The 57671-nt window shown below is 35.6% G+C and carries 51 protein-coding genes and 1 pseudogene (2 of these 52 only partly in view); 34 read left to right on the top strand and 18 right to left on the bottom strand.

Features of this window, described 5'->3' with window-relative positions; all coding sequences use genetic code 11:
* The 3 genes from HCN53_RS08260 to HCN53_RS08250 form a co-directional block, all read left to right on the top strand.
* Positions 1–811 carry the final stretch of an outer membrane protein assembly factor gene (locus tag HCN53_RS08260; RefSeq protein WP_240919335.1) on the top strand. 1769 nt of this gene lie to the left of the window's left edge, so 811 of the gene's 2580 nt are visible here — the last part of the coding sequence; the start codon falls outside the window, past its left edge; it ends in the stop codon at positions 809–811.
* Positions 812–845: 34 nt separating this feature from the next.
* Entirely contained in the window at positions 846–1712 is an 867-nt protein-coding gene (locus tag HCN53_RS08255) for an OmpH family outer membrane protein (RefSeq protein ID WP_060523631.1), read from the top strand.
* 64 nt (positions 1713–1776) lie between these two features.
* The gene (locus HCN53_RS08250) at positions 1777–2286 is read left to right on the top strand and encodes an OmpH family outer membrane protein (RefSeq protein WP_042277147.1); all 510 of its coding nucleotides are present in this window, start codon (positions 1777–1779) and stop codon (positions 2284–2286) included.
* A 72-nt stretch (positions 2287–2358) separates the two neighbouring features.
* Here the strand turns inward: HCN53_RS08250 and HCN53_RS08245 are convergent, their stop codons facing one another.
* Genes HCN53_RS08245 through pheS form a run of 3 tightly spaced genes read right to left on the bottom strand, consistent with a single transcriptional unit; the run spans position 2359 to position 4174 of the window.
* Entirely contained in the window at positions 2359–2757 is a 399-nt protein-coding gene (locus tag HCN53_RS08245; protein WP_042277149.1) for a hypothetical protein, read from the bottom strand.
* The gene (locus HCN53_RS08240) at positions 2754–3155 is read right to left on the bottom strand and encodes a GTPase (RefSeq protein ID WP_167342662.1); all 402 of its coding nucleotides are present in this window, start codon (positions 3153–3155) and stop codon (positions 2754–2756) included. Before HCN53_RS08240 ends, HCN53_RS08245 begins: the two co-directional genes overlap by 4 nt.
* Positions 3155–4174: a phenylalanine--tRNA ligase subunit alpha gene (gene pheS, locus HCN53_RS08235; RefSeq protein WP_167342661.1), complete on the bottom strand. Its 1020-nt coding sequence runs from the start codon at positions 4172–4174 to the stop codon at positions 3155–3157. Before pheS ends, HCN53_RS08240 begins: the two co-directional genes overlap by 1 nt.
* A 212-nt stretch (positions 4175–4386) precedes the next feature.
* Here pheS and HCN53_RS08230 point away from each other — a divergent pair, with 212 nt between their 5' ends.
* The 7 genes from HCN53_RS08230 (at position 4387) to HCN53_RS08200 (ending at position 10934) form a co-directional block, all read left to right on the top strand.
* On the top strand, positions 4387–5352 hold the full coding sequence (locus HCN53_RS08230) for an SPOR domain-containing protein (protein WP_167342660.1): 966 nt from the start codon (positions 4387–4389) through the stop codon (positions 5350–5352).
* Positions 5353–5367: 15 nt separating this feature from the next.
* Positions 5368–5928 carry a GNAT family N-acetyltransferase gene (locus HCN53_RS08225; RefSeq protein WP_167342659.1) on the top strand — a complete coding sequence of 187 codons (561 nt, stop codon included), beginning with the start codon at positions 5368–5370 and terminating at the stop codon, positions 5926–5928.
* A 320-nt stretch (positions 5929–6248) separates the two neighbouring features.
* Entirely contained in the window at positions 6249–7706 is a 1458-nt protein-coding gene (locus HCN53_RS08220; protein WP_240919334.1) for a sensor histidine kinase, read from the top strand.
* 86 nt (positions 7707–7792) lie between these two features.
* Positions 7793–8203 (top strand): BrxA/BrxB family bacilliredoxin, encoded by a 411-nt coding sequence (locus HCN53_RS08215; RefSeq protein WP_042277158.1) that lies wholly within the window; start codon positions 7793–7795, stop codon positions 8201–8203.
* Positions 8204–8289: 86 nt separating this feature from the next.
* The gene (locus tag HCN53_RS08210; protein WP_167342658.1) at positions 8290–9033 is read left to right on the top strand and encodes a lysophospholipid acyltransferase family protein; all 744 of its coding nucleotides are present in this window, start codon (positions 8290–8292) and stop codon (positions 9031–9033) included.
* Positions 9034–9104: 71 nt separating this feature from the next.
* Positions 9105–10103: an acyl-ACP desaturase gene (locus HCN53_RS08205; protein ID WP_167342657.1), complete on the top strand. Its 999-nt coding sequence runs from the start codon at positions 9105–9107 to the stop codon at positions 10101–10103.
* 30 nt (positions 10104–10133) lie between these two features.
* Positions 10134–10934, top strand: coding sequence for a hypothetical protein (locus tag HCN53_RS08200; RefSeq protein WP_167342656.1), 801 nt, complete (start codon positions 10134–10136; stop codon positions 10932–10934).
* Positions 10935–10953: 19 nt separating this feature from the next.
* Here the strand turns inward: HCN53_RS08200 and HCN53_RS08195 are convergent, their stop codons facing one another.
* Together HCN53_RS08195 and HCN53_RS08190 are read right to left on the bottom strand one after the other, a co-directional pair.
* Positions 10954–11556, bottom strand: coding sequence for a DUF6705 family protein (locus tag HCN53_RS08195; RefSeq protein ID WP_167342655.1), 603 nt, complete (start codon positions 11554–11556; stop codon positions 10954–10956).
* A gap of 149 nt (positions 11557–11705) precedes the next feature.
* Positions 11706–12296, bottom strand: a complete 591-nt coding sequence (locus tag HCN53_RS08190) for a carboxymuconolactone decarboxylase family protein (protein WP_042277166.1) — start codon at positions 12294–12296, stop codon at positions 11706–11708.
* Between the two features lie 87 nt (positions 12297–12383).
* Here HCN53_RS08190 and recJ point away from each other — a divergent pair, with 87 nt between their 5' ends.
* Positions 12384–14084, top strand: a complete 1701-nt coding sequence (gene recJ, locus HCN53_RS08185; protein ID WP_167342654.1) for a single-stranded-DNA-specific exonuclease RecJ — start codon at positions 12384–12386, stop codon at positions 14082–14084.
* On the opposite strand, the gene HCN53_RS08180 is transcribed toward recJ, so the two are convergent.
* Positions 14081–14410 (bottom strand): hypothetical protein, encoded by a 330-nt coding sequence (locus tag HCN53_RS08180; protein ID WP_167342653.1) that lies wholly within the window; start codon positions 14408–14410, stop codon positions 14081–14083. The two genes, recJ and HCN53_RS08180, sit on opposite strands and share 4 nt — an antisense overlap.
* 85 nt (positions 14411–14495) lie before the next feature.
* Positions 14496–15266, bottom strand: a complete 771-nt coding sequence (locus HCN53_RS08175; protein ID WP_167342652.1) for a UDP-2,3-diacylglucosamine diphosphatase — start codon at positions 15264–15266, stop codon at positions 14496–14498.
* A gap of 43 nt (positions 15267–15309) precedes the next feature.
* On the opposite strand from HCN53_RS08175, the gene HCN53_RS08170 reads away from it, so the two are divergent.
* Positions 15310–15780, top strand: coding sequence for a CYTH domain-containing protein (locus tag HCN53_RS08170; protein WP_167342651.1), 471 nt, complete (start codon positions 15310–15312; stop codon positions 15778–15780).
* The gene (locus HCN53_RS08165; protein WP_167342650.1) at positions 15774–16271 is read left to right on the top strand and encodes a YciI family protein; all 498 of its coding nucleotides are present in this window, start codon (positions 15774–15776) and stop codon (positions 16269–16271) included. The genes HCN53_RS08170 and HCN53_RS08165 overlap by 7 nt, the downstream gene beginning before the upstream one ends.
* On the opposite strand, the gene pbpC is transcribed toward HCN53_RS08165, so the two are convergent.
* Genes pbpC through HCN53_RS08150 form a run of 3 tightly spaced genes read right to left on the bottom strand, consistent with a single transcriptional unit; the run spans position 16272 to position 21860 of the window.
* Positions 16272–18656 (bottom strand): penicillin-binding protein 1C, encoded by a 2385-nt coding sequence (gene pbpC / locus HCN53_RS08160; RefSeq protein ID WP_167342649.1) that lies wholly within the window; start codon positions 18654–18656, stop codon positions 16272–16274.
* A gap of 35 nt (positions 18657–18691) precedes the next feature.
* Entirely contained in the window at positions 18692–19471 is a 780-nt protein-coding gene (locus HCN53_RS08155) for an NAD(P)H-binding protein (RefSeq protein ID WP_167342648.1), read from the bottom strand.
* Complete coding sequence (locus HCN53_RS08150; RefSeq protein ID WP_167342647.1) at positions 19461–21860, bottom strand: M28 family peptidase; 2400 nt, start codon at positions 21858–21860, stop codon at positions 19461–19463. Before HCN53_RS08150 ends, HCN53_RS08155 begins: the two co-directional genes overlap by 11 nt.
* Before the next feature lie 181 nt (positions 21861–22041).
* Here HCN53_RS08150 and HCN53_RS08145 point away from each other — a divergent pair, with 181 nt between their 5' ends.
* Genes HCN53_RS08145 through HCN53_RS08135 form a run of 3 tightly spaced genes read left to right on the top strand, consistent with a single transcriptional unit; the run spans position 22042 to position 23731 of the window.
* Entirely contained in the window at positions 22042–22896 is an 855-nt protein-coding gene (locus HCN53_RS08145) for a flavin reductase family protein (protein ID WP_167343276.1), read from the top strand.
* A gap of 1 nt (position 22897) precedes the next feature.
* Positions 22898–23272, top strand: coding sequence for a DUF3127 domain-containing protein (locus HCN53_RS08140; protein ID WP_042277326.1), 375 nt, complete (start codon positions 22898–22900; stop codon positions 23270–23272).
* Complete coding sequence (locus HCN53_RS08135; RefSeq protein WP_167342646.1) at positions 23273–23731, top strand: GNAT family N-acetyltransferase; 459 nt, start codon at positions 23273–23275, stop codon at positions 23729–23731. It abuts the gene before it with no gap.
* An 86-nt stretch (positions 23732–23817) separates the two neighbouring features.
* Here HCN53_RS08135 and HCN53_RS08130 read toward each other — a convergent pair whose 3' ends face one another.
* A complete protein-coding gene (locus HCN53_RS08130) occupies positions 23818–24366 on the bottom strand; it encodes a hypothetical protein (protein WP_167342645.1) in 549 nt (182 codons plus the stop codon).
* A 23-nt stretch (positions 24367–24389) separates the two neighbouring features.
* Entirely contained in the window at positions 24390–24812 is a 423-nt protein-coding gene (locus HCN53_RS08125; protein WP_167342644.1) for a hypothetical protein, read from the bottom strand.
* 162 nt (positions 24813–24974) lie between these two features.
* Between HCN53_RS08125 and HCN53_RS08120 the strand changes: the two are divergent.
* From HCN53_RS08120 to aat, 3 genes and pseudogenes are all read left to right on the top strand, one after another.
* Positions 24975–25209 (top strand): annotated as a pseudogene (locus tag HCN53_RS08120) (DUF3127 domain-containing protein); the annotation flags it as partial.
* 62 nt (positions 25210–25271) lie between these two features.
* Complete coding sequence (locus HCN53_RS08115) at positions 25272–25886, top strand: MarC family protein (protein WP_042277184.1); 615 nt, start codon at positions 25272–25274, stop codon at positions 25884–25886.
* A 161-nt stretch (positions 25887–26047) separates the two neighbouring features.
* Entirely contained in the window at positions 26048–26698 is a 651-nt protein-coding gene (gene aat, locus HCN53_RS08110; protein WP_167342643.1) for a leucyl/phenylalanyl-tRNA--protein transferase, read from the top strand.
* Between the two features lie 27 nt (positions 26699–26725).
* On the opposite strand, the gene HCN53_RS08105 is transcribed toward aat, so the two are convergent.
* Genes HCN53_RS08105 through HCN53_RS08095 form a run of 3 tightly spaced genes read right to left on the bottom strand, consistent with a single transcriptional unit; the run spans position 26726 to position 28494 of the window.
* Entirely contained in the window at positions 26726–27385 is a 660-nt protein-coding gene (locus HCN53_RS08105) for a DUF2490 domain-containing protein (protein ID WP_105018002.1), read from the bottom strand.
* Positions 27366–27965: a hypothetical protein gene (locus HCN53_RS08100; RefSeq protein WP_167342642.1), complete on the bottom strand. Its 600-nt coding sequence runs from the start codon at positions 27963–27965 to the stop codon at positions 27366–27368. The genes HCN53_RS08105 and HCN53_RS08100 overlap by 20 nt, the downstream gene beginning before the upstream one ends.
* The gene (locus tag HCN53_RS08095) at positions 27931–28494 is read right to left on the bottom strand and encodes a DNA-3-methyladenine glycosylase I (protein ID WP_167342641.1); all 564 of its coding nucleotides are present in this window, start codon (positions 28492–28494) and stop codon (positions 27931–27933) included. Before HCN53_RS08095 ends, HCN53_RS08100 begins: the two co-directional genes overlap by 35 nt.
* Before the next feature lie 86 nt (positions 28495–28580).
* Between HCN53_RS08095 and hflX the strand changes: the two genes are divergently transcribed.
* The 3 genes from hflX (at position 28581) to HCN53_RS08080 (ending at position 36620) form a co-directional block, all read left to right on the top strand.
* On the top strand, positions 28581–29789 hold the full coding sequence (gene hflX / locus HCN53_RS08090; protein ID WP_167342640.1) for a GTPase HflX: 1209 nt from the start codon (positions 28581–28583) through the stop codon (positions 29787–29789).
* Between the two features lie 197 nt (positions 29790–29986).
* Positions 29987–31228 carry a M48 family metalloprotease gene (locus HCN53_RS08085; protein ID WP_167342639.1) on the top strand — a complete coding sequence of 414 codons (1242 nt, stop codon included), beginning with the start codon at positions 29987–29989 and terminating at the stop codon, positions 31226–31228.
* Positions 31215–36620: an AAA domain-containing protein gene (locus HCN53_RS08080; protein ID WP_240919333.1), complete on the top strand. Its 5406-nt coding sequence runs from the start codon at positions 31215–31217 to the stop codon at positions 36618–36620. Before HCN53_RS08085 ends, HCN53_RS08080 begins: the two co-directional genes overlap by 14 nt.
* Here the strand turns inward: HCN53_RS08080 and HCN53_RS08075 are convergent.
* Complete coding sequence (locus HCN53_RS08075) at positions 36617–37411, bottom strand: DUF2797 domain-containing protein (protein ID WP_167342638.1); 795 nt, start codon at positions 37409–37411, stop codon at positions 36617–36619. The genes HCN53_RS08080 and HCN53_RS08075 overlap by 4 nt on opposite strands.
* Before the next feature lie 64 nt (positions 37412–37475).
* Between HCN53_RS08075 and HCN53_RS08070 the strand changes: the two genes are divergently transcribed.
* The 3 genes from HCN53_RS08070 to HCN53_RS08060 all read left to right on the top strand — a co-directional run bounded on the left by HCN53_RS08070 (position 37476) and on the right by HCN53_RS08060 (position 41950).
* Positions 37476–38996 (top strand): GH3 auxin-responsive promoter family protein, encoded by a 1521-nt coding sequence (locus HCN53_RS08070; protein ID WP_042277195.1) that lies wholly within the window; start codon positions 37476–37478, stop codon positions 38994–38996.
* A gap of 68 nt (positions 38997–39064) precedes the next feature.
* Positions 39065–39985: a PfkB family carbohydrate kinase gene (locus HCN53_RS08065; protein WP_042277198.1), complete on the top strand. Its 921-nt coding sequence runs from the start codon at positions 39065–39067 to the stop codon at positions 39983–39985.
* Between the two features lie 66 nt (positions 39986–40051).
* Positions 40052–41950 (top strand): amidophosphoribosyltransferase, encoded by a 1899-nt coding sequence (locus tag HCN53_RS08060; RefSeq protein WP_167342637.1) that lies wholly within the window; start codon positions 40052–40054, stop codon positions 41948–41950.
* A 77-nt stretch (positions 41951–42027) separates the two neighbouring features.
* On the opposite strand, the gene HCN53_RS08055 is transcribed toward HCN53_RS08060, so the two are convergent.
* The gene (locus HCN53_RS08055; RefSeq protein WP_042277203.1) at positions 42028–42636 is read right to left on the bottom strand and encodes a superoxide dismutase; all 609 of its coding nucleotides are present in this window, start codon (positions 42634–42636) and stop codon (positions 42028–42030) included.
* 150 nt (positions 42637–42786) lie between these two features.
* Here HCN53_RS08055 and HCN53_RS08050 point away from each other — a divergent pair, with 150 nt between their 5' ends.
* From HCN53_RS08050 to HCN53_RS08040, 3 genes are all read left to right on the top strand, one after another.
* Positions 42787–45927, top strand: a complete 3141-nt coding sequence (locus tag HCN53_RS08050; protein ID WP_167342636.1) for a UvrD-helicase domain-containing protein — start codon at positions 42787–42789, stop codon at positions 45925–45927.
* Between the two features lie 33 nt (positions 45928–45960).
* The gene (gene kbl, locus HCN53_RS08045) at positions 45961–47154 is read left to right on the top strand and encodes a glycine C-acetyltransferase (RefSeq protein WP_042277207.1); all 1194 of its coding nucleotides are present in this window, start codon (positions 45961–45963) and stop codon (positions 47152–47154) included.
* 117 nt (positions 47155–47271) lie between these two features.
* Entirely contained in the window at positions 47272–48636 is a 1365-nt protein-coding gene (locus HCN53_RS08040) for an OmpA family protein (protein ID WP_060523670.1), read from the top strand.
* 150 nt (positions 48637–48786) lie between these two features.
* On the opposite strand, the gene HCN53_RS08035 is transcribed toward HCN53_RS08040, so the two are convergent.
* Positions 48787–49152, bottom strand: a complete 366-nt coding sequence (locus HCN53_RS08035; protein WP_042277213.1) for a translation initiation factor IF-2 — start codon at positions 49150–49152, stop codon at positions 48787–48789.
* A 189-nt stretch (positions 49153–49341) separates the two neighbouring features.
* On the opposite strand from HCN53_RS08035, the gene HCN53_RS08030 reads away from it, so the two are divergent.
* The 6 genes in view from HCN53_RS08030 to HCN53_RS08005 are tightly spaced (at most 27 nt apart) and all read left to right on the top strand, a layout consistent with a single transcriptional unit that may run on beyond the window.
* A complete protein-coding gene (locus HCN53_RS08030; RefSeq protein ID WP_105018012.1) occupies positions 49342–50679 on the top strand; it encodes a c-type cytochrome in 1338 nt (445 codons plus the stop codon).
* A 20-nt stretch (positions 50680–50699) separates the two neighbouring features.
* Complete coding sequence (locus HCN53_RS08025) at positions 50700–53771, top strand: TAT-variant-translocated molybdopterin oxidoreductase (RefSeq protein ID WP_167342635.1); 3072 nt, start codon at positions 50700–50702, stop codon at positions 53769–53771.
* 27 nt (positions 53772–53798) lie between these two features.
* Positions 53799–55235: an NrfD/PsrC family molybdoenzyme membrane anchor subunit gene (gene nrfD, locus HCN53_RS08020; protein WP_042279509.1), complete on the top strand. Its 1437-nt coding sequence runs from the start codon at positions 53799–53801 to the stop codon at positions 55233–55235.
* 5 nt (positions 55236–55240) lie between these two features.
* Positions 55241–55777, top strand: a complete 537-nt coding sequence (locus HCN53_RS08015; RefSeq protein ID WP_042279511.1) for a DUF3341 domain-containing protein — start codon at positions 55241–55243, stop codon at positions 55775–55777.
* Positions 55777–56475, top strand: coding sequence for a c-type cytochrome (locus HCN53_RS08010; protein WP_060523680.1), 699 nt, complete (start codon positions 55777–55779; stop codon positions 56473–56475). Before HCN53_RS08015 ends, HCN53_RS08010 begins: the two co-directional genes overlap by 1 nt.
* Positions 56476–56493: 18 nt before the next feature.
* On the top strand, positions 56494–57671 hold the 5' portion of the coding sequence (locus tag HCN53_RS08005) for a quinol:cytochrome C oxidoreductase (protein ID WP_105018014.1). The gene runs 184 nt beyond the window's last position; the window shows 1178 of its 1362 coding nt (coding positions 1–1178); it begins with the start codon at positions 56494–56496; its stop codon lies off the right edge, out of view.

Here is a 57671-nt window from a genome sequence, read left to right as displayed (position 1 = left end):
ATTCCAGCATTATAACTTGAAGAATTTCCAAAGTAATTTATTTAATTTCCCTAATGGTTTTTCTAACAACCTTTCCTATACAATTGGTTTAAGTCGTAACAATGTAGGTGTAAACCCTATTTATCCTACCTACGGAAGTTCATTTTCTATCACGGGTAAATTTACACTGCCTTATTCATTATGGAATGGTGTAGATTATGCTAATCTTGAAGATGATCCTAGATATCAGACAAATGGACAAGCCGATCTTAGAAAAATTGATCAAGAGCGATTTAAATTCCTAGAATACTATAAGGTTAAATTTAAGGGAACTTGGTATACTCAATTAGCCAAAAAACTGGTGCTTCAAACAAATACTGAATTTGGTTTCCTAGGAGCCTATAATCAGGATCGTGGATTGGTGCCATTTGAGAGATTCTTTGTCGGTGGTGATGGTTTAGGAGCCTTTTCTTTAGATGGTCGTGACATTATTAGAATGCGTGGTTATGATAACAGTTCCTTAACCACAAATTCAGATGGTGATACCGTTTACAATAAATACTCACTAGAATTGCGTTATCCAATTTCACTGGAGCAAGCTGCATCGATTTATGTCTTAACATTTGCTGAGGCTGCTGGATCATACAGTAGGTTCAATGATTACAATCCATTTGAAGTACAACGATCTGCTGGTGCAGGATTGCGTATATTTATGCCAGCCTTTGGTTTATTAGGAGTTGATTTTGGATATGGATTTGATAAAGTTCCTACACTTCCAAGCAATGAACCTAGTGGTTGGAACGTTCACTTTATAATTGGGCAACAATTCTAATTGTGGCACGGTTATTTCATAAAAGTAGAAGATCATGAAAATTAAGTTTTTAGTAGTCGTATTTGTTGGTTTAAGTTTCGCTTTCGCGAAAGCGCAAAGAGCAGGAGCTCGTGTTGCTTATGTGAATATGGAGTATATTCTAGAAAGCGTTCCAGAGTACCAAGAAGCCTCACGACAACTAGATACTAAAATGCAAAAATGGAAGCGAGAAATCGATGCCATGCAACGAGAGATCAATCAAATGAAAGAATCTCTTGAAAATGAAAAGGTCTTACTTACAAAAGAATTAATCGAGGAGAAGGAAGAAGATATTAGATTAAAAGAGCAAGATCTAGCAGACTATCAAAACAAGCGTTTTAATGCTGAAAATGGTGATTTCATTCTTCAAAAACAACAGTTGATTCAACCAGTTCAAGATCAAGTGTTCAATGAGGTACAGAAGATAGGTTTGTCCAAAAAGTATGATTATATAATTGATAGTTCAGACACACCTTTACTTTTTAGTGCAGAGCGTCACGACATAAGCGACCTAGTACTAAAAGCAATTGGTAGAACAGGTAAAAAGAAAGAGCGTGAAAAAAAGGCTAAGGAACTAGAAAAACGTAGAGAAGAGCCTTATTTAAATGTTCAAGAAGCCGAGGAAATTGAAGAGAGAGAAGAGGCTAAGGAAAAGCTAATAGAGCAGAAGGAAATGGAACGAGCTGAACGGTTAAGAGAAAGAGATTCTATTAAAGCTGCCAAAGCAGCTGCCTTTCAAAAACGTAGAGATTCCCTACTGGCATTACGTAAACAAAAACGTGACAGTGTTATGGCAGCGCGAGCAGCAGCACGAGAAAAACGTCAAGAAGAGCTTAGAAAAAAGAGAGAAGAAGCACAAAAGAAAAAGGAAGGCGGTGAGTAAGCAGCAACTTATTATATTTGCAGCCGCTTCAATAAAAATTCATCAATAAATTAAAGCAATAGAAATGAAACAATTGAAAACTATAATAGCCATTGCAGCTTTTATATTTAGTGTAGGTCTACAAGCGCAAGATAGTAGAGTGTGTCACGTAGCATCACAGGACATCGTAGAGTCTATGCCAGAAGCAAAACAGGCAGAAAAAACACTACGTAACCTAGAGAAAACTTATTTAGCACGTTTAGACGAGATGGATAAGGAGCTTAAAACAAAGTACCAAAATGCTCAGCAAGCTGCCCCTAGCCGCAGTAAAGAAGAAAATGAGCGTGTATTGCAAGAACTTGCAGAAGGTCAAAAGAAATTAGAGGAATATTATTCTCAGTCTCAACAAGCTATCGGTCAGAAGCGAGTTGATATCCTTAAGCCTTTACTTGAAAAAGTAAGAAATGCTATTCAAAAAGTAGCTAGAGAAAAGAATTTTCAGTACGTACTAGATTCAACTACAGGTACTGGTTTAATCCTAGCAGATGGTTATGACATCACTGCTGATGTTAAAAAGGAATTAGGAATACAATAGTATATCTAACGACATAAAAAAAGAGCCGCTTTTAATAGCGGCTCTTTTTTTATGTCTTTAATTCAAAGTATTCTAGTCTAATAAGATACCTTCTTGGTCCATTAGAGGAATATCTTTAAAATTAGATTCACTTATTGAATTAGGGTTTGCAATAAAAGTTTTGTCATATAAAGTGTCTCCTTTGAAATAACTAACAATGAATTCGTTTTCAAAAGGAAACACCTCTTCCATCATGAGCTCTATTTTCTCATAACTACGTGCTTTAATTACCTTAAATGCATGTCGCATTGTGCTGGTTTTACGTCCGTCTTTATGTTTTCCTCTGGTCATTATCATACAGGTCTCTAGAGGTTCTCTTGTATTATTGATAATGTAACTGTTCCAGTCATTGGATGAAAAATCATCGTTCCATTCTTTGACTATGGCAACATATACATCTTTAACCACTGGTATTATTATATCCTTTTTCATAATTCTATATTATGCTCTTTTAATCTTGATTCGATCAATGAAATGAGGTCTTTGGTCTCCTTGCATTCTGATAGTTCTAGACTAGATGCTAGTACCTCGATCTCTTGTCTTTGGTTTGTAGTTAATATTATTGGATAGCTGTATTTAGGTAGCCACTTGGATTTATAGTTTTTTTCAAACTCGTCCTTGTGCAAAAACTCAAAAGATAGATTTGAAAGTTTATCTACGCTTTCGCGAAAGCGTAACCATTCTTCTTTCTCTTTAAAAATACCATAGGTAAGATTACAAAGAGCACAATTATAGGTTTTGGGGCTCAATATCTTATGAGCACTATCCAAGACTGCGTTTATTGCGCCAGAATTTGCATTATACACAAATATGACGCGTGAAACTGACATTACAATGAATTACTAAATTGTTTTAAGAAACGTACATCATTTTCAAAAAACATGCGTATGTCACCTATTTGATACAACAACATCGCTATTCTCTCAATACCCATTCCAAAAGCAAAACCGCTGTATTCATTAGGGTCTATGCCGCAATTCTGTAGAACTGCTGGATCTACCATTCCACAGCCCATAATTTCCAACCATCCGGTACCTTTTGTTATTCTATAATCAGTTTCAGTTTCAAGACCCCAGTAAATATCAACTTCGGCACTAGGTTCTGTAAACGGGAAGTAAGATGGTCTTAAACGTATTTCTGATTTACCAAACATCTCTTTAGTGAAGTAAAGTAAGGTTTGTTTTAAGTCTGCAAAACTCACGTTTTTATCTATGTATAATCCTTCAACTTGATGAAAAATACAGTGAGCTCTTGCACTTATGGCCTCGTTTCTAAAAACTCTACCTGGTGAAATAGTACGTATAGGTGGTTGATTATTTTCCATATAACGCACTTGCACACTTGATGTATGTGTGCGCAGTAATACGTCGGGATCAGTTTGAATAAAAAAGGTGTCTTGCATGTCACGAGCTGGGTGATGTGCAGGAAGATTAAGGGCAGTAAAATTGTGCCAGTCATCTTCAATTTCTGGACCTTCGCTCACATTAAAACCTATTCTGGAGAATACATCAATAATTTGATTTTTCACCACATTTATTGGATGACGTGCTCCTACTGGGATAGGGTAACCGCTACGGGTAAGATCACCGTAAATTCCAGCTTCTTCTTGTTTATCTTCTAACGATGCTTTTAATTGAGCTACCTTATCAGTGGCTTTTTGTTTCAATTCATTAATGGCCTGACCAAAATCTTTTTTCTGATCATTAGGTACTTCTTTGAACTTTGTAAAAAGTTCTTTGAGAATTCCCTTACTACCTAAATACTCTATTCTAAAAGCTTCAATTGCTTCCTTGGATTGAGCTTCAAAATTTTGGACTTTATTAATGTGTTCTTTTACTTGATCAAGCATCCTTATTCAAATTGGGTTGCAAATTTACTTCTTTTTAATGAGCTGTTATAGTTCAGTATTACATTAAATGATTCAAAAAATGATTGAAATAAGTCAAATTTTTAAGTGGTATATTTCTAAAAATGAATGATTCACGAGATTTTGATGTCAATTCTTAATAACTAGTGTACAAAAGACCTTGATTCTTTAGGATTAAATTTTATGTTTGTATTATGCAATTAGTAGCTTACATATCTGATTTACTATATAGACATGATTGTGTAGTGGTGCCTGAATTTGGTGCTTTTTTAACTCGTCGAGTATCTGCACAATATTTTGAATCTAGCAACAGTTTTTATCCACCCAAAAAAGGGATTTCCTTCAATAGTCAAATCCTTCAAAATGATGGATTACTTATTAATTATGTTTCTAGCGTTGAGAAAGTTCCTTATGCTGATGCACAACAACTGGTTCGTAATGAGGTTAGAAGATTAGATTTAGAACTAGAAAATAGTAAATCGATAACGTTACCTAAGATTGGTAGAATAGCGCTTAATGAAGAAGGTGTTAAGGTATTTACACCGATGTATTTAGTGAATTACTTGCCAGAAGCATTTGGTCTATCATCACAAGAATTATATCAAGTAGATCGTGCTGTAATCGATCAAGAGAATGACAGTAAAGCTGTTGAAGTACCTGTTATCGCTATTAACGAGGTGAAAAAAGCTGAAGCTCAAAACGAAGGTTCTAATAATTCTCAATGGTGGAAATACGCCGCGGTAGGTGCTTTACTTCTAGGATTAAGTTATGTAGGTTACAATCAATATGAAGTAACTTCCATAAAAAATCAGGATTTAGTACAGCAAATGGCTGAACAAAAACTAGATAAACAAATTGAACAAGCTAGTTTCTTAATAACAGATCCCATTCCTCAAGTAGCAGTTAAAGTCGCACAACCTAAAAAGAATTACCATATTGTTGCTGGTGCATTTAGAGATCCTAAAAATGCTGATAAGCGAGTAGTTCAATTAAAAAATGCAGGTCACGACGCTAAAAGAATAGGAATAAATAAGTATGGACTGCACAATGTGGCATTTTCTAGTTTTCACGAGAAAAATGACGCCATTAATGAACTGTACCGTTTAAGAAAGCTAGGGTTTGATCAAGCATGGTTATTAACTGGTCAGTTAAATAACTAACAATTAAAGCTTACTATGAATTCCTATTTGCTTCACGGTGAACAAACTGATCGCCTGAGGTTACGCAAACTCGTTTATGAAGATTTTGATTCTTGGCTACCTCTTTTTGAGAAAGTTCGGGTAGCTCCTTATTTTGCAATGAGTGATGAATTAACTCCTTTTCAGCAATGTGAGAAATGGTTTGAAAAGTCGATGAGTCGTTACAAGGAAGAAAAAGGTGGCATGAATGTTCTTCTGGACAAAGAGTCTGGGAATTTTATAGGACAAGCAGGATTGCTTGTTCAGGAATTTGGAGGTAACACTCATCTAGAAATTGGGTATTCATTACTTCCTGATTATTGGGGCAAAGGATATGCTACTGAAATCGCTCGATTCTTAAAAAATGAGGCGTTTAGAGCAAAATGGGATCTAGATTTTGGAAACAGACTAATATCTGTAATTCATAACGATAATAAAAGTTCTATCAATGTTGCGTTGCGCAACGGTATGCAACCTGCAGAAATTTATCCTCAAAAAGGGCAAGAATCCTTCACTGTTTACGAGATTACTAGACAACGATATAGTAAACTTCCATAATTTTAATTCTTAGTTGTCTGTTTTATTTGCATTTAAGCTAATTTGTAAGACCTTTCACTCAAATTAATTTTTCATAAGAGCGACTTATACTAATTTGCTACCATGCGGTTTACTTATTTTATAATAGGAGTATTAGTCTTGCTGTTTATTTTCTTACTCTATTCATATAGGGTGCTCAAAAAAATAAAAACAGCTAGATATAAAGGAGTTATACTAGTTGACAAAAAGCCGCATTACAAGTGGATTCAACGTATTTTTATAGGAAAGACGATTTAAAATAATCCTATTACTATGGCTTAATATTTGCTATTTTTACTTTAATGAGATTATTCACCAGCAGTCTGCGAAATAGGATATTTATATCCATGATGTTACTTATGGTTATTACTAGTGTTCTAATTGCTGGTATGTCCATTTATCAATTCAAGGAACAGGCAAAAGATTATCACGAGAGCCGTCTAGAGCGCAAAGAGGCTTCAGTGCTTAAGAGTACCGCAAATGTTTTACGTAGAACTGATTTTGAAATCAAAACGGAAAATCTTCCATTCATTTTTAAAGAACGCATTCAAGAAATAAGTTCTGTTTTAGGAATGGAAATTAATATCTATGATCTGGACGGAAAGCTTTTAATAAGCTCTAGAGCCAATTTTTCTACAGATAGTATTAAAGAGACTATTCCTATAGCAACTATCAAAAATTTAAAAAATGCCGAAGGAAATAGGTATATAAGAAAATTTGAGGAAAACGGAGAAAAGTATCGTAGTAGCTATTCTTATTTGACAGATAATAAGTTTAAAAACATTGGGATTTTAAACTTACCGTATTTGGAAAACGATGATTTTATGAATTATGAACTCGAGGAGTTTCTTAAAAGACTCTCCTTAGTGTACATAATAATGTTTTTGATATCCTTAGTGTTAGGTTATTTTTTGTCTAATTACATTACTCAATCTATCAATAAAATAAGCAATCAACTTAAAATAATAAACATTGCCACCCGTAACAAAAAACTACCTATAGATTATAAAGGAAGTGAAGAGATTAACATGCTTGTAAATTCCTATAATAACATGGTAGATCAACTGGAAGAGAGTGCTGTAAAACTTGCTACCAGTGAACGTGAACAAGCCTGGCGCGAAATGGCAAAGCAAGTAGCTCATGAGATTAAAAATCCATTAACACCCATGAGGCTTACTGTGCAAAGCTTTGAAATGCGTTTTGATCCTAGTGATAGTAATGCCAAAGAGAAATTAAAAGAGTTTAGCGCTAGTTTAATAGAACAAATTGATGTCATGAGCAATATTGCTAGTGCATTTTCTACTTATGCGTCGATGCCAGCCCAAAAAAATGAAGAGATAGATGTCAATAGAGTCACCCAACTAGCACTGGATATATTCAATGAGAATTATATTGAATATACTCAAAATGAGAACTCTCTAAAAACCATATTTGACCGTACACAATTAATTAGGGTAGTGACTAATCTTGTGAAAAATGCAACCCAAGCTTTGTCAGGGCAGGAGAATCCTATTATCAAAGTAAGTGTGAATAGGCATGATGATAAAATAAAAATAATTGTTTGGGATAACGGTACAGGAGTAGCTCCAGAGAATGTAAACAAAATCTTTGAGCCCAAATTTACAACTAAGAATAGTGGTATGGGATTAGGTCTCGCTATGGTAAAGCAAATAGTAGAAAGTTATGACGGCTCAATAGAAATGGAGACAGAATATGGAAAGTGGACTCAGTTCACAGTGACCATGCCGTTGCATTCATAGTCAAAAACTCAATTACAATCATTCTTTATTATAGTATAAATAATGCGGTAGTTAATTAACCTATTATCTTTGTAAAAAAATAAATTATGTATCCAGCAGAATTAGTACAACCTATGCGTGATGATTTAGGTAACGCAGGTTTTGAACACTTATATACAGCTCAAGAAGTAAATGATGCGCTAGCAAAAGAAGGTACAACATTAGTTGTTGTAAACTCTGTTTGTGGTTGTGCCGCAGCTAATGCTAGACCAGGAGCAAAGTACTCGTTAGAAAACGATAAGAAGCCAGACAATTTAGTAACAGTTTTTGCAGGTGTTGATAGAGAAGCTGTGGACGCTGCACGTTCTCAAATGATTCCTTTTCCACCTAGTTCACCATCTATGGCATTGTTTAAGAATGGAGAATTGGTGCACATGTTAGAGCGTCATCATATAGAAGGTAGACCAGCAGAAATGATTGCCGAAAATCTAAAAGAAGCTTACAACGAGCACTGTTAATCAGTATTTAATACAACTTACTATGCGTGCATACCGATTGATGGTTTAATCATATCGTATGCACGCATTGAATTTTATATTTGCACATGCAAAAAATCATTTCTTATCCTTTGACGGTAATACACTTTTTGTTGTTCTTTCTGTCATTAGTTATTTTTCATCCTATTCAACTAATAGCGCACAGGATAGGTGGACATGATTTGCATCAAAAATCAGTTGCTACTCTCAATTGGTTTTTGATGATGACCCAACTGCCATTATTTAATACTTTTAGCGCAAAATTTGAACACGATTTACCCGTAGGACCCAGTTATATTTTTGTGTGTAATCATCAAAGTATGTTTGATATACCACCACTTATTTTTTACTTAAGAAAGTATTTTCCAAAATTTGTGGCAAAAATAGAGCTAGCTAAAGGGATTCCTAGCATATCCTTGAATCTGAGAATAGGTGAAAATTGCGCCATTGACCGCAAGGATCGCAGGCAGGCAATCACTGCCCTTACTAGATTTGCTAAAAACGCTCACGAGAAAAAAAGATCTGTAGTCATATTTGCTGAGGGAACTCGTTCAAGAACAGGAGTTCCTAAACCATTTCAAAAAAATGGATTACTCACTCTATTTAAATATATGCCCGATGCTATTGTAGTTCCAGTAAGCGTGAACAACAGTTGGAAAATTGATCGATATGGTAAATTTCCTTACGGTATAGGTAATCACATTTATTTTACCACACATCAACCCATACCTATAAAAGGTCAGGATCACGAGCAAGTTATACTACAAGCACAGCAAATTGTTCACAATAATATATCAAGTACAGCTGTTTAAATAGATATGAGCTATTTTTATAGCGCTTTCGCGAAAGCGTAATATCAATAATTTCCCCAACAAAAAGAAATATGAAAACTCTAAAAAATATCAGAATTGAAGTGATGCAGTCCTTAGAGAGTAAGGTAGAATCCTTCATGGATCAATTTTTAATCCCGGTAGAAAAAATCTGGCAACCTACAGATTTTCTTCCTGATCTTACTAAAGATAATTGGCAGGAAGATGTAAAAGAACTGCGTGAGCTAGCTAAAGAATTGCCTTACGATTTCTGGGTATGTTTAGTAGGTGATACTATTACAGAAGAAGCCTTGCCAACTTACGAATCTTGGTTGATGGATGTAGAAGGCGTAAATCAAGTAGAAGGTAAGGGAAATATTTGGTCAAAATGGGTGCGTCAATGGACTGGCGAGGAAAATCGTCATGGTGATGTGCTTAATAAATACTTATACCTATCAGGACGTGTAAATATGCGTGAGGTAGAAATTACCACACACCATTTGATTAATGATGGATTTGATATAGGAACTGATAGAGATCCTTATAAAAACTTTATTTACACAAGTTTTCAAGAACTTGCTACTTACATCTCACATAACCGAGTGGCAAAGCTTGCTAGGGAATATGGAAATAAGGCCCTATCAAAGATGTGTCGTGTGATTTCTGGAGATGAGATGAGACACCATCAAGCCTATTGTACGTTTGTAGATGAGATCTTTAAAGTAGATCCATCAAACATGATGATTGCTTTTAAGGATATGATGGTAAATAAGATCGTCATGCCAGCTCACTTTTTAAGAGAATCTGGTCAAGGAATCGGACAAGCGTTTGAGGATTTTTCTATGAGTGCTCAACGTATAGGTGTCTATACTGCACAAGACTATGTTGATATTATGAGAAAGCTTATCGATAAATGGGACATTCCTAATATCGAAGGTTTAAATGAAGAAGCAGAAAAAGCTCGTGATTATTTAATGAAGCTACCAGCTCGTATGGAACGCATAGGGCAACGAATGAAAATTTCACAAGACATAACAAAATTTAAATGGGTTCTAGAACCTAAATTGGTTTAACCTTTTAAATGACTATGTTTTAGAAGTATTTTGAAGGTTCTTAAATATCTAGGAGATTTATTTTTAATCGTAGTCCTTACACTGATTACCCAAATAGGTGGATTGCTTTATCTTATTTCTAGAGTCCTTTTTAGAAACACAAAATCTTATAAAGTGATAAAAACAACTGTATTGTTTTTATCGCTTTACGTTTTTAGTACGTTTTTGATAATACCTTTCCTTGCTCCACAATTTGGTAGAGAAAAAGTCTTAGAATCTGATCATGTAAAAAATGTTTCTTGGTTTTATATATTATGTAACCGTAACTACGTTACGCCACAATTAAATCAAATTGTTCTAGAAAGCTCAGAAGAACTAGCAAAAAAATATCCAGGAATTAAAATTAATCTACTTGATGCTAATTTTCCTTTTTGGCATGGCTTTCCTCTTTTTCCTCACTTAAGCCATAATGATGGTAAAAAATTAGATTTATCCTTTATTTATTCAAAGGATAACCGTATTGTTAATAAGGTTCCTACCTTATCAGGTTATGGTTTTTTTGTAAAACCTAAATCACATGAGCATGACCAACCTATGGCTTGTAAGGAACAAGGGTATTTTCAATACGATTATGCTAGATTCTTAACTTTTGGAACGGTTAATAATGGCTTACAACTGCATGAAACTGCTACAAGAGATCTAATTAATTCATTGACAAAAAATGCCCAGGTTACAAAGATTTTTATAGAACCGCACCTTGTTAAAAGATTAGATTTAAAAAATAGTAAAATCAGATATCACGGTTGTCATGCAGTAAGACACGATGATCATGTGCATGTGCAGATTAGATAACTGACTATAATCAGTTTAATTAGATACGCTCCAACTCAATATGATTAGGAATCTTAAAAGGCCACACCTCACCTTGTGCTGGGTCAACTACATAACATACATCCCATTTGAGGTAAGTGCGTTGACCATTATTCATGTCTATCTCATTTACATATTCAAGGGTTAAGCTCGGAGATAAACAGCCCTTGTAAGCTTTATAACTCCAAGGTATGTTAGTAGGTTCAAAATAAATTAACGAGCAAACTGTATTAAATGGGTTTGTTAAAGAAATAGAACCCGAAATAGTTCGTTTTTTCATTTCAAGGGTGTAGTTAGAGCTATCATATATTACTGTCCCATTTTCTACATATTTAAATTCTATATATATCTCATCAATAAAATGCTTACCATATTTTTCTCTTTCTGACTTGACCACATTAATTTCTAAAACTGTATTTGAATTTGATGGATCTTGGTATTTCCAACTACCAAGAAACTTATTATATACTCCATTAACATCTTTAAAGTATATAGATTCGCGACCCATAAAAAGACTTTGGGTTTCATTCTCAATTGGTACTATAGTTTGAGCAGCAAGTTTTCCTGTAATGAGAATGAGAATTAGTATAATTAATCTTTTCATATTATTTAAATTTTATTCCATTTGTTTAAGGTTCCTGTATTTTGATTTATCTCTCATTTAAAAAAAATGGATGTAAAAAATAGAAAATCAGATATCACGGTTGTCATGCAGTAAGACACGATGATCATATACACATTCAGGTTAAATAGTTACACATGCTTACCTACCTCAAAACCATGTTTACCTAAATACTGATTGCCAGAGTCGATAGCATCTTGTTCCAGGGTAGTTCCCATAGAATCATTCCACCTGTTCAAATAACCAAAGAGAGAAATCACTCCTAACATTTCTACTATCTCACCGTCATTCCAATGCTCGTGTAGGCGCTTTTTTATAGTTTCATCGACTGCATTAGGAACCTGACTGGCGGCTAGACTAAAATCCAGTGCTGCGCGCTCGGCTTCATTAAATGCGGGATGTGTACGATATTCCCAAATATTGTCCAGCTTTTCTTGTTCTGCACCGTAGCGTTCTGCGGCGCGTATTGCATGCGCTTGACAGTAGCGGCAACCAGTTGCATTACTACTTACCCAGGCAATCATTCTTTTTAATGCACTAGTCACTCGTCCTTCATTTGCCATTACGGCTTTGTTTAGATGAATAAATGCTTTGGAAATTGCCGGTCTACGTTGCATAGTAAGAACGGAATTTGGGCAAAAACCTAGTGTCTCATTAAAAAACGTTGCGAGTTCTTTGGTTTCGGGATCGTGATTAGCATCTAGTGGTGTGACTAATGGCATAGAATTAAAATTTTGTTTCCTTAAAAATAGAGAATTTATATGTGTAAGGCATGATGATTTTTTCATGTAGCGATTATATTTGAGGTTATGCGTTGGACTTTATCACCACAACCTGATGCTGTTCTAGTCGAGCAGCTTTCAAAAGAACTTAATGTAGACCCTATTCTTGCTAGTTTATTAGTAGGACGTGGTATTGACGCTTTCGCGAAAGCGAAATCCTTTTTTAGACCAAGTCTAGAGGAGTTACATGACCCTTTTTTAATGAAAGGAATGAATGAGGCTGTTCATCGTATTCAAAAAGCCGTAGGGAACAATGAAACTATAATGGTCTATGGTGATTATGATGTAGATGGGACTACGGCAGTTGCTTTGATGTCTTCCTTTTTAAGTAGTTTCTATGATAAGGTTACTACCTACATACCAGATAGATATAAGGAAGGTTACGGGATAAGCTATGCGGGAATTGATTATGCCCACGATAATGATATTTCATTAATCATAGCTTTGGATTGTGGAATAAAAGCTATCGACAAGGTAAAATATGCCAAAGAAAAAGGAATAGACTTTATAATCTGCGACCATCATAGACCAGGTAAATTTGTTCCTGATGCAGTCGCTGTACTCGATCCTAAACAGCATGATTGTTCTTACCCGTATGATGAACTGTGCGGTTGTGCAGTTGGGTTCAAGCTTTGTCAAGCGCTAGTGCAACACAACGATTGGGAATTTGAAATACTTATACCTTATCTAGATTTGGTGGCAACTGCTATAGCAGCAGATATTGTTCCTATTACTGGCGAAAATAGAATTTTGTGTTACCATGGTCTCAATGTTATAAACACATCACCTCGAGCTGGTTTCAAATCCATTATTGAACAGGTTAAAAAAAATACTTTAGACATTACCGATGTTGTATTTATTATAGCACCACGTATAAACGCAGCTGGTAGAATGAAGCATGGTTTGTATGCTGTTGATCTTTTAGTGGAACAGGATCTCGATCAGGCCCGATTAAAGGCAAAAGAAATTGATAGATACAATCAAGATCGTCGAGAGCTAGATCAACTTATTACTGAAGAAGCCTTGCAACAAATTCACGACAACAAGGAAGAAAAACTTTTTACTAGTGTTGTTTTTAAGGAAGACTGGCACAAAGGTGTTATAGGCATAGTGGCGTCGCGACTCACTGAGACGCATTACCGGCCTACACTGGTTTTTACTAAAAATGGAGATAAGCTTGCAGCTAGTGCTCGTAGTGTTTCAGGTTATGATGTTTATAATGCTTTAGAACAGTGCAGTGAGTTCATTGAGCAATTTGGAGGACATAAATATGCAGCTGGACTTACCATGCAACCAGAACAATTTTTAAATTTTAAAAAGAGATTTGAAGAGGTGGTTTGTGCCACTATAGATAAAAAATTACTTACTAAAGAATTAAAAATAGATGCATTACTTCCTTTAGAACGAATTACAGGTAAATTGTATCGAATTTTAAAACAAATGGCGCCCTTTGGTCCCAGAAATATGAGACCGGTATTTTTGAGCAGAGCGGTCTATGACTCTGGATATGCAAAGCGTGTAGGAGAAAACGGAAAGCATTTAAAACTTGCTATTAAACCCCATATAAATTCATCTCTCCAAATACCTGCCATAGGTTTTAATTTAGGAAATTGTATTTCTATAATACAGAACAACAAGCCATTTGATGTGGTTTATGTCCTTGAGGAGAATAGCTGGCAAGGTGTAACGAGCTTACAACTACGCATCAAGGACCTTAAACCGCATTAAAGTACAGATGGTAATTCATCTAATTTATAGTTCAAAGTAAGTTTTTGAGCTTGATTATAAAGTAAATTCCATTCCTTTTCAGTTAAAACCAGTTTCTTAGAAACTTGGGTTTTTAATGTGTTTTTGAATTGTTCTAAATTTCCTTTACTTAATCGTGCGCTTTTACGTAAAGTACTTCTCTTAAAGACGGTAGAGTTATACGTTTTGTCAGATGTTGCGGTGACTGTAATTTCAGGTAGACTATCTCTGTCTTTATAATCTTGTGAGTAGGATAAGCTACTGTAAAACAAAAGTATAATACTTATAAATTGTAAATATGATTTCATGATTGTGGTTATAAAAGTTTAATGGTACAAAGTTACTACCGGTTACCACTTAAATAACTATCTATTAATCCTTAGAAATGATAAATTATTCCCTAATATTAAACGGGAAATGCTCTAGTTGAAAATCATTACCATCAAAAACTCCGTAGGTGTAATGTGAAATCCAATCACCTAAATTATAATAAGTGCTTTTCTCACCAACTTTGATAGTCATGGGCATATGCCTGTGACCAAATATGAAAAAATCATAATGTTCCTTAGTAAGTTTTCTTTTAGCATATTGAGCAAGCCACTCATTTTCTTCACCTAAAAATTTAGCGTCTTCGTCGCCTGATATAAGTTTGTTTTTAACGGAAAGATAGGTCGCTAATTTTACCCCAATATCGGGATGAATCCATTTAAAACACCACTGGAAAAACTTGTTGGTGAATACCTTTTTCATGCGTTTGTAACCTTTATCACCAGGACCTAAACCATCACCATGACCTATTAAAAATTTTTTGCCGTTAAAATTAAAAGATTTGGGTTTGTGAAATACAGGTATACCTAATTCTTCTTCAAAATAACCAAACATCCATAAATCGTGGTTTCCTACAAAAAAGTAAATAGGCAACCCATTATCTGCCATAGTAGCGAGTTTACCTAAAACTCTTACATGATTTTTAGGAACCACTCTTTTGTATTCAAACCAAAAGTCAAACAAATCTCCTAACAAGAAAAGTGCTGCGGCATCCTTTTCAATGGTGTCTAACCAATTCAAAAAATGTTGTTCTCGAGGTTTACTTAACTCTTGAGTAGGAGCGCCTAGATGGTTGTCGCTTGAAAAATATATTTTCTTTCCAGATGGAATTTGCATAGAGCAAATATAAATATACCTTAGCTTTTACGATATTTATGCCATGATTAATGAGGAAATAGAGCGTAAATTTTTAGTATCCAACACAGAATTTTTAAAAGAATATCAAGGTGTGCAATTGATTCAAGGTTATTTAACTACCGATCCTTGTCGCACTGTACGTGTAAGAATACAGGAACATAGTGGTTATTTAACAATCAAAGGACCTAGTACTGATGACGGTCTTAAGCGCCTGGAATGGGAAAAGGAAATTAGTATAAGTGAAGCAGAAGCTTTATTGGAACTGTGCTTACCAATGCCTATTCATAAAATTAGATACAAGATACCGATAGGCACCCATTTTTTTGAGGTCGATCTATTTCAAAAGGAGAACGCCGGTTTAATCATAGCCGAAATTGAGCTGAACTCAGAGTTAGATGAATTTGATGTGCCGGAATGGTTAGGTGAAGAAGTAACAGGAAATAACAAATACTATAATTCATACATTAGTAAAAATCCCTTTTCAACATGGTAAAATATTGGATTAGCTTAATTTTAATTACTACAATTTTAAGCTGCAATACTTCAAACAAAACTTCAAAAATAGAAGACAATCTTCCAGATGAAGTAATTACGGATTCAATTCAATTGATTCAAAAATCTGATTCCTTGAAAAAACTCGGGTATAATGTGTTTACTTATAAAGAAGCAAACAAACATTATTTAATGCAAGAGTATTTTATGGTTCAATTGCTATCTGGTGATAATGATAGTATTCCTAAGGAAGTGTTGTCTCAATTACAACAAGATCATTTGGCCTACCTTTCTAAAATGTATGACCTAGGTCATGCTTCTTTAATAGGACCAATGAATAACGGTAAGGAATGGAGAGGAATTGTTGTTTATAACACACCCAGTTTTAAAATCGCAGACAGTCTTGCCAATCAGGATCCGCTTGTAAAAAGTGGTGCCTTAAAAGTGAAGACCACCGGTTGGTGGACCGAAAAAGGAGGTAAGCTTAAGTAATTATTTAAACGTAAGTTGAATTTTAATTTGATAGCCACTTTCATCAACTGCGGTAATTAAATGCTTTCCTTTTTGTGCAGTGATTGGCATCTCATGAATTCCTTGAGTAACACCTAGGTAATCATTATTCTTATACCAGTGCACTGTGTTGTTGTTACGTTTGTGAGCCAGTTGAAATATTACCGGATTTAGTTCTCCATTTACATTGATGGTATTAGTTATGATGCTATTATGTTGCGGAGTCATTATACTCATTATAGGTTCCAATTTTAAAGAACAATTTTCTAAGTAATCAGGTACAGCGGTAAAAGCAGGAGTGGACTTTTGGTAGAAATAAGATTCTATAGGCGGTAGAATTAGGTAAGTTTTTTGCTCCAGATCATTAACTTCTCTACAATCGGTAGTAGCTCTTTTTCCTGAACGTTTATCGATATTAATTTTTTTATGAAAAGGGCAAGCAGCAAAACGGGTACCATTGCTGGGAATATAGGATAAAGTTTGTGGGCAATCAGGGTTAGGCAAGTAACCGGTAACTGAGCATGTGTTTATGTGCGCTAGATCGTCGTACGGAGGCTTGAACCAAGGCTCTTGCGGTAAACGATTAAATAAATCAAAAAGTACCGGCGCCGCACTGTCTATTCCTGTCATTGCTGCCCTGCCTTCACCATCGGCGTTTCCTGTCCATACACCAATAACGTACTTTGGTGTTACTCCTATAGCCCATGCATCTCGGTTACCGTAACTTGTTCCTGTTTTCCAGGCGATTTCTTTATCTGGATTAAAAAAATGCCAGATTTCTTCACCTTCAGGTCGATTTACCGTTTTCATTGCTTCAAAAGTTTGGTAAATACTGCCAGCTCCGTATATCTCTGGTTCTAGATACCAGTTGGTTTCCTGTGAGTTTTTTGTTAATTCTGCTTTCGCGAAAGCGGAATCGCCATCAGCTTTTTTGATATAAGTAAGTTGCTCAAATAACCCATAATGATACTCACTGTTATGAGCTTCGTAATCCTTAAGCTGTTTTGCAAGAACGGCATAAGCTTTACACATATCCCATAAACTACTTTCTGAACCGCCAATTACTAGGCTCAGCCCATACGTGTTTGCTCCTCTATTTACATCAGTCAATTGTAGTTGTTGTAACTTGTTATAGAACCTAGGAACTGTATGTTGTTGCAATAACCGTACAGCAGGAATGTTAAGAGATCGCGCCAGTGCTTTATCAGCAGGAATCATTCCTGCATAAGAACGATTAAAATTTTCGGTTCTAAAGCCGTCGATTAGGGTAGGGACATCCGGAACAAATGTTTTGGGTAGCAATTCACCTTGATCCATCATGCTGGCATATAAGAAAGGTTTTAATACGCTTCCTGTACTGCGCGGTGCTGTAATAATGTCTACATCCTTACCATGTTCACTGGTGGTAGGTGAATTACCTACATAGGCTACCACTTCCATATTGTCAATATCCAGTACAAGCATAGAGAGATTGTGTACTCCATTAAGCTTTAGTTTTTGGTAATGATTATTTACAATACGGTTTACCGTTTGCTGCATATCATGCTCAATAGTAGTGGTTACTCTAGCTGTACCATATTCCTTATTAATTCTATTGAGTAAATGAGGTGCACTTCTAGGGATATTAAAGTTCTTATCAGGAACTCTTTCAGCAATTGATAATTCGTAATCTGTTTGATCTATTATTCCTTTCTCCTTTAATTTAAACAATAGCTGATCGCGTTTTTGTTTTAATTGATTTTGTCGCTTACCTGGATAAATAAGACCAGGTGCATTGGGCAATACAGCTAGTGTTGCACTTTCTGCCCAGCTCAATTCATGCGGACTTCTTCCAAAATAACGGTATGATGCCATTTCTAGTCCGATTACATTACCGCCATAGGGTGCGTGTGAGGCATAGAGTTCTAGAATTTCATCTTTAGAAAGTTTTAATTCTAATCTAGTTGCCCATATTAATTCAACTAACTTTTCATAGTAGGAGCGTTCTTTTTTACGAGCTAACCTAATGACTTGTTGAGTAATAGTGCTTCCTCCACGTACAACCATACCAGCCTCAAAATTTTGTCGCATGGCGTTTAAAATCGAGATAGGATTAAATCCAGGATGGGAATAAAAATGCTCGTCCTCGTAGAAAAGTACACTCTGTTTGTACTTATAAGGAACGCTATCTACGCGAGGAAAACGCCACTGTTCATCTTTAGCAATATGTGCATCTAGTAAAATACCTTCTTTACTTTCAATGACTGTGGAGTAAGGGACGTCAAAAAGTCTTTGCGGTAGACAGAAATAGTACCATATACTTAGTACGAGGAAAAACATTATTTTCCATTTATGTTTAAGTATTAAATGCCCTAGTTTATTCTTCATTTTTCGCCTCTACAGATAGCTCATATTACTTGCAACTAAGAATAAATAGAAGTGATTATTTTTCCCTCTTGTTTTGAAGAATCAAGGAATTCTGGTGGTGCTAGATTGCGTTGTCGAGCAGCGTCTTGATAATATTCTTTCCTACTAGTGTGCGGTTCACTTACTGCGTGTAATACTTTTGTTTTAATAGTTTCATTGATTAAACCAATGATTAAGTTTATAACGTGGTTGCGATGAACCAAGTTAACTGGCATGTCGGGATTTTTTAAATCTGTTTTACCTTTTAAATGATTAATAGGATGCCTGTCGTCACCAATTAGACCACATGGCCTTAGTATTGTTGCATTGGGATACCAGTTTCTTAATTCTTCCTCGGCAGCAATAATCTTTTTGCCTGTATTTGATTGCGAGTTTGGTATATTGTTTTCCGAATATGTGGTAATAGGAAAAGTGTCTTGAAATACTGAAGTGCTAGAAACAAAAATAAAATCTGGTATTTTATATACCAATGCAAACTTAGCAATCATCCTTACTTTATAGGCAAAATCACTATCTGGATTTTTGCGCAATCCTGGTGGAATAGCAACTATTAAGGTATTTAGACCTTCTAGAAAAGTTTTTAAATCGCCAAAAATTTTATCTTCCTTAATGTCGATTATATAGCTTTTTATCCCAGACTGTTCTAAAGTTGCGACATCATCAGGTTGTCTCACAGTAGCTCTACATGTAAAATCTAAAGCTTTTAACTGGTATGCTAGCTCTTTTCCTAGCCATCCTGCACCTAAGATACCGATTGTTTTCTTGTTATTCTTCATCAGCAGTTTGTTCTTCAACTATTGTTTGCTGGTTTACTAGTTTAATACTTCGCTTTTTAAGAACAGCATCGTTAAGAACAAACGGCATAGACATTTGCTCGATAGGTCTTGCGGTTATTTCAAATTCGGACCGTTGCATTAAATCAAAACTCGCTCCATAAAAAATAAGCTCTGGATTGTCCTGGGCCGAAAAGGTTAATTCCATAACCAAAGGCTCATTACCTTTTATATAATAACTTAATAGACGATTTCCCCATCTATAGCCAAAGGGTGTCTCGCTCTTACCTGTTTTAGGAACTTGCAAGCCGTTTACCACTGCTCTTTTAAATAGAACCTCGTCTGTGGTAAATGCCTCTATACGATGCAGGGTTTCTGTGCTGCTCGCTTTCAATTTGACCTTACGGTCTTCTCCTACAAGTGTATCGCTTAATATCTCAATATCAAGTGAAGCTAGATTCTTGTATTCGGCTGGTGCTACATAACTAAAACCAGTTCCATACTTTGAGTCAATACTGTTTTTATTAAGTTCTTTAGCGTTTTGAGGATTGTTACTTAGTTTTTCTTTAACCCAATCGGTTAAGGTTGGATCATAGGTTGCCCATTGAGCTTTGTTTTCATCTTGATTATGAATGTAAACTAGGCTGGTGGATTGGGGTTGGGATGGTGAGAATTCTGCTTTCGCGAAAGCGTAAACACCACAACCAATAGTTATAATTAAGGACATAAATGCTAGTAATCCTTTCTTTCTATAATGTCCTGTGATAGGAACTAACAAACCAAACAGTAACGCAGTAAGAACAGATGCTACAAATAAAATACTCATTCCTAGTGCTACTGGAAAAGCTTTAATAAATGGCGAAAGAATAAAAATTGCGGGAACAGACAATAGGACTAGAAGGATGTAGCTAGGTCTTTTTTGCTGTATATTGATGTACAGCATTATTAAACTACAAAAAACAGGAATGATTAAAAATCCTGCGCCTGGTAAAAAGATAGAACCTAGGATACCGCCATCGCCTATAGGAAACGCTACTAGTAAACAGATAAGCCATAAAATAAAAATGGGAGCAACGCTTAAACTAGGTATGCGATCACGGTGGTAATACTTGTGATATAAGAAAAAGCTAATGGTAAGAGCTATAAACGCAGCTGCCGCAATCAACCAGTATCCGTTATACGGGAATCCATGTAATTGATGTATGTAAAACTCAGATTCTTTAATCCCTATCCACGTGTAGTTAGTAATTAAGTAACTTATAATAAGTGCTCCTAGAAAAGGTACAAAACCACCCAATAAATAAGTAAGTTGAATACGCCTGCGTTTTATTCCGTAAACAATAAGAGTTATCATCAATACAAATGCTACTATTATTAAACCACTTAACCAACTAAATGGGAATTGCACCATTTTTATCAATGGTAAGGGTACGTAAACTACATCATCATTTTTTTCAGTTTTAAGTCTATCAGTCAAATCAATGCTAGAAAAATAATCTAACTGCGGCATGAGATAGCTGCCTTGATGAGCAAGTGTGTTGCGATCTAGGCGTTCATATGAATCTAGTTCAGTATGATAGTCAAAATGATCACCTATAAAAGCAAAGTTTAATCCATTGATATCGCCGTCTTCTCTAAAAATGGTAAGGTCGGTATCATTAGGTATCATTTTATAAATACTATAGGCTAGTGAATTAGCTACAGGATATTCAACTCCTGACTTGCTAAATGCCTCGATGATTTTTCTATTACCACCGTTTGTTTCAACTAGCATATAGCTAGGGCCGCCACTACCGCGCGCTTCAAAGTTTAAAACGAATCCAACATCTTGTGCCCACTCATGTTTATTGACAAAAGTGCTTGCGCCATTTAAGCCTAGCTCTTCACCATCAGTAATGCAAATGATAATATCGTTTTCAGGTTGCTCATTTTTGGCAAGAAAAGCTCTTGTTGCTTCTAGTATAGTGGCTACACCGCTTGCAGCATCACTTGCTCCTTTACTACTGTGTGGATCACTGTCGTAATGAGAAAGTAATAATAGGGCATTTTTTGAGTCGGTGCGACCTTTAATACGTGCTAGAATATTCTCAGGTTTAGACATATTTCCGTTCCAGCTAATATCATAAGCAGATTGCGTTGTAACATTTAGCCCGTAAGATTTTAGTTGTGTAATAATGTAATCCCTTGCCTTATCGTGTGCCTTGCTTCCTAGATAATGCGGCTCGACTGAAAGTGCTTGTATGTGTTCTAGTGCTCTTGCTGTTGACCACTCAGTGGCTGGAACGTTTTCTTTAACCTCACTAGATGGTGTTTGAGAATAGAATGCGTAAAAAACAAGTAAAAGAATAATTACAAACGATATTGCAGATGAGAAGTGTGATTTAGGTCTCATGGTTGTGTGGTTTCTTGTCAGTAAGATGGTGAAATTAAATAAAAAATACTGCTTATTGTGTTTCTTATTAAATTAACCTTTTCTTACTTAATTAGGTTGCTAGATAAAGCAGACTGTAACATCATAATACCTATAGTTTCGTTTAAAAATAATACCTTTGAAAATTCATTAAAAGGTAAGCATTTTGACAGTAGATCCTAAAGAAATTTCTACAGCCCATTTACATGGACTCATGCTAGGAGCAGTTCAACCGCGACCTATTGCATTTGCTAGTACAGTTGATGTTGATGGTAATGTGAATCTATCACCTTATTCTTTTTTCAATGTCTTTAGTGCAAATCCACCGATTATGATATTCTCATCGGCTAGGAGAGTGCGCAATAACACAGTTAAACATACCTTGCTTAATGCACAAGCTACCCAAGAAGTGGTAATTAATATTGTCAATTACGATATTGTACAGCAAATGTCATTGAGCAGCACCGAATATGATGCTGGTGTTGATGAGTTTGTAAAATCTGGATTAACAGCGGTAAAAAGTGATCTGGTACAACCACCTAGAGTTGAAGAAAGCCCAGCAGCTTTTGAATGTAAGGTAAAGGAAATAGTTGAACTAGGTCAAGAAGGTGGTGCAGGTAATTTAATTATTTGCGAGGTCGTAAAAGTGCACATTAAGGATGAAGTTCTAACTGACGATCAAAAAATCGACCCTTTTAAAATTGATACAGTAGCAAGAATGGGTGGTAATTGGTATTGTCGTTCAAAAGATGCTATGTTTGAGGTGCCTAAACCTTTAAGCTCATTAGGTGTAGGAGTTGACGCATTACCAGAACACGCAAGAAACAGTCACGTGCTTACAGGTAATGATTTAGGTAAATTAGGTAATGTAGAACGTGTGCCAGAGCGTGATGAGGTGATCGCTTTTGCGAAAGCGGAACAATTACCAGCATTATCGATAGAAGAAAAACATAATAGGGCAAAAGAATATATAGCAGCTGGACAGTTGATGAATGCCTGGAACATTTTATTATTTTAACATGGAAGTACAAGGAAAAGTAAAGTTGATAGGTGAAACAAAAACCTATGGAAATAACGGATTTCAAAAACGCGAATTAGTAGTAACAACTGAAGAGCAATACCCACAACATTTGCTTATTGAATTTGTTCAAGACAAAACAAATTTATTGGATAGTTACCAAGTAGGAGATGCAGTGAAAGTAGGTATAAACTTAAGAGGTAGAGAATGGCAAACTCCACAGGGCGAGATTAAATATTTTAATTCTATCTCTGGTTGGCGTATAGAAAAAGTAGGAGCTCAAGCACCACAAGGTGCTCCTGAGGTTCCACCATTTGATGAATACGAGCCGGTATCAAATACAAATGCCGAAGATCACGACGATTTACCTTTCTAAATGAACATACAACTAGTACGCACGGATTCTAAACATCCAGAGTTTATGTGTTTAGTTCAACAATTAGATGCTTATCTCGCTGTTAAAGATGGAGATGAGCATTCTTTTTATAATCAATTTAATTGCATTGAACATTTGAATCATGTGGTTCTAGTGATAAATGATCAAACCGCAGTTGCATGTGGTGCCTTTAAACAATACGATTCCCAAACCGTAGAGATTAAACGTATGTTTACAGCCACTGCAGCTCGAAATCAAGGTATAGCTGGAATAGTACTTAATGAATTAGAAAATTGGGCAAGCCATTTAGGTTTTAAAAAAGTGCAGCTAGAAACAGGTCAACGACAAACTGAAGCTCTTTCCTTCTACCAGAAATGCGGTTATAACAAAATCCCTTGTTATGGACCTTACAAGGATATGGAGAATAGCGTGTGTTTTGGGAAGGAGTTTAAATCGTAGAAAACGGTAAAATCTAAAACTCAAAAGCCGATTTCTGTTTAAGAAATCGGCTTTTGATTTATAATTTCGGTTACTCTTTAAGATGGCTAAATGACCAATCTTAATTCACCTGTATAAGATATAGTGAACCCTTCATTTGCATCGTCTGCAGTACCGCTACCAGTAATCTTATAGTCTCCATTTTCTAATAGTTCTACGGTAATCGTTCCAGAAAAAATCTCGTCTTCAATAATGGCCTCACCCAATTGTGCGTTATAATCAACGCCTATAAAGGCATATACCGTTTGAGCTTGTTCATTAAGACTGTCTAGATTATACGTTCCTGGCTGTAAACCATCATTTACAGTCGTGTAGAATTCTAATCCTACTATATCGCCGTTTCCTGAAAGTACATTTGAACTGTTGAGCGTTAATCCTGGCCCAGAAAGGACGACGTTTGTAAGAAAAAGATTTGGACTATCCTCTGAGCTTTGCGATCTATAACCTTGTTCTAGGCTGTAATTATCATCTCCTAGAGTAAATTCATTTACTGCTACAGGTTCCTCTTCATTAGAAGAATTATCATCATCTGGATTACAGCTGCTTAAAGCAATGAGGATACAGGCAAAAGCGATATATTTTAAACGATGTTGCATTTTTTGTGTTTTATAAATTAATATCAAAATGGTATTGCGTTGTTATAATCTTCTTCTGTAAAAGTATAAGAATAGTTAAAGGTTTCTCCTTCTTTAGTATAATCATTAACGTGGTAAAGGAAGTCTGCAAATCCTAGCTCATTAACTTTTAAATAAGTTATTTTTTTAGTATTGTCAAATTTCACAATTATCGAGTCCATTCTTATTACCGAGACAGGTCCCAATGCTCTTCTGCTAGATTTGCAAAAATTGTTTAACAAACCCATACCGTTCAAACTATATGTTCCAATTGTTGAGATGTTTTGACCAGAATTATAACTATAGAACTCTAAGACTACATCTCTATCGATTCCATTTATAAAGGAGTAACAACTTTGTCGGTCTTCATCACCTGGATCACAAGAAAAAAGAAATAATACAATAATGAAAAATATTATTCTAATCATTTTACCAATTATTAAAAAATAGTACAACCTCAGTGGGGTTATCCTTGTTTAGTGCATTTAAATTTGATCTGTAATCGTCTAAATCTGTTGCATTTTTTGAAGCTTCCTGAACTTCTCTCATGGTGAAATTTTATACATTATTGTTTTTTCTAAAACTAAACAAATTTATTGGATAGTTACCAAGTAGGAGATGCAGTAAAAGTAGGTATAAACTTGAGAGGTAGAGAATGGCAAACTCCACAGGGCGAGATTAAATATTTTAATTCTATCTCCTGGTTGGCGTATAGAAAAAGTAGGAGCTCAAGCACCACAAGGTGCTCCTGAGGTTCCACCATTTGATGAATACGAGCCGGTATCAAATACAAATGCCGAAGATCACGACGATCTTCCATTTTAACAAATACTTACTTTTAATGACTAGGCTTTCCTGTATTTTTATGGGAAAGCTTTTTTATTTTTATGATAGAATTTTTGAGCACATTGTTTTTTGTATTTGCGGTAATAGATCCTATAGGCTCAATTCCTGTTTATCTTGAAGCTACTAAACAATTTGATAAGAAACATAAAAAACTAATTGCTATAAAGGCTGCCGGTGTGGCTTTTCTTATTCTATTATTTTTTATTGTAATCGGTCAAATTATTTTGGAATCAATGTCCGTGTCTTTGGATGCCTTTCAAATTTCTGGCGGAGTAATTTTATTTCTTTTTGCGCTCACAATGATTTTTGGAGATGGTAAACCAGAAGGAGAGAAAAAAGGAATTACCGATTATAAACACGTCATTATATTTCCTATAGCGATACCGTCCATTGCATCACCAGGAGCTATTATGGCCGTGGTACTTATGACTGACAATCACTTATTTTCTATAGAACAACAAACCATGACCACTGCTATAGTGCTCGTGGTAATAGCACTTACTTGTCTTATACTTCTAGCAGCAAATAAATTACAGCAATATATAGGTAGTTATGGAATAACTGTAATAAGTAAAGTGATGGGGCTTATACTAGCATCTTATGCAGTACAAAATATACTCTCTGGAATTAATAGCTATTTCGTCATTGGATCATAAAAACAAAAATCCCGACTGGCTTTGTCGGGATTCTCTTTTTAAATAGTTTGGTCTTCAAAAAGAAACTCAAAAAAAGCAATGATGAAAATAAATTAGTTTTGAAGACCGTATCAAAGATTAACAAAATTAACAGTATTTCCAAACAAACCTAGAAGTTTAACGTGTATATCTTACAGAACGAGCTTTATTTTCCTCCTGTTAATCAAGCACCTGACCATGGTTTGCTTGCGGTAGGTGGTGATTTGAAAGTAGACCGATTATTACTTGCTTACAACAATGGAATTTTTCCTTGGTACAACGATGGTGAGCCTATTTGCTGGTGGAGCCCAGATCCCAGAATGATATTTGATTTGCAATCGGAAAGACCTATGAGGATTACAAAATCACTTAAGCAAAGTAGGAAGAATAAAGGTTATTTTATTAAAGAAAATACTTGTTTTGAACAGGTTATGAATGCATGCGCACAAGTCTCTCGACCTGATCAAGAAGGTACTTGGATTATGGATGAAATGATCGAGGCTTATTCAAAAATGCATCAACTAGGCCATGCGGTAAGTGTTGAAGTTTTTAAAAACGGTGAACTTGTAGGTGGATTATACGGTATCGATTTACCAGAAAAAAAGGTGTTTTGCGGTGAGAGCATGTTTGCTTTGCAGCCAGATGCCAGTAAAATTGCTTTGTGGCATTTAGTAGAAAAATTGCAATTAAAGGAATATAAAATTATTGATGCTCAAATTTATAACGATCATCTAGCAAGCTTAGGAGCAGTTGAGATTCCTAGGGAAAGTTTTATTGAATTACTTAATATTTAATTACTATACACTACAAGAATTTAATCGCTACAAACTCCAGTAACCTCCTAGATTTATAAACAGTAAGCGTTCTGTATTTTGGGTAAATGATTCCCATCGGTATTCGGTACTTAATTGTAATTTGAAGTTACGGCTAATTTGATTTCCTAGATTAAAAATGAGGCGTTGGTCCCAGAAGGGTTTCGTCCGATTTTCTGCAATAAATAAAGTTTCGATTGATGCACCCAGGTACCATTCATTTTTATCTGTTTGTATTCCATTGAGAGGCAATGCAATGGAATACCTATATCTCCATCGGTGCGTTATTCTATCACCACGGTATCGTTGATCCCACCGTATACGATGTGCCATTTTAAGTTGGTTATATTTTCTTGAATAAGCGTATTGTTCAGTAATCCTGAGCTCACTGGTATTTGAGTTTCTAAGATCACGATACATGATCCCTATACCTATTTGACCATAAAATCCTACTTCATAATTGGTGTAATGACTGGCTTGGATATGTAGTAGACCTGCGTTGTCACCTGTTAGGCTGCGTTGTTCTAGTGCGCTTACAAATGACCATCGGTAATTATTGTCGTAAGAAATATTAAGGGCATTTTGAAATAAAGTATTATCGACAATTTGACTTACGGCAGTTTGTGATAATAAAAGGACGATTAAGATTCTAAAATAATAAGAAGTCATACTCTAATCGTTTAACATCTTTAACCTCTAGGATCATACCTCTTCTATCAAATAAATATTCCCTGCGATAAATCTTACGCTTATCCTTAAAAGCAACAATTATTTCATATCCATCAGGGTTTGATTGCTGTAATTTTTGTTTTAAACTAAGAATTGAGCTAGGGCCGTAATGCTCTTGTATCTTCTCTATTTTAAACTTACGAGCAACGGTATCAAGTCTTTTATTGATCGAATCAATAACTATTTTTGACAGTTTGTTTTTCTTTATTTCAATTTCTGTTTCTTTTAAAGCTCCATTCTCAAAAAATTCTATACTGTATTTCTTACCCTTATACTTAAATTTTGCTTCGTAGCTGTTAGAATCACCGTCGGTTTCTTGATAATATTTCATTTTTACCCTAAGCGGAATCAGGCTATCCAATATTTGTTTGGATAGAGAAGGGAACTCACTACTTTTTATTCGTTCTTCATGCTCTATTTTAAGAGCGTTAGATTGAGCAATTACCACAGTGCTAACTAGAAAAAATAGTAAATAGATGATGTGCTTAAATCTGGTCATATCTAAAACAGCTGGTTTCATGATCGTTAACTATTCCGCAAGCTTGCAAATAGGCATATACGATGGTGCTGCCTACAAATTTAAAACCTCTTTTTTTAAGATCTTTTGATATCTGATCTGATAACTTGGTGTTAGCAGGAGCTTCTTTATAGTCAGAAACTGCATTTTTAACAGGTTGATTATCAGTAAATGACCATATATAATGGGAAAAACTTCCAAACTCTTGTTGTGTATTCATAAATGCTTGAGCGTTGGTCACAATAGCATTTACTTTTAATTTGTTTCTTATGATTCCTGGATTTTGAAGTAGTTCTTGCTTTTTCTGATTATCATATTGAGCAATTTTGTGATAATCAAATTGATCTAGAGCTTGTCTATAGTTTTCTCGCTTTCTTAAAATAGTAATCCAGCTTAGACCAGCTTGCATACATTCCAGGATTAAGAACTCAAATAGGGTTTTATCGTCATAAACAGGTACGCCCCATTCTGTATCGTGATACTGCTCATAAAGCTCATCGCCTATACACCAGCCGCATTTGTTTTTGTTCATGAAAAAAATTATAATAAAAACTTAAGCTAAAGATAAACCTTATTACCGGCTCAATAATAAATATATCTTTGTATGAAATAATCTATATGCTAGAACAAGAAAGTCACGAATACGAAAACGCCGTTTTAATAGGAATTGTAACTCAACAACAGTCTGAAGAAAAGTTAACTGAGTATCTTGATGAATTAGAGTTTCTCGCTTACACTGCTGGTGCTAGTGTACAAGGTCGTTTTACTCAAAAAATGCAACATCCTAATCCAAAAACCTTTATAGGAACTGGAAAAATGGAAGAAGTAGCACAGTTTGTTGAAGCAAACGATATTGGGACAGTGATTTTTGATGATGAGTTAACGCCTACTCAACAACGTAACATTGAGAAAATCCTCAAGGCAAAGATCATAGATCGTACCTATTTGATTCTAGACATATTTGCACAACGAGCACAAACCAGTTATGCTCGTACTCAAGTTGAACTAGCCCAGTACGAGTACTTGTTACCTAGATTAGTCGGGTTGTGGACTCACCTGGAGCGCCAGCGTGGTGGTATAGGTATGCGTGGTCCTGGTGAGACCGAGATTGAGACAGACCGTCGTATAGTACGCGATCGTATTTCATTACTCAAAAAGAAACTCACTACCATTGATAGGCAAATGAAAATCCAACGAGGAAATCGTGGTAAATTGGTGCGCGTTGCTCTTGTAGGTTACACTAACGTGGGTAAAAGCACACTTATGAATGTGGTTTCTAAAAGTGATGTTTTTGCAGAAAATAAATTATTTGCAACGCTAGATACAACGGTAAGAAAGGTAGTTGTTAAAAACCTACCTTTTCTATTAACTGATACGGTAGGTTTTATTAGAAAACTACCTACGCAGTTAGTAGAATCCTTTAAATCTACCCTAGATGAGGTTAGAGAATCGGACCTATTGTTACATGTAGTAGATATTTCGCACGAGAGTTTTGAAGATCATATTGATAGTGTAAATGCAATTTTACAAGATATAGAGGCGATTGATAAACCTACTATTATGGTTTTTAATAAAATCGATCAATACCAGCCGGAAGAATATGACGATGAATTTGACGAACGCACCACGGCACACAACACACTAGAAGACTGGAAACGCACCTGGATGAACCGTGCAGGTGATGATGTGATTTTTATAAGTGCGATTGAAAAAGAAAACATGGAACAGTTTCGTAAAAAGGTATACGACAGAGTAAGAGAAATTCATGTATCGCGCTTTCCTTATAATGCATTCCTGTATCCTGATTATAGTGAAGAGGAAGAGTAGGTTCCTATTTTTTTCTGTTAAACAGTAAAACCGTTTTTGATTACTCTAGATTGATTTAGGGTTCGCTTTCGCGAAAGCGAATCCACAACTATCTATATTCTCTACCTAAATACATGACTGATCGTATTTATATACATGTAGTTAAGTAAAAAACCTACTTAATTTCATATTTTTAAGCCATAGCTTAATAGTTGCACATGAACCAATCAACTGAAACGCCTTTACAGCGTTCCCTACCCACATTCAACTATCATAAAAAAATCAGAGATTATTTTAAATCGAGGTCCAAAACCTGGCAGTGGTTTAAAGATGAAAAGGTAAAGTCACATCAAATAGAAGCGTTAAAATCATCTTTATTAAAGAATACATACAGGCTAGATAGGGATTCACATTTTGACTTGTATAAGGTAAGCAATCAAGTATGTAAAAATTTGAACCTGACCGCTCAAGTCACATTTTATCAAGAGCAAAATAGCATTCAAGATAATTGTGCTATTTCAATTATTGAAGATGAGGCTCATATAGTTTTTTCAGGGAATCTTTTAGAATTGTTGGATGAGCGGCAATTAACCGCATTGATAGCTCATGAATTAGGACATTTTTTATTTTTTAAAATAGAAAATGGTGAGTTTGAAATTACCCAACGTATTATTCTGGCCCTTGCCAATGATTCACAAAGTGATCCTGTTTTTGTAGAAACTGCTCGTAAATTTCAATTGTTTTTGGAACTTTTTTGTGATGCTTGTTCTTTTCAAGTTTGCAGGGAACACTATTCTGTCATACAATGTTTGGTCAAGGTTTCAACAGGGCTAAAGCGAGTGAATGCTCAAAGCTATCTAGATCAAGCCAAAGAGATTTTACAAGGAGAAGAAAACAGCTCATTAAACACTACACATCCAGAAACATACATAAGAACCTATGCGCTAGATCAACTATCGAGAAGCGCTCATAATCTTGAAGAGGTCATTAAACCGCTTATCATAGGTAAGATAGATGTGAATAATTTAGACCTTTTTCAACAAAAGGAACTAAGTTCATTCACGTATCAATTTTTAGAATTTATTCTGTTACCAGAATGGATGCGTACTTCTAGAAACATGACACACGCTTCAAGTTTCTTTTCTAAGTTTTATGTAAGTAATGAAAAGCAAGAAGTCAATAGTATCAAAAAGTTTATTAATGACGCAGCAATTGGCACACATAATTACCTATGCTATGTACTGCTAGATTTTAGTAAACTAGATGCAGATCTTGAGTTGTTACCTCTTGCTCACACACTTGAAATTGCGGATTTATTAGGAATAAAAGAGGAGTATGAACGTATTGTTAGAAAGGAATATCAACTAACTATTAGGGAGTTTAAATCTCTCAAGGATGAAGCAATGAAAGACTTGAATAAGTTGTCTCAAGAACAAAGAAGTATTTATGACCATGAATGATTACAGGAAAAGTTTTTTCAGCTTATTAGATGAGATAAAAGCTTCAAATGGAAATACTACGGTCGATTTTATTGCTCAGGTTTTACCATTGCTTGAAAAAGCACTATATGCTCATAATCAAGATAAAGTTTTAAAGATCACTAGCATAGATCAAGTTCTTTATAATGGTAGAATTTTAATCATTGAACAAGAAACTAGTAGTGCAGTAATCTCGACTGGTCTACCTCAAAAACCAAAAGAAGATGGAGCAGTCAAGGTGTCGGACACTATTTATCAAAATAGATCAAATAACGTCACTTCATTTGAAAATCAAAGTGATTACTTGCATTTGGATAATGCTAGTCCGGTAAAAAACCCTGCCTATGTTATGCATTATAAAGCATGGGATTATGAGATGGGAACTTACGATCCTTTAACAGAGGTGTTTTTACTAGGTATGTTAATGGCAAGCCTAGCTTATGGTCTAGATTTTCGCGATAAGGATGAATTGTTACGCTTTGTAGAAAATAGAGAAAGGTTATACTTTTTGAATAAAGAGCTAGATCCTACCATTCATCATGTCATAAGAGAAATGACTCCGATTTACAGAGAAGATCGTATTCCAAATTTAGAAGAGGTTGTAGCAAAACTTAAAAATTACCAAGATTTTAATCCTGAAAATTATCAAGACCTTACCGAGACAATAGGATTCAAATCAATTAACATCAAGGAACGTGGAACATATATTTTAGATAAGTTACGACGACGCTTGTTTGACATATCTCGTAGAAATAAACTTCTTTACTTCAAATCAACAAGTAGTTTTTTAAACCTTACTGAAGCATCTATTCCTTTATTGCTAGATCACAAAAATATTACCGAGAAGGATATCATCTTTTGGGGACCAGTTATGGAAGGTAAATTATTGGGTAAGAAATCACTTCTGTTAAATAGGTATCTTGATATAACTAACAATAGGTTTTTAAATCCTATACTCAACAAAATTAGGTTGGAAGCAAGAAAGAGCCGTAATGAATACGGATTTGATCAACTGCGATTAGTTATTGCTTTTTTACACTGGTATAATTTTAAAGAAAATAGGGAAGAACGTATTTCTTCTCCACTGTTGTTGCTTCCAGTTTCATTAGTAAAGAAAAAAGGAGTAGAAGATCGGTATCAACTAGAGGTCACAACTACTGATGCAGAGATCAATCCAGTTCTTAGTTACTATCTTAAAGATTTATATAATATTGAACTTCCCGATTTTATAGATTTAAAGGAAAGTTCACTTGAAGATTTAATAGGTAACATACGTAATCAAATTCTTAATTCAGGTAATGGAGTAGAACTTCAATGGCGAGAAAAACCCCAAATTCAACTTATTCATAAAGCTGCCCGACGCAATTTCAAACTCAAAAAACGTAAACTTAATCGCCGCACGAGTAATTTAAATTTAAGACAATTTGATTACTCCTATAAAGAGGATGATTTTAAACCTTTAGGAATTGAACTCTTCAAAACTTTGGTTCATAAAAAGATTAATGATCTTGAATATATAATTAATGAAGATATCAATCCTTATAGTGATCTAGCTGTTGCAGAAAAAGAGCGCAGCTTCTATCGTAATGATAATTTTGGAGTTGTAAATCCACTGGTTTGGGAAGTAGATACCTGCAACATGACTTTGGGTAATTTCAATTATCGTAAAATGAGTATTGTTCGTGATTACAACGATATTATCAATGCTGATATTAAGGATGAAGTCTTTGAAGAATTATTTAGTGAGAATCCTCGAAAGTTAATTGAAGAAGAAGGCAACAGTACTCAATTGAATGATTTATATCCCATAATTGCAGCTGATCCTACACAAACAAAAGCCGTTTATAAAGCACGCAGTGGTCGCAATTATATTATTCAAGGTCCACCAGGTACCGGTAAATCTCAAACGATAACCAACTTGATCGCAGATTATGTAGCCAGAGATAAAAAAGTACTTTTCGTTTGTGAAAAACGTGCTGCACTTGATGTGGTTTACCATCGTTTAAAAAACAAACAACTGGACGAATTATGTTGTTTAATTCATGATTCACAGACCGACAAGAAATCTTTTATTATGAATTTAAAAGGGACCTATGAGTCCTTTTTAAAAGATAAGATGAAGTCTAGAGCTATAGTTAAGGAAAGAAATGAGATAATCGACAAAATACAAACGCACATTAACCGACTAGAGAGCTTTCATAACATAATGCGATCTGGCGAGACTCCTATCTTTCAAGTTTATCAAGAGGTAATTAGTGATATTGACAAGTTTGAGAGACTTGCCAAGGCGGAATATTTTGTAATCCCTGATTTCGATGAGTGGAAATCAAATGAAAATTGGATCAAGGAATTCTTAAATCAAATAAGGATCAACCATTATGGTGATAGCATCAAAAACTTCCCGTTAAACGGTATAAGTCCAGAACTATTATCAACATCTGACTATAAGACTACAATTCACAAAGAATTAAGCAGTGCTCTTACCATATTGGAGCAGATTAATGAATGGATTGATGAAAATGATGGAGATACCACTATGGTATGGGATGATTGGATTAAGGAAGTCAATCTGATGGAAAAATCAAAAGGGGTTATTGCAAAAGGAAACCTTGCTGTTTTAACTCCTGATAATCCACAAGCTACAGCTTTACTGAACGATAATAAAAAGCTTGAAAAATCACGCAAGAAGTGGCAAGATAAGCAAGATGAAAATCGTTTTTGGAAAGTAAAGTGGAATGCAATTGACGCCTATGAGATAAAAAATCAATGGGACCGAGCTAATGCTATCATTCTAAAATTTTTGAACCCCAAATGGTATCGATTAAAAAAGCAAATCAAAGAAGCTTATGACTTTCAAAAACATAAAGTAAAACCAGAAATCGATTCAGTATTAAGCAGATTGGTAGACGAATATGACCTTCTTAATAGTTTTGAAAATGAAAAAAGAAAATTAGAAAATCGTTATGGTTTTACAAATTATGACGATGGTATTCAATGGTTAAAGCAATTACACAATACAGGTAGTCCGATTGTAGCCAAGTGGATAGAAATCGATAATAGAGATTATTTATCTGGACTTATTAGTGTTTTACCTTTGTTTAATAGTCTTAGAAATTCGTTGTCTAAAATCGCTAAGAGTTTCGGTAATTATTCAATAGCAACTTTAGAAGATAGAATTAGTAGTGCTTTGACGATGACTAATAGTTTATCCTTATTTAAGCCTCACATCGAAAAACTTAATAATGCCGATTTTAAATTGCAATCGCTTTTGAGAGATCGCAATTGGAGAGAAGATGAGATAAATTTTCATTGTGCGTACAAAACAATACTGGATAATAGTGATAATAATCCTGTATTTGCCCAAATGAATGAGGATAGCCTGCAATTCTCTATCAGGGAAATTCAGAACTTATTAGATAAATACTATAATGCCAATGTAGCTTTTATACGTTCTAGAATAAGAGATCAATTTCTCAATAAAATTAGAATTACTGAAAGCACAGCCGCTCAATTAACAAATGAAGAAAAGGAACTCAAAAAGATATACAAATCATCTCGCAAAATATTAGAAAATGAGTTCAATAAAAAGATGAGGTATAAGTCTATCAGAGAGTTGGCAACTGGCGAGGCACAAGAAATTATGACAAGTTTAAAGCCAGTCTGGTTGATGAGTCCATTGAGTGTAAGTGATTCAATGCCTATTGATACTTCCATTTTTGATGTTGTTATATACGATGAAGCCTCTCAAATAACAGTAGAAGAAGGCGTTCCTTCTCTATTTAGAACACACCAAACGATTATTGTAGGTGATGAAATGCAAATGCCTCCTACCAATTTTTTCAGTACAACAAGTGTTGATGTAGATGAGGATGAAGAAGAACAAGAGCAACGTATAGGAATCAACCTAGATGCCGACAGTCTATTGAATCAAGGAGCAAGAAAATTACCATCAGTAATGCTGGGATGGCATTATCGCAGCCGTAGAGAAAGTTTAATAAGCTATTCAAATGCTGCTTTTTACAAAAGAGAACTACTTACCATTCCAGATAATCAATTATCGATTCATGGAGCAGGTGAACTCACACATGTCTTAAATCCTGATCAAGAAATAGATATTAATGATGTGCTTCAACGTAGTATAAGTTACCACTACCTTGAAAACGCAGTTTATCATAAAAGATCAAATAAAGATGAGGCTACTTACATAGCTCACCTAGTAAGAAAATTACTTACTCAACAAGTTAATAAAAGTATAGGTGTAGTGGCTTTTTCTATGGAACAACAATCTGTTATCGAGTCTGCTCTAGAAGAGTTAGCACTGTTGGATACCCATTTCGGTAAACTTTTAGAGGAAGAATATAATCGTACCGAAGAGGATCAGTTTACAGGGTTATTTGTAAAAAACCTTGAAAATGTCCAAGGAGATGAAAGAGATATTATCATCATGAGCGTGTGTTATGGTTTTAATACACAAGGTAAAATGTTGATGAATTTCGGCCCTATAAATAGACGTGGCGGAGAAAAAAGACTCAATGTCATATTCTCTAGAGCAAAGAGAAATATGATGATTGTCTCTAGCATTTTAGGAGAGCACATTAAAAACGATTACAACGAAGGAGCTAGGTATTTTAAACGCTTTCTACAGTACGCTAAACAAATTTCTGATGGTAATATACAGAATGCTTCTTCCATATTAGATAGTTTACATGTATCTCAAAACCTAGATTTAAAAGGCAAGGAAATACCGCTTAAATCCAAGTTAAAAGAGGTTCTAAAAGCAAAAGGATATGAGGTTTATAACGATATAGGGCAGTCACATTTTAAGGTAGATATTGCGATTATTTCACCTAATGACACTCAATTTAAAATGGGTATCCTATTGGATTATAAAAGTCATTATCACGGTGATAATGTACTAGAGCAGTATTGTCAAAAAACAAGCGTGTTGGAAACTTTTGGTTGGAAAATACTACGCGTATATGTTAAGGATTGGGTGGAACAACCCAATCGAGTGTTAGAAAGAATAAGACAAACAATAGAAAATGAAGAAAAATTATCTCCTGTAACAGCAACAAATCATGAACGAGAAAAGCAAGAGAAGATTAATGAAGATGTGCAACAAGTTTCTGATAGTACTATAGAGTCACAATCATCACAAACTAGTGATGACTTTAAAAGGTATGAGTATGTACAAGGGAATAGCAATAAATTCTGGGAAATAAAAGTAATAGGTAATGAAGTACACACACGTTATGGTAGAATAGGTAATCAACCTCAAACCAATGTGAAATCTCTGTCTACCCGTGCCGATGCACTTAAAGAAGAAATGCGATTAACCGGAGTAAAGTTACGTAAAGGCTATCGCAGGTCTTAATGCACCTCAATATCAATGACAAACCCTTCATGACTGCGCAGGTTCATAACGTGACCATCATTAAAAATCAAGTATTGTCCTTTGATACCTTTAAGCACGCCGTTGTGTTCTGGTGATTTGGTTAAATTCACGCTTTTTACCTTTTTTGGATATTCTAATACTGGGAATTCAATTTCCCATTCTTTAGCATTATCAAGCGTGTAGGGTAAGGCCTCTTGAGGCAAGTGCTGTAGTAAGCTTTCGCGGAAGCGTAATAAATCAACATCCTCTACGTCATTAGTTAGCATTTTACGCCAATTAGTTTTGTCAGAAACATGTTCCTTAAGCGCAACTTCACTTATTCCAGCAAGATATCGATTAGGAGTTTCAAGTATAGCAATGGCCTCGTGGGCACCTTGATCAATCCATCTAGTTGGAATTTGTGATTTACGAGTAACACCTACTTTAATGTTGCTACTATTGGCCAAATAAACGATATGAGGTTGTAATTGTACCTTTTTTTCATACTCTAAATCGCGATCTTCTTCATCTAGATGGGCCTTGCTTAATTCTGGTTTCATAATCCAGTCACCAGCTTGTGGTATGGCAGTAAAGCAATCATAACAAAATCCTTGTCGCCATATTTTTTTATCCAGTCCACAATTCAAACACTCGTTTGCCACATGTTTTATAGTAATAGATTTATCAAGTAACTGGTTCATATGAACAAATTGATCAGGAAAAACCAAATAATATTGAACTTGTTCTTGAATTTCAGTTTGCATTTTACGTACTGTACCTGTTACCTTCATTTTATGAATTTTATACTGTAGAGGTTATATCTTTACCATCACAAAAATACTCTAAGCCACTCAAATGGGTAACACAATACTTAATTCTGTCGTAAGCTGGTTTCTTAAGAAACGTATTCATGATATGGAGTTGTTTATTAAGCATCCTCAAGAGCTGCAAGATAATGTGTTGCAAGACCTTATTTATTTTGCACGTAATACAGAGTATGGTAAAAAATATGGATTTAAAGATATTAAATCCTATAAAGATTTTGCTGCTATCATGCCAGTTGTGGAGTATAGTGATGTTCAAGCCGATATTGAGCGCTGTAAATCAGGAGAGAATAATATATTTTGGCCTACAGATATTAAATGGTTTGCAATGAGTAGTGGAACCACGAGTGCTCGTAGCAAATTTATTCCTGTAAGTCAAGAGTCGCTAGAGGATTGTCATTACGCCGCTGCCAAAGATTTACTGTGCATGTATCTTAATAATAATCCAGAATCAAAACTGTTTACAGGGAAAGGATTAAGACTAGGTGGTAGTAAAAAACTAGATAAAAAGGCTGGCACTGCTGCAGGCGATTTGAGCAGTATATTGATTGACAACATGCCTTTTTGGGCCGATTACAGCAGTACTCCAGGCAACGAAACAGCTTTACTTGCCGATTGGGAGACAAAACTACCTGCCATTGTAAATGAAACTATAAAAGAGAGAGTTACCAGTCTAGCAGGAGTGCCCAGCTGGATGATGGTTTTACTAAACAAAGTATTAGAAACAACAGGAAAGGACAACATTCTTCAAGTATGGCCTGATATGGAAGTGTTCTTTCATGGTGGCGTTAGTTTTGATCCATACATAGAAGAATACAGGAAATTACTTCCTAGCGATCGAGTAAAGTACTATGAAATTTACAATGCCAGTGAAGGATTCTTTGCCATTCAAGATAAAAACGATAGTAAAGAATTGCTGCTTATGTTGGATTATGGAATTTTCTATGAGTTTATCCCGATGGATAATTACGGCACACCCGATGAAGAGATAATACCTCTTAACCAGGTCGAGCTAGGTAAAAATTATGCAGTTATTATAACCACCAATGCAGGATTGTGGCGTTATAAAATTGGCGACACAGTGCGTTTTACTAGTACATCGCCATACCGCATTAAAGTAACAGGAAGAACTAAGCATCACATAAATGTTTTTGGTGAAGAACTAATTATTGAAAATGCTGAAGAAGCTCTTAAAAATACAATGATTAGCGTGCCTTGTGCTATAAAGGAATATACGGTTGCTCCGGTATTTATGCAAGGCAAAGAAAAGGGAGCGCATGAATGGATGATAGAATTTAATACAGCACCGGTTGATGAGCTCGCTTTCGCGAAAGCGCTAGATGAAAATCTACAAAAAGTAAATACCGATTACGAGGCAAAACGATACAACAATACAACCTTAACCGCACCTAGAATTCACCATGCAAAAGAAAATACGTTCTATAACTGGTTGAAGGATAAAAACAAGCTAGGCGGACAGCATAAAATTCCTAGATTAAGCAACAGTCGTGAGTACATGGAAGAACTTTTAAAAATCCATAACTCTCTTTAATTCTACAAAAAGTTAATGGGTGCAATTAGAAGATTATAATAACGTATTTTTGCACCAAAATTAAGAAGATGAGTAAACTGGTTGTGGTAGGAACAGTAGCTTTTGACGCTATTGAAACACCATTTGGTAAAACAGATAAAATTTTAGGTGGAGCAGCTACTTTTATTGGATTAAGTGCTTCTCATTTTAACACCGATGTTGCTCTAGTAAGCGTTGTAGGTGGTGATTTTCCACAGGAATATCTAGAGATGATGAAAAACCGCGGTATGAATATTGACGGAATCGAGGTAGTAGAAGATGGAAAAACATTCTTTTGGTCAGGTCGTTACCACAACGATATGAACTCTAGAGATACACTAGTTACTGAATTAAATGTACTAGCAGATTTTAACCCTATAGTTCCTGAAGAATATAAGGATGCTGAGGTTGTGATGTTAGGAAACCTACACCCAGCAGTTCAAATGGGTGTGCTGGACCAAACTCCAAATGCTCAATTGGTTATTTTAGATACCATGAACTTCTGGATGGATATAGAATTAGAACTACTTAAAAAAGTAATCGAACGAGTAGATGTAATTACTATTAATGATGAAGAAGCTAGACAATTATCTGGAGAGTACTCACTTGTAAATGCTGCAAAAAAGATCCACGAAATGGGTCCTAAATATGTAGTGATTAAAAAAGGTGAGCATGGAGCGCTATTATTCCATGATGGAGATATTTTCTTTGCTCCAGCCTTACCATTAGAAGAAGTATTTGATCCTACTGGTGCTGGAGATACATTTGCTGGTGGATTTGCTGGTTTCCTAGCTGCAAGCGGTGACTACAGTTTTGAAAACATGAAGCGTGCTATTATATACGGATCAAATTTTGCTTCCTTTTGTGTAGAACGATTTGGTACAGAACGCATGCAGTCCATTACCAATGACGAAATTGAAACGCGCTTAAAACAATTTCAGGCGCTTACAAAATTTGAAATGAAAGCTTAAATATGAATAAAAAATGCCCGCCTAAACGCGGGCATTTTTACTACTTTTACCTTTTAGAATTCCCTCATGAGCGACGCGTTAAAACACGAGTGTGGTATAGCACTAATTAGACTACTCAAACCACTAGAATACTACAAAGAAAAATACGGTACAGCATTTTATGGAATAAATAAAATGTACCTTATGATGGAAAAGCAGCACAATCGTGGACAAGATGGTGCTGGTTTTGCGAGTATTAAACTTGATGTGGATCCTGGGCAGCGATATATTTCGAGAGTACGCAGTAATCAACCACAACCTATTCAAGATATTTTTGGTCAAATTAACGACCGTATTAATACTGAATTGTACAATAGCCCAGAAATTAGAGAAGACGTCGCTGCTCAAAAATCTCAAATACCCTATTTAGGTGAAGTGATGATAGGTCACGTGAGATACGGGACTTTTGGTAAAAACAGTATTGAAAGTGTTCATCCATTCCTTAGACAAAATAACTGGATGCACCGTAATCTTATTATGGCTGGTAACTTTAACATGACAAATGTTAAACAGTTATTTGATAAATTAGTTTCTCTTGGACAGCATCCTAAAGATCTAGCTGATACGATCACCGTGATGGAAAAAGTAGGACATTTTCAAGATAGACAAGTTCGTAAACTCTACAAGAAATTTAAAAACGAAGGATATTCAAAAGTAGAAGCCAGTCCAAAAATTGCCGAGGAACTAGATGTTGCAAAAATATTGCGTAAAAGTGCTCGAGATTGGGATGGTGGTTACGCAATGGGTGGTTTAATGGGGCATGGTGATGCTTTCTTGCTGCGTGACCCAGCAGGAATACGTCCTGCTTATTACTATCAAGATGATGAGGTGATAGCCATAGCAAGTGAAAGACCAGTGATTCAAACAGCCTTTAATGCTCCTTTTGAACAAGTTCAAGAGTTAGAACCAGGTAACGCCATCATTATAAAAAAAGATGGCCGCGTGAGTATTGAACAAATAAAAGAGCCTTTAGAAAGAAAAGCATGTTCCTTTGAGCGCATATACTTCTCTCGAGGTAGTGATGCCGAGATTTATAAAGAACGCAAAGAGTTAGGAAGATTATTGTTTCCTAGAATAATGGATAGCATAGATCACGATATTGAAAACTCTGTTTTTTCTTTTATACCAAACACTGCAGAGACTTCTTTCTACGGTATGGTTGAAGCCGCGCATGCAGCACTTGATCAACAAAAGACCGATGCTATTCTTGCTGGTAACGGTCAATTAACTCGTGAGCAGGTTGAAAGTACGCTTTCGCGAAAGCTTAGAACTGAAAAAATTGCTATAAAGGATGCCAAGCTGCGAACTTTTATAACTGAAGATAGTTCTAGGGACGACCTCGTGGCACACGTTTACGATGTTACTTATGGTGTGGTTAAACGAGATGATAATCTTGTGATAATAGATGATTCAATTGTAAGAGGAACCACATTGAAAAAGTCTATTCTTAAAATGATGGATCGATTACAGCCTAAACGTATAGTTGTCGTGTCCAGTGCGCCACAAATTCGTTATCCTGATTGCTATGGAATTGACATGGCTAGACTAGAGGATTTGGTAGCATTTAGAGCAGCATTAGAATTACACAAGGAAAGAGGTACGTATCAAATGGTTGAAGATATTTATGAAAAATGTCTTACTCAAGTCAATTTTGAAGATGTTGATGTAGTCAATTACGTAAAAGAATTTTACGATCCATTTTCCGATGAAGAGATCTCAAATAAAATTGCCGTTCTACTTTCCGATGAAGATTTAAATGCCGAGGTGAAAATTATCTATCAAAAAGTAGACGATTTGCATAAAGCTTGTCCTAAAAATTTAGGTGATTGGTACTTTACAGGTAATTATCCTACACCAGGAGGAAATCGTGTGGTGAATAGAGCCTTTATTAATTTCTTTGAAGGGAATAAAGAAAGAGCTTATTAATAGTATTCGTTTTAGATAAAAAATAAAGCCTTAACATTTTATGAATGTTAAGGCTTTTTAATTAAGCGGTTAAGTGATTACTTACCTTCAGCATAGCGTTTTGATACCTCAGTCCAATTAATCACATTGAAGAAAGCTTCAACATAATCAGGTCTGCGGTTTTGGTAATTCAGGTAGTATGCGTGTTCCCATACATCTAGACCTAAAATTGGAGTTCCTCCACATCCTACCTCTGGCATTAATGGATTGTCCTGGTTAGGTGTACCGCATACTTCTAACTTTCCACCTTCATGAACACAAAGCCATGCCCATCCAGAACCGAATTGTCCTTTTGCAGCATCACTAAATTTATTTTTAAAATCTTCAAATGATCCAAAAGATTCGTTGATGGCTGTTGCTAGTTCTCCATCAGGATTTCCACCACCATTAGGAGACATTACTTCCCAAAAAAGTCTGTGATTATAAAAACCACCACCGTTATTTCTAACAGCTGTATTGCTCATGTCTAGATTTGAAAGAATGTTCTCGATAGATTTTCCTTCTAAATCGGTTCCTTCAACGGCATTGTTCAATTTTGAGGTGTAACCTGCGTGGTGCTTTCCATGGTGAATCTCCATGGTTCTTGCATCAATGTGTGGTTCTAGTGCATCGTGTGCATATGGTAAATTTGGTAGTTCAAATGACATATCGTGTAATTTTTAGTGTTAATGTTTAAAGTGCTAAAGTTAAACACAATAGCCTAAGTGTTAAAGTATTTATTGTTATAAATTCCCTAAACAGTGACAACTATTTCATAATCATATAAAAGCGGTGATTAACTTTCTTATTTTTGAATTATGACGCAACAACCTACCACCATATACAGCGCTAGTGCAGGATCAGGTAAAACATATACGCTTGCCAGGGATTTCTTAACCAAGTTACTTTCACAAAAAACAAATCGAGGATACCGCTACATCCTTGCTGTCACCTTTACTAATAAAGCTGTGGCCGAAATGAAGACTAGAATCCTAGAATATCTTAAAGAATTAGGGCAAGCAGAATGGAGCGATAAAATTGTGCCTATTGCCCAACATGTTCAATCACAATCAGGATTGAGTGAACAGCAACTTAAGGATAAATCTCATAGAGTACTGCAATATTTACTACATGATTATGCCGCTTTTGATGTAGTTACTATTGATACATTTAATCATAGGTTGTTGCGCACGTTTTCAAAAGATATGAAGTTGCCTGATGGATTTCAGGTGGCACTTGACACAGATGAATTAATTGAGAAAGCGGTTAATCAGGTCATCGATAGGGCAGGTAACGATAAACAACTTACTAATATATTAGTAGAATACGCTCTTGAAAAAATAGATAATGATCGCAGTTGGAATATAGCTATTGATTTACAAAAAATGGCTAAACGCATAGGTTCTGAAAATAACTACCGGTATTTGAAGGACTTAAAAAGCAAGGATATTAGTGATTTTGTTCGCTTTCGCGAAAGCGTAAAAAAGAAAATTCACTCCTTACGTCAATCAATCACCGATGGAGCCATTGAAATTGATTCTCAACGATTGAAAATGGGATGGACGATTAACGATTTTTCGTATAAATCGACTGGAGCAATTGGGCAAATTCAAAAATTAAGTGATGGTAACTGGGATTTGAAACTATCTTCTAGGCTGCTCAATGCTAATGAAGGTAATTTACTACCAAAGTCAACAAGAATTGAGTTGACAGACTCGTTCATAAAACTTATTGATGATTATATACCGGTTTACAAGAGCAGTATGCAACAATTGTTCTTATTAAATAATATTTACAATAGTCTTGTGCCATTGTCCTTATTAGGTGTGATTGCTAGAGAGATAGAAAAAATCAAGGATAAAGAAAGGCTGCTTCCTATTTATGAGTTTAATACCTTATTACGTGAACAGATTAAGGATGAGCCGGCTCCTTTTATTTATGAGAGGCTAGGTGAGAAGTACCGTCATTATTTCATTGATGAATTTCAAGACACTAGTGTGATGCAATGGCAAAACATGCAACCGCTTATTGCTCATGCTGTTCAAAGTATGTCTATAGATGAACAAGGTGGTACATTGATGTTAGTAGGTGATGCAAAACAAGCCATTTATAGATGGCGTGGTGGTGACGTGAATCAATTTTTGGAATTGATGAGCTCGCAGGAATTATTTTTTACTGGAGTTAATAAGGAACCTTTAGAATTTAATTGGCGTAGTTATGATGAGATTGTAAATTTCAATAATGATTTTTTTACGTTTTTGGGTAATAAACTTCAAAGTCCTGTTTACAATGAACTTTATAGAAATTACCTGACGCAAAAAACTTCTAACAAGCCAGGTGGTTATGTTCAAATAGATATTCTTAAGGATGATTATTTGGATTATCTGGACCCAGAAAAGCTTATTCCAGAAGTTAGTAAGGCTAGTAGTTATCATGTGCTAGAACAAATTAAACATGCTAGGACAGCGGGATATTTGAATGATGAAATTTGTATCCTGGTTCGCAATAATTCTTTGGCAAGTGAAATAGCTCGATTTTTAGAATTGAATGGTGAGCGAGTTGTATCAGCCGAAAGTATGTTGGTTAGTCACTCTCCAAAGGTTGCTTACTTAGTTGCGCTATTAAATTATATAGCTAGTGATCAACCAGAGCTTAAGTATAATTTTCTGCTAGAGCACAGTTTAAATTCAGGGACTGAGAATAGACATGATTTCATTAATTCTTTAATGAATAAATCACAAGAATCAATTTTTCAGGAGTTATTTGACCTGCCTTCATTAAGGGATGAATTAAGTAGGCGTTCTTTGTATAGTTTCGTTCAATGGTTAGTAGAGTGTACCGCAATCATGCAAATGCAAGATGCTAGGCTTTCACAATTTTTGGAAATGGTGTTTGAATTTTCAAGTCAAAATCAAACTGGTCTTACAGGCTTGTTGCAGCATTGGGACACTATTGAAAATAAGCTGAGCTTATCTGGTAGCGATACGACTGGAGCTATTCAAGTTATGACAATTCATAAATCTAAAGGTCTTGAATTTCCTGTTGTAATTGTGGCTGGTTGTGATACCAAATACAACGATCTTAAAAGAACTAGTGAGTGGTTACAAGTCGACCCAAATGATTTTGAAGGATTTGAATATTTGTTGTTGTCCATGAAAGAAGAATGTGAGCAGTATCCTGATCCTGTTCCAAAACTATATGAACGCAGTTTAGAACAAGAAAAGCTTGATAACATTAATGTTTGGTATGTTGCCTTTACTAGGTCGGTAGAACGACTGTATATTAATACGCAGAAGCCTTATAGTAAAAAGGATACTATGTTTGAATTTTTGGAACAATATGTTAATGATTCAATGTTGTTATCCAGTAAGGAGTTTGAAAACTTTACTAGTTATGCGCTAGGTCAGGATGAGAAGCTCTCCACTAGTCATGCACTTGATATGCCTATGTATTTGGATCAATTTCATTCAAATAGCAATCATTCTGGTATTCAAATAAGCACTAGAAAAGGGCAGTTATGGTCAACTGGTAAAGATATTTCCATCGAAAGAGGAAACTTGATTCATCATTATCTAGAAAAATTAATAACTCAGGAAGACCTAAGTAATGTTAAAGAATTAATTCATCAGTCTACTACGCTTTCCAAGGACGAAAAGCTAGAATTGAGCTCAACTTGCGAAAAACTCATAGCTCATGACGAAATGAAAGACTATTTTAATAATAAGTTCAAGGTGTTGATAGAAAGGCCGATTATTGATAAAAATGGTTTCAAATTTATACCTGATAGAGTGGTAATTTATAAGGATGAGGTTACTATTATAGATTATAAAACAGGAAAACCAGATATTTCACACAAAGAACAGGTGGACCATTATGGTATTCTTTACGATAATATGGGATATTTAGTTACCAGCAAGGTTTTGGTTTATTTAGATACGATGACCATTATTAAATGGTGAGCTAGGTCTTATCTTTGTTGTAAAATTAAGTTTATGTACGGATCAATTAAAGAACATTTACAAAAAGAAATCGCCGAAATTAAAGAGGCCGGATTATATAAAAGGGAACGTATAATAACTTCTCCTCAAGATGCGGTAATAACATTGAATGACGGTAGTGAGGTGATTAACTTCTGCGCCAATAACTATTTGGGACTGTCATCTCATCCCGAAGTGGTTGAGGCAGCAAAAAAATCATTGGATTCTCATGGGTTTGGAATGAGCTCAGTAAGATTTATATGTGGAACTCAAGATATTCATAAAGAACTGGAACAGAAGTTAGCAGATTTTTATGGAGCAGAAGATACTATATTGTATGCGGCTTGTTTTGACGCCAATGGTGGTGTTTTTGAACCCTTACTCACAAAAGAGGATGCAATTATTTCTGATTCTTTAAATCATGCATCAATAATTGATGGTGTTAGATTGTGTAAAGCAGGTAGGTATAGGTACGCCAGTGGTGATATGTCAGATCTTGAAAAACAACTGATTCAAGCAAATGAAGATGGGGCTCGTTTTAAGGTGATTGTTACAGATGGTGTTTTTTCGATGGATGGATTGCTAGCTCCTCTTGATGAAATATGTGATTTAGCTGATAAATACGATGCTCTTGTCATGGTTGATGAGTGTCATGCAGCTGGATTCTTGGGAGATACAGGAAGAGGTACGCTTGAGGCAAAAGGTGTTTTAGGTCGCGTTGATATTATCACAGGAACCTTAGGAAAAGCTTTAGGTGGTGCTATGGGTGGATATACTTGTGCCAAAAAGGAAATTATTGAAATCCTTAGACAACGATCTAGACCATATCTATTCAGTAATTCATTAGCCCCATCAATTGTGGGAGCAAGTATTAAAGCTTTGGAGTTAATAGACTCTAGTACTGCTTTAATAGATAAAGTGCAAAGCAATACAGCTTATTTCAAAAAAGGTCTCCAAGATTTAGGTTTTGATATAATAGATGGAGATAGTGCAATTGTTCCGGTTATGTTATACGATGCACAACTTTCACAAAATATGGCTGATGCACTATTAAAAGAAGGTATCTATGTAATAGGGTTCTTTTATCCTGTAGTTCCAAAAGAAAAAGCACGAATAAGAGTACAATTAAGTGCGGCTCATGATCAAATTCACCTAGATAAAGCTCTTAAAGCCTTTGAAAAAGTCGGTAAAGAGTTAGGTATTATATAATTAAACATTAAAATTTTGACAAAAAGTCTGAATTTGTGTAAAATATATCGGAAAAAACTTGTAAAAAGTGAGTAAGCCGTTAATTTTGTCCGTAAATAATTTAATAATAACCCCAACATGAAGAAAATACTAAAATATGTTGTTGTAGGAGCTGCCTTAGTTTCTGCGGCGTTTGTAAACGCTCAGGATGCCTCAAATAGATGGTCTTTCTCTATAGGAGTAAATGCTATCGATTTGTATCCTGTAGGAGAAAAAGATCAAGGTCTAGGAGATTATTTTGATCAGTTTTTTAATGTAGATCATTATAACCTTATGCCTGCACCTAGTCGTTTTGAATTAGGATACTATGTAGGTGATGGTATTGTCGCTACTGGAGCTTTCTCTTTAAACAGGATAGATCAAGCAGGTGATACTAAAATTGAAGAGCTATCATATGTAGCTCTTGATGGTGGTTTACGCTACAACTTACGTGAGATATGGAATGGATCTGATGTTTTTAATCCTTATTTAGGAGTAGGTGGTTCATACCAATGGTTAGAAGAAGATGGGTTTGGAACATTTAACGGTACAGCCGGATTTGATATTAAATTGATGGAGAATGTTTTATTCAATGTTAATACTATCTATAAGCATTCGTTTGAAGATGGTCTTCCTAAGCACTGGCAACACTCTGCTGGTGTGAAATTCATTTGGGGTGCTGTTGATACAGACGGAGATGGTATAACTGATAATAATGATAAGTGTCCAGAAACTCCAGGATTAGAAGAGTTCATGGGTTGTCCAGATTCTGACGGTGATGGTATCCAAGACAGTGAAGATGTTTGTCCTAATAATGCTGGACCAGCAGAAAATCAAGGATGTCCTGATACTGATGGAGATGGTGTTCTTGATAAAGACGATCAGTGTCCTGAAACTGCAGGTCTTGTAGCTTTAATGGGTTGTCCTGATGCTGATGGAGATGGAATAAAAGATAGCGCAGATGATTGTCCAAATGTAAAAGGTCTTGCTGCATTCAACGGATGTCCTGATACTGATGGAGATGGTATAAAAGATTCTGAAGACAAGTGTCCTAAAACTCCAGGTGTTAAGGAAATGCAAGGTTGTCCTAAGCCTGCTGTACCTACTCAACAAGAGCAAGCACAATTAAACGAATATGCTAAGACTATTCTTTTTGATACGGCTAAAGCTTCTATCAAAAAGCAATCTGAAGAAGTACTAGCAGACATTATTTCAATCTTAAAGAAATATCCAGATGCAAAATTCTCTATCGATGGTCATACTGATAGTAGAGGTTCTGATAGCTTTAATCAAAGATTGTCGAATGACAGAGCGCTTTCTGTTAAAGAATACTTAGTTCAAAACGGTATCCAAGAATTTAGATTGAGTGCAATGGGTTACGGTGAAACTAAACCAATCGCTTCAAACAATACTAAAGCTGGTAGAGCTCAAAACCGTCGTGTTGAGATCAACTTGAAAAAGTAATGTAATATAATTACATACTAATAATAAAAAGCCACCTTATTAAGGTGGCTTTTTTATTGCTCGTTCTTTATCTACGCTTTCGCGAAAGCATAAAAAAATGCCAGAATCAATAAAATGAGATCTGGCATTAATATATTCAATTAAATAATGTTAACTCTGAGGTTTAAGTATAAAGGCATCTGGGAAGTGCTCACGAATTTCTAAAAGTGCACGATCTGCTTCCAGTCGATTTCTGAATTTGCCAATCCAAACTTTATGATTAGGTGATTCCCATTTTAATTCACTGGGCCAAGAAAGATTTAAGTTATCATATTTAGCCTTAGTTTTTGTAGCTACTTCTCGACCTCCGTAGATAAGTTGTATAGTAAACCTGTCCTTAAATTTACCATCCTTTTCTAGGGCTACCTTTTTTGCAAATAATTCATTCACAGTAGTTTCTTCTACTTGTGTGTTGTTTTGTGCAATTGAGTTTATACTAAATGCTATAAAAACAATTGGTAAGATTAATTTTTTCATTCCGACCAGTACTTAGTAAATAAAGGGATATAGATTCTATCGATATCTTTATTTAGACAGATTATAAATTATTTTAGTCAATTTCACTCATGCAAAAATAAACCTTTTATAACCTATTTTTGCAGGAGCTTAAATTCAGTGAATAACTGAAATAATTATGCCAAATTTATTGTAATAATCAATAACGAAATGATAAACAAAAAATTGCATTTTTCTGCATGGCGATTTGTCCTAGCCCTCGCAATTGTGTTGTTCTCAACAACAGCGATGGCTCAAGATGACGCAAGTGCAGGTGAACCGGCAGCAGCTCAGGCTAGTGGAGCAGATGCGGCCAAGGGTAAAGAGCTTTTTAATGCTAATTGTGCTGCATGTCACAAGCTGTACAAAAAAGCAGTAGGTCCTGCGCTTAACGGTGTTTCTGAAAAGTATGACAGAGAATGGTTGTATAAATGGATAAACAACTCTGCAGCGCTTATAGCTAGTGGTGATCCACAAGCGGTTGCACTTTACAACGAGTGGGGACAACAAAACATGAATGCTTTTCCTGGTCTTTCTACTCAGGATATAGATAATATTCTTGCTTATACAGATACTCCAAAGCCAGAAAAAGCTGCTGGTGCTGTGGCAGGTGCTCAGCAAGGTGGTGCAGTGGCAGGTGGTGATAATTCCATGACAAACAATATTATATTGGCTGCTTTAGCTATAGTGTTATTGTTGCTTGTAGTGTTGCTTGTAGTGGTGAATAAAACGCTTAAGCGTTTTGCCGAAGCTAATGGTATCCAGACAGAAATCATTGATGAGGAAGAATTAGATAGAAAGCCTATATGGAAAGCTTTCGTTGAAAATCAATTCTTAGTTCTTGTTACGTCAATTGTCTTGTTGTTTGCAAGTCTGTATTTTGTATATGGAGCAATGATGAGTGTTGGTGTTGATCAAGGTTATGCGCCAGTTCAGCCTATTCATTATTCGCATAGAATCCATGCAGGAACAAATCAAATAGATTGTAAATATTGTCACTCTAGTGCTAGAGAATCAAAGCATTCAGGTATTCCTTCTTTGAACGTTTGTATGAATTGTCACAAGTCTATTGCCGAGGTTTCTGAAGAAACGTATCAAGAAGGTATGAATGAGTATGGTATTGATTACAATAAAGAAATTCAGAAGCTATACAAGGCAACTGGTTGGAATCCAGATGAAATGAAGTATGCAGGTGAAGGTGAGCCAGTGCGTTGGGTAAGAATACACAATCTTCCAGATCTTGCTTATTTCAACCACGCTCAACACGTTACGGCAGGTAAGATAGAATGTCAAACTTGTCACGGTCCTGTAGAGGAAATGGAAGTTATGTATCAGTATTCTCCATTAACTATGGGATGGTGTATTAACTGTCACAGAGAAACAAACGTAGATCTTAAAGGAAATGGATACTACGAGCAAATTCATAAAGAGTTGTCTGAGAAAAGAGGTGGACGTCAATTGACTATCGCTGATCTTGGTGGACTTGAATGTGGTAAATGCCACTATTAATAAAATAGTTATAGAGATATATGGCTACTACAAAGAAATATTGGAAAAGTACAGCACAGCTTCAGGATGATAATGAAATTATCCAAAGCTTAGAGCAAAACGAATTCGCTAGTCCGATACCTACAGATGAGTTCTTAGGTAATGATGAGGCTATGGAGTCTTCAAGTACTTCTAGACGTGACTTTTTAAAGTATGTTGGTTTTAGTACAGCAGCAGCATCACTTGCTGCGTGTGAAGGTCCTGTAATTAATTCGGTACCATACGTTAATCAGCCTGAAAGGATTATTCCTGGTATGGCTAATTATTATGCAACAACCATAGCAAACGGTTACGATTTTGCAAGTGTTTTAATTAAGACTAGGGAAGGGCGTCCTATTAAAGTTGAAAATAATAAAGATGCTGCCTTCCGTGGTAGTGCTAGTGCTAGAGCTCATGCTTCTGTTCTTTCTTTATATGATACTAATAGGTTGCAGTATCCAACTGCAAATGGTGAGCAAGTTGAGTGGTCTCAGCTTGATCGTCAAGTAAAAGAAAAATTGGCAGGTGTTGCTGGTAAAGAGATTGCGATTTTGTCTAGAACTTTTGCAAGTCCTACGTACAACAAAGTGATTTCGAAGTTTAAAGAAGCTTATCCTACCACAACTATTACTGTTTATGATACGGTAAGTGAGGACGCAGCTCTAGATGCATTTAACGCAAAGTACGGCGTAAGAGCACTCACTGATTATGATTTCACCGATGCTGTTTCTATAGTTTCAGTTGGTGCAGATTTTGTTGGTGATTGGCAAGGTGGTGGTTTTAATAAAGGCTATGGGCAGTCACGTGTGCCTAAAAACGGTAAGATGTCACAGCACATTCAGTTTGAGTCTAATATGTCACTTTCTGGAGCGAATGCTGACAGACGTTTCCCTGTAACTCCAACTGAACAAAAGCACATTATTGCTGCTTTGTATAGTAAGATTGTTGGCGGACCTAGTCCAAAGCTTTCTGATAAGCTGTCTAAGGCTGTTGAGCAAGCTGCAATTAGTTTAAAAAGAGCTGGTAGTAAAGCTGTAGTTCTTTGTGGTTTACCTAGTATGGAAGCACAGCTTCTTACGCTTGAGATAAATGAGGCTTTAGCAAGTTCGATTGCAGATGTTAAAGCGCCTATTATGACACGTCAAGGAAACAGAAAAGCCGTTAAAGGTTTGGTTTCTAGAATGAATGCAGGTCAAGTAGGTGTTGTGATATTTGCAGATGTTGATCCTGTTTATAGTTATGATGATAATGACGCTTTCGCGAAAGCGTTAACAAAAGTATCTACTAAGATATCATTAGCAACACGTGCTGATGCCACTGCTGTTAAAAGTGATTATGTAGCAGCAACTCCTCATTACTTAGAGGCATGGGGTGATGCTGAAATAAAAAAAGGGTATGTGTATTTAACACAGCCTACGATTAATACATTGTTTGATACTAGACAAGCGGAAGATTCTCTTCTTGTTTGGGCTGGATCAACGAGTAGTTACAGTGATTTAGTTAAGGAAACAGCTTCTATAAATGGAGCTAGCTGGAACCAATCTTTACATGATGGTTTTTACGCTTATTCTGGTCCTGTTGTAGAAGAAGGAGAAGTTGATGCTCCAGTTTCTTCTACAGTAAGCGCTGCTTCAGCTTTAAGTAAGCTAAGCTCTGCGAAACAACCTAGTAACTATGAACTTGTTTTATATACAAAAGCTGGTCTAGGTGATGGAACCATGGCAAATAATCCATGGTTGCAAGAATTACCTGATCCTATAACTCGTACGACTTGGGATAACTACGTTACTATTTCTCAAAAAGATGCTGAATCATTAGGTGTAGAAAACTATAACGTAGCAAATGGTGCGCTTGATGGTAGTTATGTTAATGTAACGGTTAATGGAAAGACAGAAAAGCTTCCAGCACTTATCCAGCCAGGCCAAGCTCCTGGAACTATCGGTGTAGCTCTAGGTTACGGTAAGAAAGAAGCCATACAGGAGGAAATGCAAACAGGTGTAAACGCTTATCCATTTTATAAAGATGGTTTAAACGTGCAGTCTGCTAGCGTAGCTCTTGCTGATGGTATTCATGAATTTGCTTGTACGCAATTACAAAACACGATGATGGGTCGTGATATCATCAGGGAAACAGATTTAGCTACCTATAAAACGGGTAACAAGGATGAGTTCAATCCTATGCCTGAAGTTTCGTTAAATCATATCGAGACACCAGTAACATCTCCTGATGTTGATTTATGGGAAAGTTTTGACAGATCAGTAGGGCATCATTTCAATATGTCTATTGACTTAAATGCGTGTACTGGTTGTGGTGCATGTGTAATAGCTTGTCATGCTGAAAATAACGTGCCAGTTGTAGGAAAAACCGAGGTTAGAAAATCTCGTGACATGCATTGGTTAAGAATTGATAGATATTATTCTTCCACTGAAAGCTTTGAAGGTGATGAGTCTAAAAAAGACGGATTTGAAGGATTATTTGGAGATAATGGTTCTTTAGGAGGATTTGGTGAATTAGAAATTCCAGCAGACAATCCACAAGTAGCATTTCAGCCGGTGATGTGTCAGCACTGTAATCACGCACCTTGTGAAACTGTTTGTCCTGTGGCTGCTTCTTCTCACGGTCGTCAAGGTCAAAACCACATGGCATACAACCGTTGTGTAGGTACAAGATACTGTGCAAACAACTGTCCTTATAAGGTACGTAGATTTAACTGGTTCTTATACAATGGAAATGATGAGTTTGATTACCACATGAATAATGATTTAGGTCGTATGGTAATTAATCCAGATGTAACCGTTAGATCTCGTGGTGTAATGGAGAAGTGTTCTCTATGTATACAAATGACTCAAATGACAATCCTTGAGGCTAAGAAAGATGGTAGACCAGTTAAAGATGGTGAATTTGCTACGGCATGTTCAAATGCTTGTTCTGATGGAGCCATTACATTTGGAGATATCAACGACAAGGATTCTGAGATATTTAAAGTAAAGCAACAAGACCGTATGTATCACTTATTAGAAGAAGTAGGAACTGAACCTAATGTGATGTATCAGGTTAGAGTGAGAAACGTATAATTAACTAAGAAATTTATTCTAGATAGTATGGCTCATTATGAAGCGCCCATAAGAAGACCTCTAGTAACCGGTGATAAAACCTATACCGATGTTACTCGAGACATTGCAGCACCAGTTGAAGGTGTCGCAAATAAGCAGTGGTGGTTAGTATTTACCATTTCCCTTATTGCTTTCCTTTACGGATTAGGTTGTATCACATATACTGTTGCTACTGGTATCGGTGTATGGGGACTAAATAAAACTATTGGTTGGGCATGGGATATCACCAACTTTGTTTGGTGGGTAGGTATTGGTCACGCAGGTACCTTGATTTCGGCAGTACTTTTATTATTCCGTCAAAAATGGAGAATGGCGATTAACCGTTCTGCGGAGGCAATGACGATATTCTCCGTAATTCAAGCTGGTTTATTCCCGATTATTCACATGGGTAGACCATGGTTAGCATACTGGGTTTTACCTATTCCTAATCAATTTGGTTCTTTATGGGTTAACTTTAACTCTCCATTACTTTGGGATGTATTTGCAATTTCAACTTATTTATCGGTTTCATTAGTTTTCTGGTGGACAGGTTTACTTCCTGACTTTGCAATGCTTAGAGATAGAGCAATAACTCCTTTCAATAAGAAAATATACAGTTTACTGTCATTTGGTTGGTCTGGTAGAGCAAAGGACTGGCAACGATTTGAAGAAGTATCGTTAGTTCTAGCTGGTCTAGCGACTCCGCTGGTACTTTCAGTACACACCATTGTATCGTTTGACTTTGCTACATCGGTGATTCCAGGATGGCACACGACTATCTTCCCTCCATACTTTGTTGCTGGTGCAATCTTTTCTGGATTTGCTATGGTAAATACTCTTCTTATTGTAATGAGAAAAGTTTGTCATCTCGAAAACTATATAACTATACAGCACATTGAGCTTATGAACATTGTAATCATGATTACAGGTTCTATAGTTGGTGTGGCTTATATAACAGAGTTATTCGTTGCTTGGTATTCAGGAGTTGAGTATGAACAATATGCTTTCTTAAATAGAGCAACAGGACCGTATGCATGGGCTTATTGGGCAATGATGACTTGTAACGTATTCTCTCCACAGTTTATGTGGTTCAAAAAATTAAGAACTAGTATTCTTTTCTCATTTGCTATCTCGATAGTAGTAAATATAGGGATGTGGTTTGAGCGTTTTGTGATTATTGTTACATCTCTACACCGTGACTACTTACCTTCATCATGGACTATGTTCTCACCAACATTTGTTGATGCAGGTATTTTCATCGGTACTATAGGATTCTTCTTTGTACTGTTTTTACTGTACTCAAGAACATTCCCAGTAATAGCTCAGGCCGAGGTGAAATCTATCCTTAAAGCAAGTGGTAGTAAATACAAAGCTCTTAGAGATAACAAACAAACGACAACTCACGGTGATGCTTCTGGCGACACTTTAGCTCATCCTAACGCATAATAATTATGGCAGCGTCAAATAAGAAATTACATGTAATGTATACCGATGATGATGTTTTGCTTAATGCAGTTAAGCAAGTAAGAGAAAAGCATTATCATATTGAGGAAGTTTTTACTCCTTTTCCTGTTCACGGTCTTGAAAAAGCTATGGGAATAGCAGATACGCGATTAGCGATTAACGCTTTCTTATACGGATTAGTAGGTCTAGCGGTAGCAACTACTATGATGAACTATATTATGATAGAAGACTGGCCACAAAATATCGGTGGTAAACCTAGTTTTTCATATCTAGAAAATATGCCAGCATTTGTACCTATTATGTTTGAACTTACGGTATTTTTTGCAGCTCACCTTATGGTTATAACTTTTTACTTAAGAAGTAGATTATGGCCATTTAAAAAGGCTGAAAACCCAGACGTAAGAACTACAGATGATCATTTCCTTATGGAAGTTGATGTAAAAGGTGATATTGAAGAAATGTCTCGTTTTATGTATGACACTGGAGCAACAGAAATTAAAGTAATCGACAAAGAAGAGCACTAATGAATAGAATTTTTAAAACATTCATTTACGCAGCATTGGGACTTGTTATGGTTTCTTGTATGAATGATAACGAAACAAGTACTAAAACAGATCGTTCTGTTCAGTATTTCCCAAACATGTACAGGTCAGCTGGGTATGAAACTTACCAAGAGGCTGAAATTTTTCCTGGTAATGTAGAGGCCCAAAAACCTGTTGAAGGAACGATTTCTAGAGGTTGGATGCCGTATGATTATGAAAATAATAATGAAGGTTACGCTTCCGCGAAAGCGAACTTAAATAACCCATTACCGTATACCGAGGCTAACCTAGCAAAGGGTAAAGAATTATACGATATATACTGTGCTGTATGTCACGGAACAAGTGGAAATGGTAAAGGAATATTAGTGAAGAATGAAAAGATCCTAGGTGTTCCTAGTTATGACAGTAGAGAAATAACTCAAGGTTCTATATACCATGTTATGTATTATGGTATAAACACTATGGGATCCTATGCTTCACAAACCTCGATTGAGGAAAGATGGCAAATCGCTCATCATGTTGATGCACTTACTCGTGATCTTAAAGGTGAGGAAAAAAGAGAATTTGTAAATGGAGATGATGCTGGTAAGGCTCCTGTTATGGAAGCACCTGCTGATGAAACTCAGCAAGCTGATTCAAACGATACTGATAACAATTCAACAACAACTGAAGGCGAGTAAGGCCGTAAATAGATATTTATGTATACGCTATCAAGTAAATTAAAAGTTTTTGCAGGAATACTGTTTGTAGTAGGTCTTATTATGACTGTGTTTGGTTTTATAAACCGTCCAGCAGATCTTGCAGAAGTAGAACAAATGCTGGAAAACGAGCATCATGGTGATCATCATGGAGCAAGTACAGTAAATTTTGAGGATGCCACGAATGATCATCATAACACTCATGGTGAGGAATCACACGGTGATGAAGCTCATGGTGAATCTCACGAAATGTCACATGCCGAGCATGTTTACCACCAATTAACTAACAGACCTTGGTCTGCTGTGTATGTTGCAGCATTCTTTTTCTTTATGATTGGTTTAGGTGTTTTAGCCTTTTATGCTATTCAAAAAGCTGCTCAGGCTGGTTGGTCTCCTGTGTTGTTTAGGGTTATGGAAGGTATCAGTAGTTATATACTGCCTGGAGGAATCATCATGTTTATTTTATTGTTAATATCTGCATTTCATTTAAACCACATTTTTATATGGATGGATGAAGATGTTGTAGCACACGATGAGATTATTCAAGGTAAAACCGGCTTTTTAAATATTCCATTTTTCCTTGCAAGAGCTGCAGCATTCTTAATAGGATGGAATTTATATCGTTGGAACATTCGTAAGTTCTCATTAAAACAAGATGAGGCAAAAGATGGTGATATTGCATGGTATAAAAAAGGTTTTAAGCACAGTGCAGCATTTCTTGTATTCTTCATTGTAACCGAATCAATAATGTCATGGGACTGGATCATGAGTTTTGATCCACACTGGTTCTCAACATTGTTTGGCTGGTATGTTTTTGCAAGTATGTTTGTTTCTGGAATTACCACTATTGCTTTAGTAACAATTTATCTTAAGTCAAAAGGATATTTGGAGTTTGTTAATGACTCACACATACATGATTTAGCTAAATTCATGTTCGGTGTTAGTATTTTCTGGACATATTTATGGTTCTCTCAGTTTATGCTTATTTGGTATTCTAATATTCCAGAGGAAGTAACTTATTACGTAACTCGTATAGAGGATTATAACTTAGTATTCTTTGGAATGGTAGCAATTAACTTCTTGTTTCCATTGCTTATACTTATGAATTCTGACTTTAAGAGAATTAACTGGTTTGTTGTAACAGCAGGTTTATTTATACTAGTTGGTCATTATTTAGA

This window comes from Nonlabens sp. SY33080, assembly GCF_011784885.1.
Classification (GTDB): domain Bacteria; phylum Bacteroidota; class Bacteroidia; order Flavobacteriales; family Flavobacteriaceae; genus Nonlabens; species Nonlabens tegetincola.
This window is presented reverse-complemented; position numbering and strand designations above follow the sequence as displayed.

Coding starts and splice junctions, on each gene's coding strand:
- HCN53_RS08255 (WP_060523631.1), top strand. CDS start 846: ATGAAAATTAAGTTTTTAGTAGTCGTATTTGTTGGTTTAAGTTTCGCT.
- HCN53_RS08250 (WP_042277147.1), top strand. CDS start 1,777: ATGAAACAATTGAAAACTATAATAGCCATTGCAGCTTTTATATTTAGT.
- HCN53_RS08245 (WP_042277149.1), bottom strand. CDS start 2,757: ATGAAAAAGGATATAATAATACCAGTGGTTAAAGATGTATATGTTGCC.
- HCN53_RS08240 (WP_167342662.1), bottom strand. CDS start 3,155: ATGTCAGTTTCACGCGTCATATTTGTGTATAATGCAAATTCTGGCGCA.
- pheS (WP_167342661.1), bottom strand. CDS start 4,174: ATGCTTGATCAAGTAAAAGAACACATTAATAAAGTCCAAAATTTTGAA.
- HCN53_RS08230 (WP_167342660.1), top strand. CDS start 4,387: ATGCAATTAGTAGCTTACATATCTGATTTACTATATAGACATGATTGT.
- HCN53_RS08225 (WP_167342659.1), top strand. CDS start 5,368: ATGAATTCCTATTTGCTTCACGGTGAACAAACTGATCGCCTGAGGTTA.
- HCN53_RS08220 (WP_240919334.1), top strand. CDS start 6,249: ATGAGATTATTCACCAGCAGTCTGCGAAATAGGATATTTATATCCATG.
- HCN53_RS08215 (WP_042277158.1), top strand. CDS start 7,793: ATGTATCCAGCAGAATTAGTACAACCTATGCGTGATGATTTAGGTAAC.
- HCN53_RS08210 (WP_167342658.1), top strand. CDS start 8,290: ATGCAAAAAATCATTTCTTATCCTTTGACGGTAATACACTTTTTGTTG.
- HCN53_RS08205 (WP_167342657.1), top strand. CDS start 9,105: ATGAAAACTCTAAAAAATATCAGAATTGAAGTGATGCAGTCCTTAGAG.
- HCN53_RS08195 (WP_167342655.1), bottom strand. CDS start 11,556: ATGAAAAGATTAATTATACTAATTCTCATTCTCATTACAGGAAAACTT.
- HCN53_RS08190 (WP_042277166.1), bottom strand. CDS start 12,296: ATGCCATTAGTCACACCACTAGATGCTAATCACGATCCCGAAACCAAA.
- recJ (WP_167342654.1), top strand. CDS start 12,384: ATGCGTTGGACTTTATCACCACAACCTGATGCTGTTCTAGTCGAGCAG.
- HCN53_RS08180 (WP_167342653.1), bottom strand. CDS start 14,410: ATGAAATCATATTTACAATTTATAAGTATTATACTTTTGTTTTACAGT.
- HCN53_RS08175 (WP_167342652.1), bottom strand. CDS start 15,266: ATGCAAATTCCATCTGGAAAGAAAATATATTTTTCAAGCGACAACCAT.
- HCN53_RS08170 (WP_167342651.1), top strand. CDS start 15,310: ATGATTAATGAGGAAATAGAGCGTAAATTTTTAGTATCCAACACAGAA.
- HCN53_RS08165 (WP_167342650.1), top strand. CDS start 15,774: ATGGTAAAATATTGGATTAGCTTAATTTTAATTACTACAATTTTAAGC.
- pbpC (WP_167342649.1), bottom strand. CDS start 18,656: ATGAAGAATAAACTAGGGCATTTAATACTTAAACATAAATGGAAAATA.
- HCN53_RS08155 (WP_167342648.1), bottom strand. CDS start 19,471: ATGAAGAATAACAAGAAAACAATCGGTATCTTAGGTGCAGGATGGCTA.
- HCN53_RS08150 (WP_167342647.1), bottom strand. CDS start 21,860: ATGAGACCTAAATCACACTTCTCATCTGCAATATCGTTTGTAATTATT.
- HCN53_RS08140 (WP_042277326.1), top strand. CDS start 22,898: ATGGAAGTACAAGGAAAAGTAAAGTTGATAGGTGAAACAAAAACCTAT.
- HCN53_RS08135 (WP_167342646.1), top strand. CDS start 23,273: ATGAACATACAACTAGTACGCACGGATTCTAAACATCCAGAGTTTATG.
- HCN53_RS08130 (WP_167342645.1), bottom strand. CDS start 24,366: ATGCAACATCGTTTAAAATATATCGCTTTTGCCTGTATCCTCATTGCT.
- HCN53_RS08125 (WP_167342644.1), bottom strand. CDS start 24,812: ATGATTAGAATAATATTTTTCATTATTGTATTATTTCTTTTTTCTTGT.
- HCN53_RS08115 (WP_042277184.1), top strand. CDS start 25,272: ATGATAGAATTTTTGAGCACATTGTTTTTTGTATTTGCGGTAATAGAT.
- HCN53_RS08105 (WP_105018002.1), bottom strand. CDS start 27,385: ATGACTTCTTATTATTTTAGAATCTTAATCGTCCTTTTATTATCACAA.
- HCN53_RS08100 (WP_167342642.1), bottom strand. CDS start 27,965: ATGAAACCAGCTGTTTTAGATATGACCAGATTTAAGCACATCATCTAT.
- HCN53_RS08095 (WP_167342641.1), bottom strand. CDS start 28,494: ATGAACAAAAACAAATGCGGCTGGTGTATAGGCGATGAGCTTTATGAG.
- hflX (WP_167342640.1), top strand. CDS start 28,581: ATGCTAGAACAAGAAAGTCACGAATACGAAAACGCCGTTTTAATAGGA.
- HCN53_RS08085 (WP_167342639.1), top strand. CDS start 29,987: ATGAACCAATCAACTGAAACGCCTTTACAGCGTTCCCTACCCACATTC.
- HCN53_RS08080 (WP_240919333.1), top strand. CDS start 31,215: ATGACCATGAATGATTACAGGAAAAGTTTTTTCAGCTTATTAGATGAG.
- HCN53_RS08075 (WP_167342638.1), bottom strand. CDS start 37,411: ATGAAGGTAACAGGTACAGTACGTAAAATGCAAACTGAAATTCAAGAA.
- HCN53_RS08070 (WP_042277195.1), top strand. CDS start 37,476: ATGGGTAACACAATACTTAATTCTGTCGTAAGCTGGTTTCTTAAGAAA.
- HCN53_RS08065 (WP_042277198.1), top strand. CDS start 39,065: ATGAGTAAACTGGTTGTGGTAGGAACAGTAGCTTTTGACGCTATTGAA.
- HCN53_RS08060 (WP_167342637.1), top strand. CDS start 40,052: ATGAGCGACGCGTTAAAACACGAGTGTGGTATAGCACTAATTAGACTA.
- HCN53_RS08055 (WP_042277203.1), bottom strand. CDS start 42,636: ATGTCATTTGAACTACCAAATTTACCATATGCACACGATGCACTAGAA.
- HCN53_RS08050 (WP_167342636.1), top strand. CDS start 42,787: ATGACGCAACAACCTACCACCATATACAGCGCTAGTGCAGGATCAGGT.
- kbl (WP_042277207.1), top strand. CDS start 45,961: ATGTACGGATCAATTAAAGAACATTTACAAAAAGAAATCGCCGAAATT.
- HCN53_RS08040 (WP_060523670.1), top strand. CDS start 47,272: ATGAAGAAAATACTAAAATATGTTGTTGTAGGAGCTGCCTTAGTTTCT.
- HCN53_RS08035 (WP_042277213.1), bottom strand. CDS start 49,152: ATGAAAAAATTAATCTTACCAATTGTTTTTATAGCATTTAGTATAAAC.
- HCN53_RS08030 (WP_105018012.1), top strand. CDS start 49,342: ATGATAAACAAAAAATTGCATTTTTCTGCATGGCGATTTGTCCTAGCC.
- HCN53_RS08025 (WP_167342635.1), top strand. CDS start 50,700: ATGGCTACTACAAAGAAATATTGGAAAAGTACAGCACAGCTTCAGGAT.
- nrfD (WP_042279509.1), top strand. CDS start 53,799: ATGGCTCATTATGAAGCGCCCATAAGAAGACCTCTAGTAACCGGTGAT.
- HCN53_RS08015 (WP_042279511.1), top strand. CDS start 55,241: ATGGCAGCGTCAAATAAGAAATTACATGTAATGTATACCGATGATGAT.
- HCN53_RS08010 (WP_060523680.1), top strand. CDS start 55,777: ATGAATAGAATTTTTAAAACATTCATTTACGCAGCATTGGGACTTGTT.